This is a genomic window from Methylobacter sp. BBA5.1 (assembly GCF_000746145.1).
Classification (GTDB): Bacteria; Pseudomonadota; Gammaproteobacteria; order Methylococcales; family Methylomonadaceae; genus Methylobacter; species Methylobacter marinus.
This window is the reverse complement of sequence record NZ_JQKS01000005.1, coordinates 57002-114672: the sequence shown is the minus strand read 5'-3', so window position 1 is coordinate 114672 and position 57671 is coordinate 57002. Positions and strand designations below refer to the sequence as shown.

Annotated in this window: 60 protein-coding genes and 1 riboswitch (2 of these 61 running past the window's edge); of the genes, 34 read left to right on the top strand and 26 right to left on the bottom strand. The window is 52.2% G+C overall.

Annotated elements, in window-relative coordinates:
* Positions 1-986, bottom strand: the 5' portion of a protein-coding gene (locus EK22_RS04685) for an efflux RND transporter periplasmic adaptor subunit (RefSeq protein WP_235209219.1). It extends 25 nt beyond the left edge of the window; the window shows 986 of its 1011 coding nt (coding positions 1-986); it begins with the start codon at positions 984-986; the stop codon falls past the left edge of the window.
* Positions 987-1132: 146 nt separating this feature from the next.
* On the opposite strand from EK22_RS04685, the gene gcvH reads away from it, so the two are divergent.
* From gcvH to mazG, 4 genes are all read left to right on the top strand, one after another.
* Entirely contained in the window at positions 1133-1516 is a 384-nt protein-coding gene (gcvH, locus tag EK22_RS04680; protein WP_020159370.1) for a glycine cleavage system protein GcvH, read from the top strand.
* A gap of 192 nt (positions 1517-1708) precedes the next feature.
* Entirely contained in the window at positions 1709-2068 is a 360-nt protein-coding gene (locus EK22_RS04675) for a diacylglycerol kinase (protein WP_036248501.1), read from the top strand.
* Between the two features lie 10 nt (positions 2069-2078).
* Positions 2079-3011: a carbohydrate kinase family protein gene (locus EK22_RS04670; protein ID WP_036248499.1), complete on the top strand. Its 933-nt coding sequence runs from the start codon at positions 2079-2081 to the stop codon at positions 3009-3011.
* 9 nt (positions 3012-3020) lie between these two features.
* Entirely contained in the window at positions 3021-3818 is a 798-nt protein-coding gene (gene mazG, locus EK22_RS04665; RefSeq protein ID WP_081917765.1) for a nucleoside triphosphate pyrophosphohydrolase, read from the top strand.
* 2 nt (positions 3819-3820) lie between these two features.
* Here mazG and EK22_RS04660 read toward each other — a convergent pair whose 3' ends face one another.
* Together EK22_RS04660 and EK22_RS04655 are read right to left on the bottom strand one after the other, a co-directional pair.
* A complete protein-coding gene (locus EK22_RS04660; RefSeq protein ID WP_036248637.1) occupies positions 3821-4369 on the bottom strand; it encodes a response regulator transcription factor in 549 nt (182 codons plus the stop codon).
* Positions 4350-5729 (bottom strand): ATP-binding protein, encoded by a 1380-nt coding sequence (locus EK22_RS04655; RefSeq protein ID WP_036248496.1) that lies wholly within the window; start codon positions 5727-5729, stop codon positions 4350-4352. The genes EK22_RS04660 and EK22_RS04655 overlap by 20 nt, the downstream gene beginning before the upstream one ends.
* Positions 5730-6191: 462 nt before the next feature.
* Here EK22_RS04655 and EK22_RS04650 point away from each other — a divergent pair, with 462 nt between their 5' ends.
* The 9 genes from EK22_RS04650 to EK22_RS04610 all read left to right on the top strand — a co-directional run bounded on the left by EK22_RS04650 (position 6192) and on the right by EK22_RS04610 (position 15138).
* Positions 6192-7241 carry a helix-turn-helix domain-containing protein gene (locus EK22_RS04650; protein WP_036248494.1) on the top strand — a complete coding sequence of 350 codons (1050 nt, stop codon included), beginning with the start codon at positions 6192-6194 and terminating at the stop codon, positions 7239-7241.
* A gap of 174 nt (positions 7242-7415) precedes the next feature.
* Complete coding sequence (locus EK22_RS04645; protein WP_036248634.1) at positions 7416-7937, top strand: hypothetical protein; 522 nt, start codon at positions 7416-7418, stop codon at positions 7935-7937.
* Positions 7934-9223, top strand: coding sequence for an SDR family oxidoreductase (locus tag EK22_RS04640; protein WP_036248492.1), 1290 nt, complete (start codon positions 7934-7936; stop codon positions 9221-9223). The genes EK22_RS04645 and EK22_RS04640 overlap by 4 nt, the downstream gene beginning before the upstream one ends.
* Positions 9220-9693: a DUF2269 family protein gene (locus tag EK22_RS04635; RefSeq protein ID WP_036248489.1), complete on the top strand. Its 474-nt coding sequence runs from the start codon at positions 9220-9222 to the stop codon at positions 9691-9693. Before EK22_RS04640 ends, EK22_RS04635 begins: the two co-directional genes overlap by 4 nt.
* Before the next feature lie 3 nt (positions 9694-9696).
* A complete protein-coding gene (locus EK22_RS04630; protein WP_036248486.1) occupies positions 9697-10290 on the top strand; it encodes a DUF4166 domain-containing protein in 594 nt (197 codons plus the stop codon).
* Positions 10291-10402: 112 nt separating this feature from the next.
* Complete coding sequence (locus tag EK22_RS04625) at positions 10403-11140, top strand: DUF3581 domain-containing protein (RefSeq protein ID WP_036248484.1); 738 nt, start codon at positions 10403-10405, stop codon at positions 11138-11140.
* Positions 11141-11849: 709 nt separating this feature from the next.
* A complete protein-coding gene (locus EK22_RS04620) occupies positions 11850-12677 on the top strand; it encodes a formate/nitrite transporter family protein (RefSeq protein ID WP_020159358.1) in 828 nt (275 codons plus the stop codon).
* 250 nt (positions 12678-12927) lie between these two features.
* Positions 12928-13371 carry a cyanase gene (cynS, locus tag EK22_RS04615; protein ID WP_020159357.1) on the top strand — a complete coding sequence of 148 codons (444 nt, stop codon included), beginning with the start codon at positions 12928-12930 and terminating at the stop codon, positions 13369-13371.
* A gap of 45 nt (positions 13372-13416) precedes the next feature.
* Positions 13417-15138 carry a bifunctional protein-serine/threonine kinase/phosphatase gene (locus EK22_RS04610; RefSeq protein WP_036248482.1) on the top strand — a complete coding sequence of 574 codons (1722 nt, stop codon included), beginning with the start codon at positions 13417-13419 and terminating at the stop codon, positions 15136-15138.
* Positions 15139-15184: 46 nt separating this feature from the next.
* Here the strand turns inward: EK22_RS04610 and EK22_RS04605 are convergent, their stop codons facing one another.
* Complete coding sequence (locus EK22_RS04605) at positions 15185-15694, bottom strand: YkgJ family cysteine cluster protein (RefSeq protein ID WP_036248479.1); 510 nt, start codon at positions 15692-15694, stop codon at positions 15185-15187.
* 273 nt (positions 15695-15967) lie between these two features.
* On the opposite strand from EK22_RS04605, the gene EK22_RS04600 reads away from it, so the two are divergent.
* Entirely contained in the window at positions 15968-17314 is a 1347-nt protein-coding gene (locus EK22_RS04600) for a hypothetical protein (RefSeq protein ID WP_036248476.1), read from the top strand.
* A gap of 338 nt (positions 17315-17652) precedes the next feature.
* Here EK22_RS04600 and EK22_RS04595 read toward each other — a convergent pair whose 3' ends face one another.
* The 3 genes from EK22_RS04595 to rtcR all read right to left on the bottom strand — a co-directional run bounded on the left by EK22_RS04595 (position 17653) and on the right by rtcR (position 21021).
* Positions 17653-18069 (bottom strand): hypothetical protein, encoded by a 417-nt coding sequence (locus EK22_RS04595; RefSeq protein ID WP_036248473.1) that lies wholly within the window; start codon positions 18067-18069, stop codon positions 17653-17655.
* A 255-nt stretch (positions 18070-18324) separates the two neighbouring features.
* Positions 18325-19248 carry a DUF4238 domain-containing protein gene (locus EK22_RS04590; protein ID WP_036248470.1) on the bottom strand — a complete coding sequence of 308 codons (924 nt, stop codon included), beginning with the start codon at positions 19246-19248 and terminating at the stop codon, positions 18325-18327.
* Between the two features lie 126 nt (positions 19249-19374).
* The gene (gene rtcR / locus EK22_RS04585) at positions 19375-21021 is read right to left on the bottom strand and encodes an RNA repair transcriptional activator RtcR (RefSeq protein ID WP_051961674.1); all 1647 of its coding nucleotides are present in this window, start codon (positions 21019-21021) and stop codon (positions 19375-19377) included.
* A 177-nt stretch (positions 21022-21198) separates the two neighbouring features.
* Between rtcR and EK22_RS04580 the strand changes: the two genes are divergently transcribed.
* Together EK22_RS04580 and rtcA are read left to right on the top strand one after the other, a co-directional pair.
* On the top strand, positions 21199-22431 hold the full coding sequence (locus EK22_RS04580; RefSeq protein WP_036248469.1) for an RtcB family protein: 1233 nt from the start codon (positions 21199-21201) through the stop codon (positions 22429-22431).
* A complete protein-coding gene (gene rtcA / locus EK22_RS04575; protein WP_235209217.1) occupies positions 22418-23449 on the top strand; it encodes an RNA 3'-terminal phosphate cyclase in 1032 nt (343 codons plus the stop codon). The genes EK22_RS04580 and rtcA overlap by 14 nt, the downstream gene beginning before the upstream one ends.
* 153 nt (positions 23450-23602) lie before the next feature.
* Here the strand turns inward: rtcA and EK22_RS04570 are convergent, their stop codons facing one another.
* From EK22_RS04570 to EK22_RS04555, 4 genes are all read right to left on the bottom strand, one after another.
* Positions 23603-24142 (bottom strand): DinB family protein, encoded by a 540-nt coding sequence (locus EK22_RS04570; RefSeq protein ID WP_020159348.1) that lies wholly within the window; start codon positions 24140-24142, stop codon positions 23603-23605.
* A gap of 722 nt (positions 24143-24864) precedes the next feature.
* Entirely contained in the window at positions 24865-25881 is a 1017-nt protein-coding gene (ilvC, locus tag EK22_RS04565; protein WP_036248464.1) for a ketol-acid reductoisomerase, read from the bottom strand.
* A gap of 77 nt (positions 25882-25958) precedes the next feature.
* Complete coding sequence (gene ilvN / locus EK22_RS04560; protein WP_020159345.1) at positions 25959-26450, bottom strand: acetolactate synthase small subunit; 492 nt, start codon at positions 26448-26450, stop codon at positions 25959-25961.
* Positions 26450-28186, bottom strand: a complete 1737-nt coding sequence (locus EK22_RS04555) for an acetolactate synthase 3 large subunit (protein ID WP_020159344.1) — start codon at positions 28184-28186, stop codon at positions 26450-26452. The genes ilvN and EK22_RS04555 overlap by 1 nt, the downstream gene beginning before the upstream one ends.
* 272 nt (positions 28187-28458) lie before the next feature.
* Here EK22_RS04555 and EK22_RS04550 point away from each other — a divergent pair, with 272 nt between their 5' ends.
* A complete protein-coding gene (locus tag EK22_RS04550) occupies positions 28459-29718 on the top strand; it encodes a 6-phosphofructokinase (protein ID WP_036248461.1) in 1260 nt (419 codons plus the stop codon).
* Positions 29719-29820: 102 nt separating this feature from the next.
* Positions 29821-31878: a sodium-translocating pyrophosphatase gene (locus tag EK22_RS04545; protein ID WP_051961687.1), complete on the top strand. Its 2058-nt coding sequence runs from the start codon at positions 29821-29823 to the stop codon at positions 31876-31878.
* A 9-nt stretch (positions 31879-31887) separates the two neighbouring features.
* Here the strand turns inward: EK22_RS04545 and EK22_RS04540 are convergent, their stop codons facing one another.
* Positions 31888-32706, bottom strand: coding sequence for a DUF2797 domain-containing protein (locus EK22_RS04540; RefSeq protein ID WP_036248458.1), 819 nt, complete (start codon positions 32704-32706; stop codon positions 31888-31890).
* Between the two features lie 76 nt (positions 32707-32782).
* Between EK22_RS04540 and ppa the strand changes: the two genes are divergently transcribed.
* Positions 32783-33331 (top strand): inorganic diphosphatase, encoded by a 549-nt coding sequence (gene ppa / locus EK22_RS04535; RefSeq protein ID WP_036248456.1) that lies wholly within the window; start codon positions 32783-32785, stop codon positions 33329-33331.
* A gap of 65 nt (positions 33332-33396) precedes the next feature.
* On the opposite strand, the gene EK22_RS04530 is transcribed toward ppa, so the two are convergent.
* Together EK22_RS04530 and EK22_RS04525 are read right to left on the bottom strand one after the other, a co-directional pair.
* Positions 33397-33849 carry a molybdenum cofactor biosynthesis protein MoaE gene (locus tag EK22_RS04530; protein WP_020159339.1) on the bottom strand — a complete coding sequence of 151 codons (453 nt, stop codon included), beginning with the start codon at positions 33847-33849 and terminating at the stop codon, positions 33397-33399.
* A gap of 2 nt (positions 33850-33851) precedes the next feature.
* Complete coding sequence (locus EK22_RS04525) at positions 33852-34085, bottom strand: MoaD/ThiS family protein (protein ID WP_020159338.1); 234 nt, start codon at positions 34083-34085, stop codon at positions 33852-33854.
* Between the two features lie 113 nt (positions 34086-34198).
* Between EK22_RS04525 and moaC the strand changes: the two genes are divergently transcribed.
* Positions 34199-34675, top strand: coding sequence for a cyclic pyranopterin monophosphate synthase MoaC (moaC, locus tag EK22_RS04520; protein ID WP_027147273.1), 477 nt, complete (start codon positions 34199-34201; stop codon positions 34673-34675).
* 20 nt (positions 34676-34695) lie between these two features.
* Entirely contained in the window at positions 34696-35385 is a 690-nt protein-coding gene (locus EK22_RS04515) for an ABC transporter permease (RefSeq protein WP_020159336.1), read from the top strand.
* 140 nt (positions 35386-35525) lie between these two features.
* Here the strand turns inward: EK22_RS04515 and EK22_RS04510 are convergent, their stop codons facing one another.
* Together EK22_RS04510 and thiC are read right to left on the bottom strand one after the other, a co-directional pair.
* Entirely contained in the window at positions 35526-36353 is an 828-nt protein-coding gene (locus EK22_RS04510) for a hypothetical protein (RefSeq protein WP_036248454.1), read from the bottom strand.
* 88 nt (positions 36354-36441) lie between these two features.
* Complete coding sequence (gene thiC / locus EK22_RS04505) at positions 36442-38310, bottom strand: phosphomethylpyrimidine synthase ThiC (RefSeq protein ID WP_036248452.1); 1869 nt, start codon at positions 38308-38310, stop codon at positions 36442-36444.
* 30 nt (positions 38311-38340) lie between these two features.
* Positions 38341-38442, bottom strand: a riboswitch (TPP riboswitch).
* Positions 38443-38642: 200 nt separating this feature from the next.
* Between thiC and EK22_RS04500 the strand changes: the two genes are divergently transcribed.
* The 5 genes from EK22_RS04500 (at position 38643) to EK22_RS04480 (ending at position 42645) form a co-directional block, all read left to right on the top strand.
* A complete protein-coding gene (locus EK22_RS04500; RefSeq protein ID WP_020159333.1) occupies positions 38643-40211 on the top strand; it encodes an inorganic phosphate transporter in 1569 nt (522 codons plus the stop codon).
* Between the two features lie 351 nt (positions 40212-40562).
* Complete coding sequence (gene minC / locus EK22_RS04495; RefSeq protein ID WP_036248450.1) at positions 40563-41306, top strand: septum site-determining protein MinC; 744 nt, start codon at positions 40563-40565, stop codon at positions 41304-41306.
* 33 nt (positions 41307-41339) lie between these two features.
* Positions 41340-42149: a septum site-determining protein MinD gene (gene minD / locus EK22_RS04490; protein WP_027147272.1), complete on the top strand. Its 810-nt coding sequence runs from the start codon at positions 41340-41342 to the stop codon at positions 42147-42149.
* Positions 42149-42415, top strand: coding sequence for a cell division topological specificity factor MinE (minE, locus tag EK22_RS04485; RefSeq protein ID WP_020159330.1), 267 nt, complete (start codon positions 42149-42151; stop codon positions 42413-42415). Before minD ends, minE begins: the two co-directional genes overlap by 1 nt.
* 32 nt (positions 42416-42447) lie before the next feature.
* Positions 42448-42645 (top strand): winged helix-turn-helix domain-containing protein, encoded by a 198-nt coding sequence (locus tag EK22_RS04480; protein ID WP_020159329.1) that lies wholly within the window; start codon positions 42448-42450, stop codon positions 42643-42645.
* Between the two features lie 59 nt (positions 42646-42704).
* On the opposite strand, the gene mgtE is transcribed toward EK22_RS04480, so the two are convergent.
* The 10 genes from mgtE to EK22_RS04430 form a co-directional block, all read right to left on the bottom strand.
* Positions 42705-44063, bottom strand: a complete 1359-nt coding sequence (mgtE, locus tag EK22_RS04475) for a magnesium transporter (protein WP_027147271.1) — start codon at positions 44061-44063, stop codon at positions 42705-42707.
* Between the two features lie 76 nt (positions 44064-44139).
* On the bottom strand, positions 44140-44997 hold the full coding sequence (gene rapZ, locus EK22_RS04470) for an RNase adapter RapZ (protein ID WP_020159327.1): 858 nt from the start codon (positions 44995-44997) through the stop codon (positions 44140-44142).
* A 49-nt stretch (positions 44998-45046) separates the two neighbouring features.
* Positions 45047-45337 (bottom strand): ribosome hibernation-promoting factor, HPF/YfiA family, encoded by a 291-nt coding sequence (hpf, locus tag EK22_RS04465; RefSeq protein WP_020159326.1) that lies wholly within the window; start codon positions 45335-45337, stop codon positions 45047-45049.
* A gap of 48 nt (positions 45338-45385) precedes the next feature.
* The gene (locus tag EK22_RS04460) at positions 45386-46831 is read right to left on the bottom strand and encodes an RNA polymerase factor sigma-54 (protein ID WP_027147270.1); all 1446 of its coding nucleotides are present in this window, start codon (positions 46829-46831) and stop codon (positions 45386-45388) included.
* Positions 46832-46861: 30 nt separating this feature from the next.
* Positions 46862-47587, bottom strand: a complete 726-nt coding sequence (gene lptB / locus EK22_RS04455; protein WP_020159324.1) for an LPS export ABC transporter ATP-binding protein — start codon at positions 47585-47587, stop codon at positions 46862-46864.
* 2 nt (positions 47588-47589) lie between these two features.
* Positions 47590-48108, bottom strand: coding sequence for a lipopolysaccharide transport periplasmic protein LptA (gene lptA, locus EK22_RS04450; protein ID WP_036248446.1), 519 nt, complete (start codon positions 48106-48108; stop codon positions 47590-47592).
* Positions 48095-48661, bottom strand: coding sequence for an LPS export ABC transporter periplasmic protein LptC (lptC, locus tag EK22_RS04445; protein ID WP_036248444.1), 567 nt, complete (start codon positions 48659-48661; stop codon positions 48095-48097). Before lptC ends, lptA begins: the two co-directional genes overlap by 14 nt.
* Positions 48658-49182, bottom strand: coding sequence for a 3-deoxy-manno-octulosonate-8-phosphatase KdsC (kdsC, locus tag EK22_RS04440; RefSeq protein WP_027147269.1), 525 nt, complete (start codon positions 49180-49182; stop codon positions 48658-48660). Before kdsC ends, lptC begins: the two co-directional genes overlap by 4 nt.
* 17 nt (positions 49183-49199) lie before the next feature.
* Positions 49200-50177, bottom strand: coding sequence for a KpsF/GutQ family sugar-phosphate isomerase (locus EK22_RS04435; RefSeq protein ID WP_020159320.1), 978 nt, complete (start codon positions 50175-50177; stop codon positions 49200-49202).
* 15 nt (positions 50178-50192) lie between these two features.
* A complete protein-coding gene (locus EK22_RS04430; RefSeq protein WP_036248440.1) occupies positions 50193-51161 on the bottom strand; it encodes a calcium/sodium antiporter in 969 nt (322 codons plus the stop codon).
* Positions 51162-51391: 230 nt separating this feature from the next.
* Between EK22_RS04430 and EK22_RS04425 the strand changes: the two genes are divergently transcribed.
* The 8 genes from EK22_RS04425 to hisC form a co-directional block, all read left to right on the top strand.
* On the top strand, positions 51392-52252 hold the full coding sequence (locus EK22_RS04425; RefSeq protein WP_036248438.1) for an ABC transporter ATP-binding protein: 861 nt from the start codon (positions 51392-51394) through the stop codon (positions 52250-52252).
* Between the two features lie 2 nt (positions 52253-52254).
* On the top strand, positions 52255-53034 hold the full coding sequence (gene mlaE, locus EK22_RS04420) for a lipid asymmetry maintenance ABC transporter permease subunit MlaE (RefSeq protein WP_036248436.1): 780 nt from the start codon (positions 52255-52257) through the stop codon (positions 53032-53034).
* A gap of 5 nt (positions 53035-53039) precedes the next feature.
* Positions 53040-53519, top strand: a complete 480-nt coding sequence (mlaD, locus tag EK22_RS04415; RefSeq protein WP_020159316.1) for an outer membrane lipid asymmetry maintenance protein MlaD — start codon at positions 53040-53042, stop codon at positions 53517-53519.
* Positions 53516-53848 carry an STAS domain-containing protein gene (locus EK22_RS04410; RefSeq protein WP_036248434.1) on the top strand — a complete coding sequence of 111 codons (333 nt, stop codon included), beginning with the start codon at positions 53516-53518 and terminating at the stop codon, positions 53846-53848. The genes mlaD and EK22_RS04410 overlap by 4 nt, the downstream gene beginning before the upstream one ends.
* A 30-nt stretch (positions 53849-53878) precedes the next feature.
* Positions 53879-55144, top strand: coding sequence for a UDP-N-acetylglucosamine 1-carboxyvinyltransferase (murA, locus tag EK22_RS04405; RefSeq protein ID WP_020159314.1), 1266 nt, complete (start codon positions 53879-53881; stop codon positions 55142-55144).
* Between the two features lie 10 nt (positions 55145-55154).
* A complete protein-coding gene (gene hisG / locus EK22_RS04400; protein ID WP_027160142.1) occupies positions 55155-55781 on the top strand; it encodes an ATP phosphoribosyltransferase in 627 nt (208 codons plus the stop codon).
* Positions 55782-55785: 4 nt separating this feature from the next.
* Positions 55786-57096 carry a histidinol dehydrogenase gene (hisD, locus tag EK22_RS04395; RefSeq protein WP_036248432.1) on the top strand — a complete coding sequence of 437 codons (1311 nt, stop codon included), beginning with the start codon at positions 55786-55788 and terminating at the stop codon, positions 57094-57096.
* Between the two features lie 83 nt (positions 57097-57179).
* Positions 57180-57671: the beginning of a histidinol-phosphate transaminase gene (hisC, locus tag EK22_RS04390; protein ID WP_020159311.1), read on the top strand. 597 nt of this gene lie beyond the right edge of the window; 492 of the gene's 1089 nt are visible here — the first part of the coding sequence; its start codon is at positions 57180-57182; its stop codon lies off the right edge, out of view.

The following is a 57671-nucleotide window of genomic DNA, read 5'->3' as shown; positions in this document are numbered from 1 at the left end:
TGCCCGCGCATTTCTTCCGACAACAGCATTTGCGCGCCAATGGTCACCAGTTCCTCGCCGGGGTCGATACCCGCGCTGACAAAATAACCGTCGGCAGCGGCCGAGAAATGCGTGACAGGCCGGCGGCTGAACCGGTCATTGCCGGTCTTGATATAAACAAACGCCTGGCCCAGATGCCAGATCAACGCCGACTTGGGAATCATTACGCCGACCCTGTCTTCAGCCTGTCGGGCTATCCATGCCGCAACGCGCATGCCGGGCCTGATCCGGTCGCCGTCGGCTTGAAAGAAATAACTTTCCCCTTGAACCACGCCATCGCTTTGCGGCGCGGCCGATATGCGCGTGGCTTTACGGGCCCTGCCGCGCACGCCCGCAGGCTCAATGTAAATTTCCTTCACGTCATCAGCCAGATAGCTGTTGGCGGGCAGCGTGACCTGCAGAAGAATTTGCCGTCCCGATAAAAAAGGCGCCAGTTTGTCCGAGTCCGGCGACAAGGCCCAATCGGTCAATGCCCCGCCCCAGCTCAGCAGGGCTTCGTCATAAATGGCCTTGATGCGAAACCGCGCGGCATCCAGTTGGGCCTTGTCGGTTTGCCATTGCGATTGCTGATTCTGCAGGCTGCGTTTTGAGGCGATGTCATGATGGTATAAATCCTGCTGCCGCTTGATGCCTTGCTCGGCCAGATTGAACCTGGCCGCCGCGCTTTTGTGTTCGGCCAACGCGGTCCGATACTGGCTGCGCAGTGCAAGCAGCGGCTGAATAGCAACCGCCTTCCCGTAGGCGGTAAACTCGGGCTGATAATTCGAGGCAACCAGCCGCTGAATTTGCAGGTCTGCCAATATACGGGCTTCATCGTCCAGAACCACTGCCTGACGCCCGGTTTCTGTCTGTTCCTGCGTATCGCCATGCTCGGCGGAAACAGGAAAAATAGCGGCGGAAAAAAAACAGGCTATCAAAAAAGCAGTGATTTTGGCGAAAAAAAGCATGGGGTTGGCTGGCCTTATAGATAAGGGCTGAATTATAAGACCTGCCGATCGGTTAAATGAATTTTTTTGTTGTTTTTAAAAAATAGCGCGTTATCCTTGAAATCAATCATGTAAGTTACGTAAACACTATTTTTGAGAGATGAAATATGAGTGATTTGCCGGAAAACCTGAAATATGCCAAAACCCACGAGTGGGCACTGCTGGAAGACGACAATACAGTGCGCGTCGGCATAACGGATTTTGCCCAGCAGGAATTGGGCGATCTGGTTTATATCGAACTGCCGGAACCGGGGCGCAAGGTAGCCGCCGGGGAACAATGCGCGGTCGTTGAGTCGGTTAAAACCGCATCGGACTTGTTCAGCCCGGTGGCTGGCGAGATTGTCGCCGTCAATACCGCCCTGACCGACGAACCCGAGCAGGTTAATGATAACGCTTATCAAGCCTGGATTTTTTGCGTTAAAGCGGACGATTTGTCCGACCTGGATTCATTAATGGATGCCGAAGCTTACGGTCAGCTGATTGAACAGTAATCCCGCTTGAGAGTTATGCACAAAATCTGTGGATAAGTCTGGGAATAATGCCTTCACAATAATCACAAGCGATTGACTTCAAAAAAGTTTTTTTAAATTGTCCAGAGTTTGACCGATTTATTACGCTGTTTGTAACCCAACTGTCCCGCAGATTGTGTATCATTGACGGTTTTGATCACTGAACGTAAAACAATGGCGAATCAAAATGCAAAAGGCCTTAAGCGGCTTATGAATGCATGCGTCTTTTCTGTTGCCGGCTTTAAAGCGACCTGGATACATGAAGAGGCTTTCAGGCAGGAAGTGCTCCTGTTTGTCATCACCACGCCGCTGGCGATCTGGCTGGGAGAAACCGCTATCGAAAAACTGCTGCTGATCGGCAGCATCGTGCTGGTGATGCTGGTCGAGTTATTGAATTCAGCGGTAGAGGCCGTCGTCGACCGGGTCGGTCTCGAACATCACGAATTATCCGGCCGGGCCAAGGATATTGGTTCCGCCGCGGTTATGCTGTCGCTGGCCTGGGCGGCGATCACCTGGACTTTAATTTTAATATAAGAGGAACACAATGAGCGCACTGATATGCGGATCAATGGCTTACGACACGATCATGGTTTTTCATGATAAATTCAAAAATCATATTCTGCCGGAAAAAGTCCATATTCTGAATGTATCGTTTCTGGTTCCCGTGATGCGCCGTGAATACGGCGGCTGTGCCGGCAACATTGCCTACAACCTGAAATTACTGGGCGAGGAGCCCTTGCCGATGGCGACGGTCGGCCATGATTTCGAGCCGTATGCGCAATGGATGTGCCAGAACGGCCTGTCCAGCGAATTCATCCGGATTCTGGATGGTCACTACACCGGCCAAGCCTATATCACAACCGACGAGGAAGATAATCAGATCACCGCCTTCCACCCGGGCGCGATGAACTTCTCGCATTTGAACTCCGTGCCCGTGGACCGCGATATCTGCATCGGCATCGTGGCACCGGACGGCAAGGAAGGCATGCAGTTGCACGCCGAGCAGTTCGCCGAGCTGGACATCCCGTTCATTTTCGACCCGGGCCAGGGCATGCCGATGTTTAATGGCGAGGAACTGACCAAGTTTCTGGATCTGGCGACCTGGGTGACCCTGAATGATTATGAATCGGAACTGATGCAACAGCGTACCGGCCTGTCGCTGGAGCAAATAGCCGAGCGTGTCGAAGCCCTGGTCATTACACTGGGCGGCAACGGCTCCAAAATTTACACGCGCGGCGAATGCATTAATATTCCCGCCGCTAAACCCAAAGCCCTGCTCGATCCTACCGGCTGTGGCGATGCCTATCGAGCCGGACTGCTGTATGGCTTGATGAACGAGATGGACTGGGAGACAACAGGCAGGGTCGCCTCGTTGATGGGCGCGATTAAGATCGAGCATCATGGCACCCAGAACCATGGCTTTGACATGGAGGTATTCAGGGAAAGGTATCGCGAGAATTTCGGCTCCTCACTGTAATTACGCCTCATGCTGAAAAATACGCAAAACCTGTTGGCCATCATGTCCCGACTGCGCCATCCCGAACAGGGCTGCGAGTGGGATATCAAACAGGACTTTTACAGCCTGATCCCTTATACGATTGAGGAAGCCTACGAAGTCGCCGATGCGATAGAGCGCAACGATCTGGATGATCTGCGCTCGGAACTGGGCGACCTGCTGTTGCAGGTGGTGTTCCATTCCCGCATCGCCGAGGAGCGCGGCCTGTTCGATTTCGAGCAGGTCGCGGCGGCCATTTGCGAGAAACTGGTGCGCCGGCATCCGCATGTATTTTCGGATGCGGTTTTTCACAGCGACGAGGAACGCAAACAGGCTTGGGAACAGGCGAAAGCACTGGAAAGGCAGCAAAAAAACAAGGCCAAGGAACAGGACAGCGTGCTATCGGGCGTCGCCGTAAATCTGCCGGCCCTGGTGCAGTGCGAGAAAATCCAGAACCGCGCCGCCAGCCACGGCTTTGACTGGCCCGAGGTAGGCCCGGTTTTCGACAAGGTTACAGAAGAGCTGGATGAAGTCAGGGAAGCCTGGCAATCAGGCGATCAGGCACATGTTCAGGAAGAAGTCGGCGACTTGCTGCTGGTGGCCGTGAATCTGGCCCGGCATTTAAAGGTCAACCCCGAAATCGCGCTCAAGGAGAGCACGAAAAAGTTTTCCCGGCGCTTTCAATATATCGAGCAACAGGTTCAGGCTTCGGGCCGCGATCTCAGAGACTGCGAACTGGCCGAACTGGATGCCTTCTGGAACGAGGCGAAAGCGGCGCTGAAAAAATAGGGCTATTCCCGCACCGGCCGCTTGTCCAGTTTCCGTTGCAATGTACGCCTGTGCATGTGCAAAGCTCTGGCGGCGGCCGATATATTGCCGTCATGCTGCATCAGGACTTTCTGCAGGTGTTCCCACTCCAGGCGCTTGACCGATAAAGGGGTTTCGCTGATCGATACCGACGAGTCGCCTTCGTTTTTATGCAAGGCACTGACGATTTCATCGGCATTGGCCGGTTTGGTCAAATAATGCACGGCCCCCAGCTTGATCGCTTCAACGGCGGTGACGATACTGGCGAAGCCGGTCAGCATCACGATCTGCGTGTTATCATCCAAAGAAATGAGTTTCTTGACCAGTTCCAGGCCGGACTCATGGCCTATGCGCAAATCGATCACGGCATATTCCGGCAGGTTTTGCTCGGCGAGCTGGATGCCGCTTTTGACATCGTTGGCCACCAATACCTCATAATTTCTTTTTTGCAGCGCGCCCTTGAGCACATTGCAAAAAGTCTCATCATCATCAACAAGCAACAGACGCGGTTTATCAATATCCTGAGTGGTCATCATTATTCTCCGTATTTAAAAGGGGCAGCGTGATTTCTACACAGGCACCACCGGATTCTAAATTATAAAAATAAATTTTACCGCCTAAGCGATTGATCGTGGAATAAGTCAAAAACAGCCCGACGCCCAGACCGTGTTTTTTGCTGATGACAGGCTGCTTGCCTGCCAAACCCACCAGTTCCGGCGGCAATCCCGGGCCATAATCGCGAATCTTGATATGGGCAAGATTCATATCCCACGAGGCGTGGAACTCGATGCCCAGTTCGGGAGGAGATGCCTCGGCCGCATTGTTCAGAATATTGACGATCGAGTGGGTCAGCGTGCGCTCCGCTATAATTTTAGCGTCCGCGGCAACACAGGGGTTAATAAACAAATTTAATTTGACGCCGGGTTTGTGCGTGCGCCATTGGTTGAGCACGCTGTCTATGTATTCGGTCAGCGGCATGACCCGCCCCGATTCGGCGCGCATTTCGCCAGCCGATGCCGACATGACCGACAGCGCCGCCTTGCAGCGGTCAATCTGTTCCTGCATGATCAACACTTTATCGTGCAGATCAGGAAAACGATGAATCGGGTACTCCTGCTCCAACTCGTGAGCGACGATGGCAATCGTGCCCAATGGCGTACCCATATCGTGGGCCGCGCTGGCGGCCAAGGTGCCCAATGACACGACGCGTTCGTCCCTTAATGCGTTTTCACGCGCCTCAGCCAGATACCGCTCCTGGTCCCTCAAGGTTTTAGCCAGTTCAACGACAAAGAATGCGACCAGTCCGGCACTGAAAACGAAACCGAACCACATACCGAACATATGCAGATTGAAATAATGCTTGTCGCTCATGGCATGCATTTTCTGCAGCGAATCATAACGCGCCATGTCCATGGGCATCAGGTCCGGGTTGGGCATGTGAGGCTCTATCGACGGCAAGGGAATATTGTAGCCGATCAATATCGTATACATGGACGTGGTCAGAATCACCATATACCAGGCATAGGATTGCGGCAGCATGATCGCGGTAATAATCAGCGGCAGCAGGAACATCCAGATGATCGGGTTGGAAGCGCCGCCGGTCAGGTACAGCAAGGAGGCGATCCCGAAAACGTCGATGGCCAGCTGTGAGAAAATTTCCAGCTCGGTGACCGGGTCCTCCGTTTGCAAGCGCATCCAGGTATAGAGATTGACAGCGGCTATCGATAATATGACCAGCCACAGCTGCTCCTGCGGCAGGCGGATGTTAAGACCGTAAATGGATATGAAAACCAGCCCCGCCTCACTGACGATCATCAGATTTCTGAGGATAAAGAGCCATTTCAGGTTTTGTCGGGCAGAAATCTCTGATTTAGGCGAAACGTGTGAAAGCATTGATTAAATAAAATATAGGGAATAAATGTGTTATTTAAATTTACCGGTCTTGCCGGGTAAAATCCATTAGTAATTTGACTGCGACAATATGCCACATTTTTATTTGTAAAATCCGTTGCTATTATTAACCTAACTTTTAAGGTTCTGTTAGAGCCTGATAGCTGAAAGTTGCGTTATATCTTCCTAATGTATTTCTTTGAGGCGGTTTTTTTAACCGCCTTTTTTTTGTCTGCTGTAAACAGGCTCGAACCCTGCCTTCGCGCAGCCCCGCCCTACTCCGCCCTGTTTCAGACACAGTCCATGCCGGAGCCGCGCCAAACTGAATCTTGTCTCACCGACATCACAGCAATCAGGACGCATACCTCGTCGCCGTCACACCGGCGGCCTTCCCGTTGATCAGGCAACTGCTATACTTCCCCTCAGCCAAGCAAACCTGTCTCCATCACTGCAAACTTTACCAACATGCAACTTGTCGCCCTGTTACTGATCGGTTTTTCGCTTTTCACTGCCGCTTTACTGATTCTGGGCAATATTCTTCAGCACAGGGAGCCATACCCGTTATCATCGAAACTGGCCGGATTTGCGCTCGTCATCAGTCTGGCCGCCATTCAATGGCTGCATTTGCAGTTCATTCTTGAGCAGGAAGACCAGGCCTTTTCACCTTTATATATACTGCTGCTGTACTGCATCGCTCCCAGCTTTTATTTTTACAGCCGCCGGTTATTGGCCGCGCCGGCCCGGTTAAGCCCGTGGCAACTGTTACACGCGCTTCCTGTGCCGGCCAGCCTGTATATTCCGTTGAACGGGGCATTGCCGCTGGCATTTCTGATCGGCAGCGGTTATCTGCTGTGGCTGGCGGTAACGGTTTACGCGATGCGCCGGCAACGCCGGCGCTTTAAGTTTGAGCTGCTGGCCCTGGCCGTGTTTTTCGCAATTGCCATAGGCGTGGTCGCGCTGGGATTTATCTGGCCGCTGCTGACCGAATCGGCTTTCATCGCCAGCTACAGCATTCTGATCGGCCTCGCCTTTTTTGCCGTAACGCTGACATTGCTGCGTTTCCCTTCCATCACGGCCGACGTGGCCGAAGCCGCGCAGGCGGCCTATGCCGAATCGACGCTGAAAAACGTCGATCGCCAGGCCGTGCTCGCGCATCTGGACAAACTGATGCGGGAGGAAAAACTTTATATGCTCGAAACCTTGAATCTGGCGATGCTGGCGGAACAGCTGCAATTAACCCCGCATCAGTTATCCGAACTGATCAATACCGAGTTCCAGCAAGGATTCTCCCGCTACATTCGTCAGCACCGCATCGAAGCCGCCAAGAAACTGCTGCTGGCCGAGCCCGAGGCTTCGGTGCTATCGATAGGCCTGTCGGTCGGATTCAGCACCCAGTCGAATTTTTACACCGCCTTCCGCGACATGGTCGGCATGGCCCCGGGGCAATATCGCAAACAGTTGCAACAGCGCGGACAGGACACGTTCCAGGGCGTGGCGCTTCCTGATCGAGACTGACCGATCCCGGCCGGTCCGGCACTCGTTTCCTTGCAGGATTATCATTTTGTAACTCAATAAGCAGTTGATTACTAAGAAAATGATTATTTTTTATTCCTGATCTATCAATCAGGAAGGCCCATCGCTTCCACCTCGTTATTGTGCAGTCGCCCCAACAACCACGAGGTGATTTTCATGACTTGCGTACTCTATCTGTTGCTGCTGCAAGCTGTCCTGGGCGGCTTCGACGTGCTATGGAACCATGAATACCGGGAACAGTTGCCGCAGCGGCCTTCCGCGGCGCTGGAGCAAAAAATACACGGCGCAAGAGAATTGCTCTATGCCTGCTTTTTTTTCGCGCTGGCCGGCTTTGAATGGCATGGCTGCTGGACTGTTCCGTTATTCCTGATCCTGATCATCGAACTGGCGCTGACGGCCTGGGATTTCATCGTCGAAGACCTGACCCGCAGGCTTTCCGCCGTGGAAAGAACCACGCACCTGCTGCTGAGCGTGAACGGCGGCGCGTATCTGGCTTTGCTGATTCCGGTCCTGTGGCGCTGGAAAGACCAGCACGACCAACTGCTCGCCGTCGACTACGGCATCCTATCCCCGCTATTGGCAAGCTTCGGCTTGGCCGTGCTGCTGTGGGGATTCAGGGATCTGATCGCCGGCCTGCGCCTCTCTCACCCATATATCTCTTCCGGGAGCCGCTCATGAATATTTTACTGACCGGCGCCAGCGGTTTTATCGGGCGTCATATCCTGCGAGCGCTGGAGCAGCAAAACCACAAAGTGACCGCCTGCTGCCGCAACGCTGAAAAACTGTTTTTCAAATCGGCGGATACACGTATCGTGCGATTGGATTATGCGGCTGTGTCCTGCGATTCCGATTGGCTGCCTTACCTGCAAAACATCGATGCCGTTATCAATTGCGTCGGCATTATTGCCGAATCGCCGGGGCAGACGTTTCATCGGCTCCATGCGCAGGTTCCTGCGAGCCTGTTTCGAGCCGCCGAGCGGGCCGGCATCAAGAAAATCATCCAGATTTCCGCGCTCGGCGCGGACGCCTGCGCGCACTCGGCCTATCATCTGAGTAAAAAAGCCGCCGACGATACGCTGAGAAATCTGGATCTGGACTGGTATGTCCTGCAGCCCTCCATCGTGTATGGCGACGGCGCGCAGAGCATGGCCCTGTTCCAGGCACTGGCGGCCTTGCCGATGCAGCCGGTTATCGACGGCGGCCGGCAACTGCTGCAACCCGTTCATGTCAGTGATGTCGCGGATACCGTCCTCCAGTGTCTGAAAGCGGAAGCGCCGGCCCGGCTGACCCTGCCGCTGGTCGGCCCGAGCCCGATAGACTTCGGACAGCTGTTGCAGCAGTTGCGTCGGCGCCTGGGCAAGAAACCGGCGCCGACGATTTCGCTGCCGGGCAACCTGGTACAGCGCTTTGTCTTCATCGGCCGATGGCTAGGCGAGCCGGTCTGCAATGCCGACAACATCGCGATGCTGCAGCGGGGCAATACCGCTGATGCCGGGCCGGTTGAAGCGTTTCTCGGCCGCGCCACGCACAGTCTTGAGCAACGATTGCTGCCGCAACCGGCCAGTCAGGCGGAACGCTGGCATGCCGGCCTGTATTTTCTGCGCCCTTTGTTGCGCCTGTCGATTGCCTTTCTGTGGCTGTGGAGCGGCATCGTTTCCCTTTTCTTCTACCCGCATGAGCAAAGTTACCGGTTTTTGTCGGCGACCGGCGTGACCGGCATTGCCGCGCCGATCACGCTCTATGGCCTGGCGCTGCTGGACATCGCGCTGGGCCTGGCCACTTTGGCCGCTTACCGCCCGCGCCGGCTGATCCTCATACAGTTAATCCTGGTATTGCTTTACACCCTGACGGTCGGCATCGCGCTGCCCGAATTCTGGCTGCATCCGTTCGGGCCGGTGCTGAAGAATGTGCCGCTGCTGATCACCCTGCTGGTTTATTTACATCTGGAAGGAGAAAGACCATGAGCTTTTTGATACTCAAACTGATCCATATACTCAGCGCCATCATTTTATTCGGCGCCGGCCTCGGCACGGTCTTTTACAAGATCATGGCCGATCACAGCGGCAATCACGCCGCCATCGCCGTGACCAGCCGCCATGTGGTGCAGGCCGACTGGTGGTTCACGACGCCTACGGTCGTCATTCAGCCGCTCACGGGCATTCTGATGGCCCGGCAACTGGCCATGCCGCTGAGCGACGACTGGCTGCTGCTGACCGCCATTCTGTATGTATTGACCGGGCTGTGCTGGCTGCCTGTCGTGTATCTGCAGATCCGCATGCGCGATATCGCCAACGCTGCGCTGGCTAAAAATCAGCCGCTGCCGCCCCGATACCGTTATTATTCCCTGATCTGGATGTGGTTGGGCGTTCCGGCATTTTTTGCCATGGTCGGCATCACCACGTTAATGGTGTTTCACGGTTCATTATGGAGTTAACTCATGCCTCACATACCTTTATTACAGAAAACGCTGGGCGAAGACTGGCACCGACTGCCGCCGGTCATCCAGAGGCATTACGCCGTCTGCCCCGGCTTCGGTTCCAGCGTGCACGGCGTCATGGAAATCGGTTATCCATCCGGCCTGCTGCCGTTAATCAAGCTGATTCACCTGTGCGGCGGACTGATCGCCAGACGCGGGAAAACGGTAGAAACCCGGGTGCAAAAAACGGTGCCGCTGCAAACGGCAGAATTATGCTGGCAACGCACGCTGACCTATCCGGGCAATCAGAAGGACAGCTTCCAGTCGCGCATGGTTTACCTGCAAGACCACGAACTGATCGAATACCTCCGCTTCGGCTTCGGGTTGCGCCTGAAACTGAGCGTCGACAACGGCAATCTGATTTACCGCAGCAATGGCCATGTCTGGCAATGCGGCGGATTCCGGCTGACCTTTCCCGACTGGCTGTTGCTGGGGGCGGCGACCATCGTCGAACGGCCCGAGTCCGGCCGGCAGTTCAGTCTGGACTTCAGCATCAGGCATCCGCTTTTCGGCCTCACCTATTATTATCGGGGTGTTTTTCGTTATTGCGAATAATTCGGTACCGCGAATAACAAGGCGGGCGCAGCAGTGCCTCAGGAAGCCATAAAGTTAAACCTGTCAAGCTGTGGTAAAATTATGCATTTTATTAGAATCAACAAATAACAACATGTTTTTAAAAGAATTTTATTGCATTCATGATGGCAATGTCAGTATTTCCGCCGAACAAGCCAGTACATTCGCCAAAGAAATGGCGCATGATTTCAACCCTTTACACGATGCGGATGCCAAACGTTTCTGCGTACCGGGCGATTTGCTGTTCTCACTGGCATTGGAGAAATACGGCCTTAGCCAAAATATGCACTTTACCTTTTCCGGCATGGTCGGTCAGGGTGTGCTGTTGAACTTTCCCGACAGCGACGCCGACCTGATCGATGTAACCGACAATCAGGGTAAAACCTATTTACAGATCGAACGTTCAGGAGACCTTAGTCGGGATTCAGCATTGATTGAAAGCTTTACTCGCGATTATGTGGCTTTCTCAGGACAGAATTTTCCTTATGTGCTGGTTCCATTATTAGCCGAGCAAAACGTTATGTTTAACCTCAATCGGCCGCTGGTGATTTACGAAAGCATGACCTTGTCATTTCATCATCTTAACTTTCAGCAAGCGTCCGTTGACATGATGGAACCGAAAATGGAAGTCAATGGCAAGCGCGCTTCGGCTTTTTTACACTTTCAGATCAAGTCGGGCGAAAATGTGGTTGGCACAGGCTTTAAAAAACTGGCGATCAGTGTGTTGAATGGTTATGAATCCGAGCCGATGCAGGCATTTGTCGATGAATATCTGGCCAGGAAAAACGGCTACCTGGGTAATTTGACTCCTGCCGCATTAAGCGCTCGATAATAAAAAGATACCATTTCCAATGGACGTTAACCTGGTATCAACGGTTCCTGCGCAGAATGATCCTTAACCAGTCGCTTGAACTCCTCTCCTTGGCAAGTCTCAGTCCACTGCTTAGCTTCACTTTTTAAAAAATTAATTCACCTGTTACTAAATTAGGAACGTGAATTTTATAATTCCCGTTCCTAATGATCGGTTTTCACTGGCTGGTTGACTGGCGAGAACCGATCATGACCTGCTGTTCAGATACCAATAAATTCCCAAGCCTAACGTCCGCATTTTCAAATATTCCAGACAGCCGAATTCAATTTGGGCCAATGAACATTTTTGCCTGGCTTGTCCTGTTTTGGTGCATACACAATTTATTTCAGGGCAAAGAATGTGGCGCGATTCAGATAAAATCCAACTGAACCACCTTAATCCGTTGAATTAAACTGATTGGCACAATCCATGCTGTAAACCCGATGGTGCAATGGCGCATCCTCTTCCCTTCAACAATGGCGTTGGAAAATGGCTTGTTTCAAACAAGCGGCGATAACTTTAATTCGTCCATTGTTCCCGCCTTGCTCAATTAGATTTTACAAAAAACGGGGCAAAAAAACTCGTTTCAAGGGAAGCAATAGCTTGCGAAATCAGGCTGATTCAAACGAATGAAGGTGTTCTTGAACCGACGCCCCAATTCATTGTGTATCCAACTTTTTAAAGGTGAGTTATGTCCTATCTGATTCCTTCAGAATTTGTCACAAAGATGGTCGATGCGGGTGAATCCAAAATTTTCATGTCAACCAGAGATACCTTGATCAGGGCTTATATGGCCGGTGCGATCCTGGCGCTGGCTGCCGTATTTGCGGTCGCTGTTACTGTCCAGACGGGCTCCCCGATTTTTGGTGCGATTTTATTCCCTGTGGGTTTTTGCATGCTGTATTTACTCGGATTCGACCTTCTGACCGGGGTTTTTGTTTTGACGCCGCTGGCATGGCTTGATAAACGTCCGGGCGTGACCCTTGACGGTGTTTTCAGAAACTGGGGACTGGTCTTTACAGGCAATTTCATGGGCGCCCTAACCGTGGCGGTCATGATGTCGATTGTCTACACCTACGGTTTTTCCGTTGAACCCGATGCAGTCGGTAAGAAGCTTGCAGGCATCGGTGAGGCGCGAACGCTGGGCTATGCCAAATACGGGGTGGCCGGCTGGTTCACGATCTTTGTCAGGGGCATGCTTTGTAACTGGATGGTATCGACGGGCGTAGTCGGAGCGATGATTTCCACTTCCGTCAGCGGCAAGGTGATCGCAATGTGGATGCCGATCATGCTGTTCTTCGGCATGACCTTCGAGCACTCGGTGGTCAACATGTTTCTGTTTCCGTCCGGTTTGATCATGGGGGGAAATTTTTCGATCATGGATTACTTTATCTGGAACGAGATTCCGACTGTTTTGGGTAATCTGGTCGGCGGGCTGGCGTTTACCGGGTTGACATTATATTCCACGCATGTAAAAACCGCACCGAAACGCGCCTATGCGGCAAGACAGGAAGTTTAGGATTTAGTAAAAAAATAATTCCCGTTTTGCAAATGAAGCTAGCGCTTATGTGGGGGCGAATTCATGTATGCCCTATGGGTACTTGTGCCTTTTGGGTATTCGCCCCAGGCGACCTGGGCATTTTCCCGAAGCAATTTTGCCGAGGGAAAATGCAAAGCTTCCCGCCCGAGTAATTTTCATTATCCCAGCCTCCGCCCGATGAAGGGCTCGGCTTTAACCAATAACTCATTAAGCTGCCAAGGAGCTCATAATGACACGCAACGAAGTCACCGAATTGATCATCGCGCAAAAACTGCGCAAGCAACTGACATGGCCTCAACTGGCCGACAGCATCGGCCAGAGCAAGGAGTGGACCACGGCCGCCCTGCTGGGACAGATGACGCTCAGCGCCGAACAGGCCGCCAAGGTGGGCGCACTACTGGAACTGCCCGCCGAGGCTGTCGAGCAGCTGCAAGTCGTTCCCTACAAGGGCTCCCTGCCCACCACTGTACCGACCGACCCATTGATTTACCGTTTCCACGAACTGGTCAATGTCTACGGCACCACCATTAAAGCATTGATTCACGAAGAGTTCGGCGACGGCATTATGAGCGCGATCGATTTCAGCATGGATCTTCAACGCGAACCCGATCCCAAGGGCGACCGCGTCAGGATCGTGATGAGCGGCAAATTTCTGCCTTACAAGAGTTACTGAGGATCACAGCCCCATGCGCGGCCGACGCTCCGTCGGAATGCAGACATGTCCGGTCAATTGAAAATCTCCGCAGGCCAGTATTCCGATAAAGGCCGTAAGGAAACCAACCAGGATTTTCACGGTGTTTGTATCCCGAAAGAGCCGCAGTTGAGCATAAAAGGCATCGCCTTTGCCGTGGCCGACGGAATCAGCAGCAGCGATGTCAGCCATATTGCCAGTCAAGCCGCCGTGGCGGGTTTTCTGGCGGATTATTTTTGCACCTCGGAAGCCTGGTCGGTCAAGAAATCGGTACAGCGGGTTCTGATGGCAAGCAACTCATGGCTGCATGCCCAAACCCGGCAAAGCCGGTATTGTTACGACAAGGACAGAGGCTATGTCTGTACCTTGAGCGCGATGGTGATCAAATCCACCACCGCGCATATTTTTCATGTGGGCGATACCCGGATTTACCGGTTACGCGACCATGATCTGGAACAGCTCACCCATGACCACCGGCTTTGGGTTTCGCAGGATAAAAGCTACCTCAGCCGCGCCCTGGGGATCGACTCCCATGTTGAAATTGATTATCAGGCCCTGCCCGTGGCAGCAGGCGATATTTTCCTGCTCGCGACCGATGGCGTTTACGAGTATGCCAGCTCGCGTTTCATGGTCCATGCCATCAACGCATGCGGGGATGATCTCGATAGCGCGGCAAAAACGATCGTCGACGAGGCTTACCGGCAAGGCAGTACGGATAACCTGACGGTCCAGATCGTCAGAGTTGAAAGCTTGCCCGTACAGGATGCCGGAGAGCATTACCGGTCGTTAACCGAGCTGCCGTTCCCGCCCGTACTGGAAGCACGGGCGCAGTTTGACGGCTACAGCATCGTCAGGGAGTTGCATGCCAGCAGCCGCAGCCACATTTATCTGGCGGTCGATAATGAAACCAGCTCGCAGGTCGTGATAAAAACCCCGTCCATTGACCTGAGGGGCGATCCGGCTTATCTGGAACGCTTTCTGATGGAAGACTGGATCGCCCGGCGCATCAATAATGCGCATGTGCTCAAACCTTGCGCACAGACGCGGAAGCGCAATTTTCTCTACGTCGCCACCGAATTCATTGACGGCCAGACCTTGAGGCAGTGGATGATCGACCATCCGAAACCGGACCTGAAAACCGTGCGCGGGATTGTCGAACAGATAGCAAAAGGCCTGAGGGCTTTTCACCGGCTGGAAATGCTGCATCAGGATTTAAGGCCCGACAATGTCATGATCGATGGCACCGGCACGGTGAAGATCATCGATTTTGGATCGACGCGCGTCGCGGGCATTATGGAAATTACTTCTCCCGTCTGGCAAAACCCGATACTCGGCACCGCCCAATACACGGCTCCGGAATATTTCCTGGGCGAGCAGGTTTCCGAGCATTCGGACCTGTTTTCATTGGGCGTGATCGCTTATCAAATGCTGACCGGCAAGCTACCTTATGGCGCCGAAGTGGCCAAATGCAAGACCAGAGCCGCGCAAAACCGATTAATGTATGTCTCTGTGCGTAATGAGAATCGCGAAATTCCAGCCTGGGTTGATGATGCCATCAGGAAGGCAGTACATCCAAACCCTTACAAGCGTTACCAAGACTTATCCGAGTTCCTGTTTGACCTGCGTCATCCGAATCAGGCGTTTCTGAACAAGACCCGCCCGCCGCTTTTGGAACGTAATCCCGTGGCTTTCTGGCAAGGCGTTTCCTTTATCCTGGGGATTACCGTCATAACGTTATTGATCAAGTGACAAGGCCAATTGCCTGGTGTTATGACAATGGCGGTGCGTTTTTACTTCAAGCCCTGTCCCTGCTCTGCTCCCAGCGCGCAAACCACTCGGTCAAATCGAGGCTGTCGCCCAGACCGCGGAGACGATGATCGATAGCGTCCTGGTTGCCCCACACCACTTCGGCCCAGGCGCCACCGGCCACCCGCGATTCGATGTCCTTACAGTAAAGCCCCTGGTCACGCTGGACATAAAATCCGTACGTGCGGCAAGCCACCGGGCGATGCTCATAAACCAGGCAGGCCCCCGCCGACTGGTCTAACAATGGGCAGACGACGGGACGTGATGGTTGCGCGGCCAGCACGGCGATGGCCTGGCCAATCTCCCGAAGTCGCTCCGGGGGCAGCGCGGCCAGTCCGTCCCGCAGCCATGCCCATTCCGTCGCCGTAAGCCTGGGCACTTCGGCAAGCCGTCGGCAACAGCCATCACAGCCCAGGCGGCACAACCAATCAGGATTGTCGTCGCGAACAGCGTGTACGCGCGCGTCGATATCAGCATGGAGTTGGATAAGCGTGTTCATTTTGAATCCGGTTTTTGTAATTGCGCTTTGTTAAAAGCCTTTATTTGGGGTTGCGTAATGATGGAGTTGAAATGTCGAGTGACCGGAATAATACCCTAAAACATCATTCACCGTTTATGGATCTGATAACAAGCTGGCCCGACCCAAGACAGTCAACACAGAGCAGTTTTACAATCGATTGACATGCGCCTGATAATAGGCGCTAATGCATATTTTCGTACCCTTGATCTTCAAGCCCTTTATTCAGCAATGTCTTAAGGAGTTGATAATTTCATGCGCGGTGAGTCACAGTCTTCCTGTCCAGGCGCTCATCGATGGCTGCCGAAAGTCGTTCTGCTGCTGGTCCTTGCCCTGAGTGCGGGCGGCTGCAATTTGCTCAGAAGCACACTGGAATTGCCGGAAAAAGGCATCCGCTCCCTGTTTTCGCTCAACCAGGAAAACGGCGCGGCCGATCCCATCGAACTGCAATCCCAGTTGCTCCGCTTTGCCAACAACGCTATCGGAGCGCTCAATCTTGCCTCCGGCAAGCTGCAGCACGAAGATAATCAGCTCTCCCGAAGGCGTATCATTCTGATGCGCCGCATCACCACCACCAATGATATATTGGCCATTGCCACCGGAGACAATGCCTATGTCAATCTGCTCGATATGGTTATTTTCGCCAGCCTGAACCGGATGAATGTCGAGGACCATTGGATGCCCACGTTCTACGGCGAGTCAGCCCGGCCCTATCTGCACGCCTCTCAAGAGGTAGAGAAGGAAATCTGGCGGATTGCCGCGACGATACTGAAAAAAGAACAACTCTCGGAACTGCGTGCTTCCATCCGCGCCTGGCACGAACAGCATCCTGATGCGCGCTCGCCCCGTGATCTCGGCTCGCTGGGCTTCGCGTCCGAAATCGCGCGGATGAAACGCGAGCCCCAACCCGGAATCACCAGTAGTGTCTTCGACCTGTTATCCATCGATCCATTCGCGGATCTCGACCCCGCAACTCGCGAACTGGCTGATACCCGCCTGTTCGCAGAACGCGGCATGTTCCTGGCACGGCACATGCCGACGCTGATCCGCTGGGAAACCGAATTACTGGTTATCCAGACGGCGGAAATGCCCCAAACGGAAAAGCTGTTGGCTAATACTGCCCAACTGTCTGAATCGGCGGACCGGTTCAGCCGGACGACAGAGCGCTTACCCGATTTCATCAGCGGCGAGCGCCGGCAGCTCGTCCAGGCCCTGGACGAGCAACAGCCCGGCCTCACTCATCTCGCTGCCCAGACCGAGAGAGCGCTGGACGCAGGCAAACAGATGTCCGATGCCTCCAACGCCGCCCTGAAGTCGTTTCAAGACGTGCTGCTGCAACTCCGGACCTGGCCATCGAACCCGAACAAAGAGCCTTTCCGCATCAGCGACTATACTGCCGCCGCAGCGCAGATCAATGTCGCCGCGCAGGAACTGGCGAGACTGCTGCAAACTTTCGAGCAGACCCTGGCTCCCGGCAAGGAATTAGTGGACTATACGCTCAGGCAAACCTTGTTTTTTGGCTTGATGCTGATGGGCTCCGCTTGCCTGATGGTGCTGGCTTCCGCCGTGGTTTTCTGGCGATTGAAGAAGAAGTTTGCTTGAGCTATAGGTTGATGGTGGCGAGGAATGCAGGAGCAATAGCTCGTAGGCTGGGTTGGAGCTTTGCGGAAACCCAGCTTTGGCAACTTCGAAATGCTGGGTTTATCAACCCAGCCTACGAGCTATCGCCTATTACGCCCTACAGTTGCACCTTATCGCGTTACCAGTTGGCGAAAACCTATGCAATGCAACTCGAACTCAACGGTCAATGACTTAAGGATCAGGGTCTCGTCTCAATCAGAGAACAGTGGATCAAGTTTCATTATAATTGATGAACCGCCCGCTGCAGCCCCGCATGCCGGGTAATGTGGGAAATGGGAGCTAGATTCCCGGTTGCCCAATCAGCCATTATCGTACCTTTTGGCCCTGTAGCTCTCAAGGGACGGCCTGGCACAGTAAATGAACTCTATGAAGTACTTGCGTTCGTGCCAGAAAACTTCAAGGTCGTAGAGGCAGAATGAGTACCGAGCAGGGTCCTCAATCCACCCGGTTTCCGTTTGGACTGAAACGGATGTAAAGAGCTCGTTATCATTGCCCCACCATGCGAGAACAAGGTAACGGAAGCTTGCGCCATCATGGAATATAGCGAATGCCGGGGTAGCGGCCCATGTTACAGCCTTGCGCTTCTTTACCTCCGTGAGACGCGAGAGATATGGAGCTTGGTTTACTGGCCGATCTTGCGCCGAGATCGTATAGATCTTGATCCCGTCCGGATCGAGCCACGTCGGATGACCCTCTATTCTTCTAGGGGTGTACATGTTGATTCTTTAATGGCTAACGACAAGCATAACCGGACACAAAAAGTGGAGCAGAGTGTAGCTTTTTGCGGCCTGTATTTATGCGCTTGTTGTACGTCTTTTTCATTACAATTGCACCTTATCGCGTTGGCGATTGAAGAAGAAATTTGCTTGAGTTATAGGTTGATGGCGGCAAGGGATGTAGGGCAATAGATCATAGATCGTAGGCCGGGTTGGAGCTTGGCGGAAACCCAGCTTTGGCGGCTTTGGTTGCAGCTAATTGCTCGCACATTGCACCTCCCGGATATGACCCTCATGCCACACAAAAAAGCTTTTGTGGGCTGAATAGACGTGATGCTCTGAATTCAACATTACCCGCTTGTTCATCGTTGCGACGTGTTCCGGCCGACAGTTGACCACCCGTTTCAAAGGGACCTCGAAGGTACCATAGAATCCCACATGGCGGCCAAGCGGAAAGAAGACCTCTGTTTCTTTTAGGCCATACCCAACGGGACCAGAATGGCCATTTTTCCAAACTAGGGTTACAGGATGATCTGAACAAATGAATTCCGGCCCTTGATCCGGGATTACTAGCACAGACCATGTTCGCTCACCAAGAATCGGCAAAAGCTTGTCAAAGGTATTGAATTCCGCGCGAAGATTTCCCTGTGGAAAGAACTCAAGTTGGTAATTTCGTTCTTCGACGAACTGTTTAACGTCAACAAAAGGCATGTTTTCGTCGATGTGCTGTCCTGATTCTCGCGCTTTCTTTACGTGGTATTCCCAAATTTTCTTGTCGGATACTAGAAGATCTCCGATGCGGTGAATCACCTGCTCCCGTGCAGAGTTGAAGGATTTACGCAACTGAGGATTTCGAACCGCAATGAGCCCCAAAAGGTTGAGGATCCAATTCCAGTCTTCGTCGCAAGGAAATTCCCGCGTTTCGATGATCTTACGAATTGCATCTACAGCTTGAGCTTCGAATGGCGCTAATGCCTGTTCAATAACGTCAGGCGAGTATCCCTCAATGTCAACGCGATTAAAGTCTCTTTCCGCAGCAACATTCAATGGAGAAGTACGAAAGGAGCGACCATTTCGAACATCCAATACGTTGAATCGACCATTCTTTTGACCCGTATCTGTGAATGCTGCTAGATATGCCTGCGGCAAATAATGATGCCGTCTTGCGATTGGCTTCATGGTGTCTATTCTCTTGCTTTTAACAAATAATTATCTAGGTCGGCTATCTTATATACCAGAGTATCTGTATGGCAACGATTCTTTGAAAGCCCTGTATTTCTATACGGGACAACATATACATTTTGATCATGATAAACGGGTATGGGCATTACCAGTCTCTATTGGTTGATAATCGATAAGGCCATCCTGCTCTTGCCACTGCTTAACAGTTTTAAAGTCCAGGCCAAACTTGCCGAGAAACTGGATAACCCGGTGACTATCGTTAGCAGACGCCTTGTTTAACCGACTGACGTTGAACAGTTTCCTGCCCGCTTCCGCCGCGGTTTGCGAGTCCTGGCAGATTCGGATAACGCCGGCCAGCTGCAGCCGGTCGAACAGATCGACGGGTTTGTCGAGCAACGATTCAACGGCGGACGCTTCGTTCCTTCCACCTGATTGCCGCCAGTCGTGCCGCAGGCGCCGGATTTCTTCCTCGACTATCTCCTGCGTAATCCGGCCGCCGTCGCTCAGCGTCGCCATGCGGGTGATGCTGGCGTTGAGATCGCGGAAATTGCTGTTCCAGGTCGCGTCCGGCGATTTGGCAAAGCGCAGATAGCGATCCCTGGCCTGTTTATTGAAGCCGATCAAGGTGTTGGCCTTCTGGCTGTATTTTTCCAGTTCGTATTCGATATTGGCCTCCAGGTCTTCCAAGCGCTGTTTCAGCGACGGCAATTCATACGACCACAGGTTGATGCGGGCCAGCAGGTCTTCCCGGAAACGCCCCTGCTCGACCTGCTGAAACAGATTGCGGTTGGTGCCGGCAATCAGCTGAAAGCGGCTGCCCGCTTCCTTGTCTGACCCCAACGGCATGAAGCGCTTGTCCTCGATCGCCCGCAGCAGCATGGCCTGCTCGTCCAGGCCCAGTTCGCCGATTTCATCGAGAAACAGCAACCCGTTGTCGGCTTCGGCCAGCAAGCCTTTACGCGCCGTCGCGGCGCCGGTAAACGCGCCCTTGGCATGCCCGAACAGCGCCGACATGGCATTGTCGCCGCGCAAGGTGGCGCAGTTGACTTCTACCAGATTCCCCGGAAGCTGGCCCCGTTTCTTTTTCAGTTGATAAATGCGTTTGGCCAGCAGCGATTTGCCGGAACCGGACGGCCCGGTCAGCAGGATCGGCTCCCGGGAGCGGATCGCCACCTTCTCGACCTGCTCGATCATCCTGTTGAACGCCGGATTGCGCGTTTCGATGCCGCCTTTCAGGTAATGGGTGCCCTCCTGATGCTCCCTGGAAAAGCGCGAGGCGATCAGGTCGTATTTGGACAGGTCGAGATCGATGATCTGATAATGCCCGGCAACCGTTTCCCGACGTTGCGGCGGCGAGGTCTGGATCAGGCGCCCCGGCAGATAACGGGCTTCGGTCAGCAGATACAGGCAAATCTGTGCGACATGCGTGCCGGTGGTGATGTGCAGCAAATACTGCTCGTGTTCGATATCGAACGGATAGCTGCGGGCGAAATCCAGCAATTCGGCATAGACGCTTTCGAAATCCCACGGGTCGACCAGATTGATCATGTGATGATTGACCTCGGTTTCCGGCGAGACGGTTTTAATGTCCTGACTCAACTGGCCGGCGATGTTCTGGAAATCCCGCTGGAATAACAGCTCCAGTCGGTCGACCACCAGGTCTTCGTGCTGACAGAGTGATAAGGTGGGCCGCCAGCGTTCCCAGCGTTTGCCGTTAAAGCCGCGATGGTCGAGCGTTGTGCCGAGCAGGCTGATGACAACGGTTTTCATGCTATCTATTCCGATAAATGGTTATCCAGTTAAATAACAATAACTATAGCTCATCCGTAAGAATATGCCTGTTGGTTGACGTAGTCAGTTGATTCTTCATGAATTAATTTTTGAATGCCGAGCTGGCACCGCATTTGCACTATCAGGAGCGCTGGATATAAAAATCAAGGAACAATCATGAGCCAACAAAATTATGAAGTCACTCAAGTCGCCGGCGGCGTACCGATCAAATCCTGGACGCGCGGCGTGCATTTTGAAGAAGAAGCCCGCCAGCAGTTAATCAATCTATCGAGGCTGCCGTTTATTCATAAATGGATAGCGGCGATGCCGGATGTGCATCTGGGCAAAGGCGCGACCATCGGCAGCGTCGTGCCGACCGTGAACGCGATTATCCCGGCAGCGGTGGGGGTGGATATCGGCTGCGGCATGATGGCGGTCAAAACCGGCATCCGCGCCGACCAACTGCCCGATTCCCTGCGCGATGTCCGGCACGCGATTGAACGCGCAGTGCCGCATGGCCGGGAAATGCAGCGCCATCGCGGCGGACGCGACAAAGGCGCCTGGGGCGAACTGCCGGACGATGTCACCCTGGCTTGGTCCGGACTGGCGGAGCCGTTCGATCGCCTGTGCGAAAAATACAAACTGCTGAAAAACACCAACAATGCCCATCATCTGGGCACGTTGGGAACCGGCAATCATTTCATCGAGGTCTGCCTGGACGAGAGCGATGCGGTATGGGTGATGCTGCACAGCGGTTCACGCGGCGTCGGCAACCGCATCGGCACGCATTTCATCGAACTGGCGCAGAAGGAAATGCAGCGCTGGCAGATTCAGCTGCCGGATCGCGATCTGGCCTATCTGCCCGAAGGCTCCGAGTATTTTGCCGACTATGTGCAGGCCGTGGAATGGGCGCAGCACTTCGCGCGCGTCAACCGCGACGTGATGATGGCGCGGGTTTTGAAAACCCTGTCGGCGACGCTGAATCTGGATTTTGAAGCCCGGCTGGCGGCGGTGAATTGCCACCACAATTATGTCAGCCGCGAGCATCACTACGGCAAAAACGTGCTGGTAACCCGCAAAGGCGCGGTGCGCGCCGGCCTGGGCGAATGGGGCATCATCCCCGGCAGCATGGGCGCAAAATCGTTCATAGTCCGCGGGCTGGGCAACGATGAAAGTTTTTGCAGCTGCAGCCACGGCGCCGGCCGAATCATGTCGAGAACGGCGGCGAAAAAACGGGTGTCGCTTGAACAGCATATCGCCGCAACCGAAGGCGTGGAATGCCGAAAGGACCCGTCGGTGATCGACGAAACGCCGGCCGCCTACAAACCCATCGAACAGGTCATGCAAGCGCAAAGCGATCTGGTGGAAATCATGCACACGTTAAAGCAGGTGGTTTGTGTCAAAGGCTAGCAACATGATCGAGATCGACGGCGCCCAGGGCGAAGGCGGCGGCCAGGTGCTGAGAACGGCGCTGTCGCTGGCCGCCTGCCGCGGTGTTCCGGTTTATGTTCACAATATCCGTCAGGGCCGCAAGAATCCCGGCCTGATGCGTCAGCATCTGGCTTGCGTCAGGGCTATTGCCGCCGTGTGCGGCGCCGAAGTCAGGGGCGCATCGATAGGCTCGAAAGCGGTGATGTTTATCCCCGGCAAGATCAAAGCCGGGGATTACCGGTTCGTCGTGGGCAGCGCCGGCAGCAGCACGCTGGTATTCCAGACCGTACTGCCTGCCCTGCTGATGGCCGACAAGCCCTCGCGGCTGAAGCTGACTGGCGGCACCCACAATCCGTTGGCGCCCAGCTTCGACTTTATCCAGCATACGTTTTTGCCGGTGCTGCGGCAAATCGGCTGCGAGTTCGATGCCAGCCTGGAGCGCTACGGCTTTTATCCGGTCGGCGCCGGACAATGGACGGTCACCATCGAGCCACCGGCAAGCTTTCGGAAACTGACGCTGGAAACGCGCGGCCAGCTGCTCGACGTTGAGGCGCATTGCATCAGCGCCGGGATTCCGGGTCATGTAATTCTTAGAGAAAAGCAGCAACTACTGCGCCGGCTGAATTGGGCGGACGATGCGGTCAGCGTCAGTCAGGTGGAATCGCTGGGCCCCGGCAACAGCGTGATGATCAAAGTGCGTTATCCCCAAATCACCGAAGTGCTGGAAAGCCATGGCGCAATGGGCATCAGCGCCGAGCGGGTGGCGAACCATACCGTTGATTTGCTGCATCGCTACCAGGGCTTCGCCGCCCCGGTGGGGCATTATCTGGCAGATCAGTTGCTGCTGCCGCTATGTCTGGGCGCGGGCGGCTCGTTTGTCACCGGACCGTTATCCGGACACTGCAAAACCAATATCGACGTGATCAGGCGAATGCTGGATATCGATATTACTGTCGAGGAAATTGAACCGAAAAGGCAGTGGCGGGTGGCCATCTGATATATGCAAAAAGGCGACGCCAACAGTAAGCACTTTAATCGAAGTCGCCCCCACACTGCGTACTTGGATAAATCCCGTTTTTATAAAACCCGGGCTCGCGGGCAAAAAAGCTCGTAGGCTGAGTTGGAGCTTTGCGTAAACCCAGCCTGCGAGCTATTGAAATTCGGGAAGCCATATTAAATCAGTGATGCCTGGATCGATGCCGTGCTGGCTCAGCAATGTTGTGATCTGGCCCCGATGGTGCGTTTGATGGTTAAAAAAATGAATGACAGCAAACCAGAGAGGATAGCTTCTAGGCTTAGGGGTCACGGCGCTTGTGTAATGGAGAGTGCGGTTAAGCTCCGAATCCGTCAGCGATTCGGACCATTCAATGATGCTGCCGTCGGTTTTCTCCCGCTCTGCACGAAGCTGTAAGAAATCCGGATAAAGTTCTTGATCAAGGGATTTGAATGCAAAAGGCTGCCCCATGAAACGCCCCATCCATATCCGGTCGGCGAGCAGGGTATGATTCAGCGTGCCATGGATGGACTTGAAGAAGGCACCCATGTCGCGTTTCAGCGCCTCAGCTGGGATCGTCGAACAACTATCATAGATGCGCTCGTTCATCCAACGGTTATAGCCGGCCATCGTGCGCGTATAGCTGGTTATATTCGCCTTGCTTGTCATTTGTTTATTGGTTATGCAATCAGGCATATCGAATCTCCCAGTAACACTGATCTTTTCCGTAGGTTTCTAATATCCTCGACCATAGCCTCAAGGAACCCTGTTCCACTTCGGCCATTATACTTAGGATTTGGCTAAAAATGACTTCCTGAAACTGGAATCTTGCATAGGATGCGCTGACCAAAAGTAGGCGCTCCAGGCGGCGCAATGAAGCGCATCGCTCGCGAACGATGTTTAAACAGGGAAATTATTGGCGACCAAATCCTTAAGCGGCGTATGTTTGTAAGCATTTCCAGATGTGCTTTCCGGATACTTGAGCGATTGATAATAATCATCAATGCTTATGTTGGACTTTTTGCAAGATTCATCCAACGGATGATACTAACTGCCCAATGTTTACATACCGCCATATTACTCAGTCAGCCTTGTTCTGACGAGTAAAATTTGCGGAGTATCCATGGCATGCGAATAGTGCGAATACCCTAAAGGGCTCAAGTACCCATAGGGCATAAATGAATTCGCACCTACAGTTTATCCGTCATAATTAAATTGACTGAGTACTAGAACTGAAAAGGCAGTGGCGAGTGATCATCTGATATACGCAAAAAGGCGACGTCAACGGTCGGCATTTTAACCAAAGTCGTCCCTGCACTGCATGCTTGGATAAAACCCATTTTTATAGAATCCCGGCTCGCGGGCAAAAAAAAGCCCGTCATAAGACGGGCTTTTTTAAAACGGTCAAACCGAATTGATCAGTTTTTGGTTTTATCAACGATCTGGTTGGCCTTGATCCAAGGCATCATGCTGCGCAGTTTTTCACCGACAACTTCGATAGGATGCTCTGCATTCAGGCGACGTTTGGCTGTCATTTCCGGATAGCCGGTCATGCCTTCCAGGATGAATTTCTTGGCGTATTCGCCGTTTCTGATGTTGTTCAGCGCTTCGCGCATCGCCCAGCGGCTTTCGTCGTTGATGACTCGCGGGCCTGTGACGTACTCGCCATACTCGGCATTGTTGGAGATCGAGTAGTTCATGTTGGCGATGCCGCCTTCGTACATCAGGTCGACGATCAGTTTCAATTCGTGCAGACACTCAAAGTAAGCCATTTCAGGCGCGTAGCCGGCATCAACCAGCGTTTCAAAACCGGCTTTGACCAGTTCAACGGCGCCGCCGCACAATACCGCCTGTTCGCCGAACAGGTCGGTTTCGGTTTCATCGCGGAAAGTCGTTTCGATGATGCCTGAACGGCCGCCGCCGATAGCCGAAGCGTATGACAGGCAAATGTCCTTGGCTTTGCCCGATGCGTCCTGATGCACGGCGATCAGATCAGGGATGCCGCCGCCGCGGACAAATTCCGAACGCACGGTATGGCCCGGCGCTTTAGGTGCGATCATGATTACGTCCAGATCGGCGCGTGGTGTAACTTGGTTGTAAAGAATCGCAAACCCGTGCGCGAATGCCAAGGCAGCGCCTTGCTTGATATTCGGCTCAATTTCGGTTTTATACAGTTGCGCCTGGAACTCGTCGGGTGTCAGGATCATGACCACATCGGCGCCGGCTATGGCTTCGGGCACGTCTTTTACGGTCAATCCGGCGCCTTGCGCTTTCGCCACTGAGGCGGAACTCGCACGCAAGCCAACGACAACATCAACGCCGGAGTCTTTTAAGTTGTTGGCATGGGCGTGACCTTGTGAACCGTAGCCGATGATGGCTACTTTTTTACTTTTGATGATTGAAAGATCAGCATCTTTGTCGTAATAAACTTGCATGGGTTTTCCTGTGTTTTATGTTTTTTAAATTTCAAACCAGGCCCGGGGAACCGGGCGCTGAATAAATAAAGCATTGGCTACAGATGCAGCCCTTTCTCGCCGCGCGAAATGCCGGTCGGACCGGAACGCACGACTTCTATAATACCGTCCGAATCAATGGCGGCGACGAATGCGTCCAGCTTATCCGAGGTGCCGGTCATTTCAACGACATAAGTCGTTGGCGTCACGTCGATGATGCGGCCACGAAAAATATTGGCCAGGCTTCTGACCTCCTCGCGCGTCTCGTCGCTGGTTTTCACTTTCACCATCATCAGTTCGCGCTCGATATGCACGGATTCGGCCAAATCGATCAGCTTGACCACATCAATCAGCTTATTGAGTTGTTTGGTGATCTGTTCGATAACGTCTTCATTGCCACGGGTGACCAATGTCATTCTGGATAGGCTGGGGTCTTCCGTCGGCGCCACAGTCAACGACTCGATGTTGTAACCGCGTGCTGAGAACAAACCGGCCACGCGCGATAATGCGCCCGCCTCATTTTCCATCAGTATCGAAATAATATGTCTCATTATGCCAGTTCCCTGTCTGTCGGTGTTCCCGGTGCTACTCTCAGCTTCATGTCGTGATGGCCCTTGCCGGCCTCGATCATCGGATAAACGTTCTCGGTTCTATCGGTCATGATGTCCAAGAACACCGTACGGTCTTTCAATGCAAAGGCTTCTTCCAGCGCCGGCCGCACTTCTTCCGGCTTATCGATGCGCATGCCGATATGACCATAGGCCTCGGCCAGTTTCACGAAATCAGGAATCGTATCCATATAGGAATGCGAATAGCGGCTTTCATAGGAGAATTCCTGCCATTGCCGCACCATACCCATATAGCGGTTGTTCAGGTTAACGATTTTGACCGGCGTATTGTACTGCAGCGCCGTCGATAATTCCTGAATACACATCTGGATGCTGGCCTCGCCGGTGACACACGCGACATTGGCGTCGGGATGAGCCAGTTTGACGCCGATCGCCGCCGGCAGACCGAATCCCATCGTGCCCAAGCCCCCGGAGTTAATCCAGCGGCGAGGCTTGTCGAAATGATAATACTGGGCGGCGTACATTTGATGCTGCCCCACGTCCGAAGTGATAAAGGCCTCGCCCTTGGTCACGTCATATAATTGCTCGATCACATATTGCGGCTTGATCAGGAGGCTGCTTCTGTCGTAATCCAGGCAGTTAACGGCGCGCCATTTTTCGATCTGGTTCCACCAGTTTTCCAACGCCTTTTTGTTCGGTTTCTTTTTGCCTTCCTTAATCAGCTCGAGCATTTGTTCCAGCACCGGCTTCACATCGCCGACAATGGGTACATCGACTTTAACGGTCTTGGAAATGGAAGCCGGATCGATATCGATATGGATAATCTTGGCGTACGGACAGAACTGGTCGAGTTTACCGGTAACGCGGTCATCGAAGCGTGCGCCGATGGCGATAATCACATCGCTCTCGTGCATGGCCATATTGGCCTCATAGGTGCCGTGCATTCCCAGCATGCCGATGAACTGCTTGTCGGTCGCCGGATACGCACCCAGGCCCATCAGGGTATTGGTGACCGGATAGCCCAGCATGCGAACTAATTCCGTCAGTTCCTCGCTGGCTTCACCCAGCACGACGCCGCCGCCCGCATAAACCATGGGTTTCTCGGCCTCTAACAATAACTCCACGGCTCTTTTTATTTGGCCCTTATGTCCGGCTGTAGCCGGGTTGTAGGAGCGCATCGTCACTTTTTTGGGATATTTATACGGCACCTTAATTCTTGGATCAGTGATGTCCTTGGGCACATCGATGACCACCGGTCCGGGACGCCCCGTCGTCGCCACGTAAAACGCTTTTTTTATGGTTTCCGCCAGTTTGGTCACATCCTTGACCAGAAAATTATGTTTCACGCAAGGCCGGGTTATGCCGACCATGTCGACTTCCTGGAACGCGTCGCTGCCGATCACCGGCGAGGACACCTGACCGGAAATGACAACCATCGGAATCGAGTCCAGATATGCCGTGGCGATGCCGGTGACGGCGTTGGTCGCGCCCGGTCCGGAAGTCACCAGCACCACGCCAGGCTTTCCGGTTGCACGGGCATAGCCGTCGGCGGCATGCGTAGCCGCCTGTTCATGCCGGACCAGAATATGTTTGACGTCATCCTGCTGGAAGATCGCATCGTATAAATGCAATACCGCCCCGCCGGGATAGCCAAAAATATATTCCACGCCTTCGTCTTTAAGACTCTGAATTACGATTTGTGCGCCGTTTAGCTCCACGCTAATGCCCTCAATAATCTGGTTATGACTCTCGGTTCAAGTCGATTTTATTCCGTTTTTCAAAATTCAAGCCCGATGTCACCGGCATTATTTTGAAAAAAGGTGAATAAACTACTGATATTGTCTTTTTTCGTCAAGCAATTCTCGACTATTTTACTAGGTTCCTGACGGAATTGTAATTTTGATCTTTAACGCATTGTTTAATGCTTGTCTAGTAGATAACAATCCATTATTGTTCTAAATATCACGCACTCACATAAGGAATCAATAAAATGTCAATAAAAAATGCTTTCTATGCCCAATCCGGGGGAGTCACGTCTGTCATTAACGCCAGCGCTTGCGGAGTCCTGCAAACCGCCCGGCAACATCCCGACAAAATAGGCACGGTTTATGCCGGGCACAATGGCATTATCGGCGCCTTAAAGGAAGAGCTGATTGATACCGGCCTTGAATCCGATGCCGCCATTGCGGCTTTAAGGCATACGCCGGCCGGAGCGTTCGGCTCCTGCCGTTATAAATTAAAAAGCCTGGAACAAAACAAGGCCGAATACGCGCGCCTGATCGAAGTCTTTAAAACGCATAATATCGGCTACTTTTTCTATAACGGCGGCGGTGATTCCCAGGACACTGCATATAAAGTGTCACAATTGGGCGACCAGATGGGCTATCCGATCATCTGTGTCGGCGTGCCTAAAACGGTGGACAACGACTTACCCATTACCGACACCTGCCCGGGTTTCGGCTCTGTCGCCAAATACATAGCTGTTTCCATGCGCGAGGCCAGTTTCGACGTGGAATCCATGTGCCTTACATCCACCAAGGTGTTCGTGCTGGAGGTCATGGGACGACATGCCGGCTGGATCGCCGCCGCGGGCGGGCTGGCGGCCAACGATGATAAAGACATCCCGCTGGTAATTTTGTTCCCCGAAGTGCAATTTGATCAGGCCAGGTTTCTGGCCAAGGTTGACGAAAAAGTCAAAAAATACGGCTATTGCTCGGTTGTGGTATCGGAAGGCGTAAAAGGCGCTGATGGCAAGTTCCTGGCCGAGGCCGGCGGCACCGATGCCTTCGGCCATGCGCAATTAGGCGGTGCCGCGCCAGTAGTCGCCAATATTGTCAAAGATGCACTGGGTTACAAATATCACTGGGCTGTCGCCGATTATCTGCAAAGAGCGGCTCGCCATATTGCCTCGAAAACCGACGTGGATCAGGCTTATGCCATGGGCAAGGCTGCCGTGGAACTGGCCATCTCCGGCAAATCGGCCGTTATGCCCACTATCGTCAGAACGTCCGACGCGCCTTATCAATGGCACGTGGGCCATGCCGACCTGAAGGATGTCGCCAATGTTGAAAAAATGATGCCGGCCGAGTTCATTTCAGATGACGGCTTTGGCATTACCGAAGCCTGCCGCCATTATCTGCAACCATTAATCATGGGCGAGGACTATCCGCCTTATAAAAATGGTTTGCCGGATTATGTCACGATGAAAAAACAGATGATTGCTAAAAAACTGCCTGAATTTTCCGTCTAGACTATCCGACGCTCTTTAAAATATATTGAAGAGTTCGAACATAAGCCCACGCTGATGACCGCGGAACGCCGGCGTTCCGCGGTCATCCATCAAGGACGGACCATGCCAAATATTATTCTGCCCACCCTGTCGCCTGCCCAATGGTGCAGTCTTTTTGTCCTGTTCGCTGCCGCCAGCGCTATTTTGTACAGTCTGATTTCGATCAAATGGATCAAAAAACAACCTGCCGGCAACGAACACATGCAGGCTATCGCCCAGGCGATCCAGCAAGGCGCCCAGGCTTACCTGGCCAGGCAGTATAAAGTGATAGCCCTGGTCGGCATCCTGATCTTGTTACTGCTCGGTTTCCTATTGAATTGGGAAACCGCCGGCGGTTTTGCCGTCGGCGCGCTGTTTTCGGCACTGGCCGGCTTCATGGGCATGCATATTTCGGTTCGCGCCAATGTCCGCACCGCGCAAGCCGCCTATGCTGGCACGGCTCATGCATTTCTGATCGCCTTCCGGGGCGGCTCCATTACCGGCATGTTAGTCGCGGGCCTGGGGCTTCTGGCAGCAAGCGGCTATTATAGCGCGCTACAACAATTGGGTACGCCGGAACCACTGCACGCCATGATAGGCGTCGCTTTCGGCGCATCGTTGATTGCCATTTTCGCACGCCTTGGCGGCGGAATATTTACCAAAGGCGCCGACGTAGGCGCCGATATCGTCGGCAAGGTAGAAGCCGGCATACCCGAGGATGACCCCAGGAATCCGGCCGTGATCGCCGATAATGTCGGCGATAATGTCGGCGACTGCGCCGGCATGGCGGCCGATTTGTTCGAATCCTATACCGTATCGCTGATTGGCACGATGTTATTGGCCAGCCTGCTGGTGCCCGGCGATAATGAAAACATCATCATTTATCCCTTGGTGCTGGGCGGCATTTCAATCCTGACCGCCATTATCGGCATTCTCTTCGTCAGAATTGGCCGCCGCGGCAATATCATGGGCGCTTTATATAAGGGCGTCATGGTATCGGTGACACTGTCCTTCCTGCTGTTTTATCTACTCACCGAACGGTTGCTCGGCGATACATTGGTTATCGGTATGCAAGTCATTCCTTCCATTAACCTGTTTTATTCGACCATTATCGGTCTAGGCTTAATGGCTGCCTTGATGGTCATCACCGAATACTACACCTCCAGCCAGTATGAGCCGGTCAGGCAAATTGCACTGGCATCGACCACCGGGGACGGCACTAATGTCATTGCCGGCCTAAGCCTGTCCATGAAAGCCACCGCCGCACCGGTTATCCTGATCTGCGCCGGCATGTGGGGGGCTTACCACTTGGCGGGAGTATTCGGCATCGCCATTGCCGCGACCGGCATGTTGTCGTTAACGGGCATAATTGTGGCTATGGATGCCTACGGCCCTATTACCGACAATGCCGGCGGTATTGCCGAAATGGCAAAAATGCCAGAGGAAATCCGCCGAATCACCGATCCTCTCGATGCCGTCGGCAATACCACCAAAGCCGTTACCAAAGGTTATGCGATGGGTTCGGCAGGCCTTGCGGCGCTGGTGTTGTTTTCCGATTTCACCAACAAACTCGGCGGCATTATTTTCGATCTGTCGGATCATCGGGTCATTATCGGCCTGTTGCTCGGCGCGCTGATTCCTTACTTGTTCAGCGCCCTGGCCATGGAAGCGGTCGGCAAGGCTGCCAGCGATATCGTCAACGAAGTGCGCCGCCAGTTCAAGGAAATCCCCGGCATTATGGATTACACGGCCAAGCCCGATTATTCAAAGGCGGTCGATATGCTGACGATTTCCGCGATCAGAAAAATGGTTGCACCATCCCTGTTGCCGGTGTCCATACCGGCCATCGTCGGCTTCACGCTAGGTAAGGAAGCTTTAGGCGGCGTGCTGATCGGCACGATCATTACCGGCCTGTTTGTCGCCATCTCCATGACTATCGGCGGCGGCGCCTGGGACAATGCCAAAAAATACATCGAGGAAGGGCATTATGGCGGCAAAGGTTCCGATGCGCATAAAGCCTCGGTTACCGGCGATACCGTAGGCGATCCGTACAAGGATACCGCCGGCCCTTCCGTGAATATTATTATCAAGATGGTCAACAGCGTAGCCTTGCTGGTCGTGCCGTTGCTGGACAAATTTTAGGCCGGGAACTTACGGGACAGTAAACTCGACCTCGTAACCGGTAAATTTGCGAATATTGATCACGCCTGTATCGAGCATCAGGTACTGGCCTTTGATGCCGTGCAGAACGCCTGCGACTTCCGGCTGCTTATCGAAATTGAAGGACTTGACCTTTACCGGGTAATTATCCACCGGGTAATGAATCGCGACCACTTGTTCATGCGTTAGCACTTCAATCGCCTGCTGACCGAAGCGCTCGGCGATGTTGGCCAATTCCGCTTTGCACACGGCAATCAGTTCATCGCGTTTGGCCGCCAGGTCGACAGGTTCCGCATGATTTTTCAGCATTTGCTGCCAGCTGGTCTTGTCGCTGACATATCGGGCAATAGCCACCTCGATCAAGCCGGAAATATAGCGTGACTGCACTTTAAAAATCGGCAAGGCCTGGACCGCGCCCTGGTCGATCCAACGCGTCGGTATCTGGTTCTGCCGGGTGATGCCTACTTTGATGCCGGAGGAATTGGCCAGATATACGATATGGGGCTGGAAACAGAATTCGTCCGCCCACGCCGGCTCTCTACAGGTGCCGGCTTCATAATGGCAGGTTTCCGGCTTCATGATACACATGTCGCACTGCGCCAGTGTAGTAAAACAGGGATAGCAATAGCCCTGACTAAAACTTTTCTTGGTTTGCCTGCCGCAATGCACGCAATAAATCCTGCCGGTGTAGGTGAGTTTAAGCGGCTTACCGATTAGCGGATTTAAGGCGACCGTCTGATCCGACAATGGCAACTCATATTGAACCGGGTTGTCCAATTGAGTACACATTTTTCTTAATTGTCCCTGCATGCGGGTATTCCTCTAAATAAAGCTTATCACAGCTGATATAATGTCACGATTTGACAATCTACTAAAGAGGACATGCATGTCATTGATGAAAGTCTCGTCTGGAAAAGATATTCCGAACGATATTAATGTTGTAATTGAAATACCCGCTTTCAGCGACCCGGTTAAATACGAAATCGACAAGGATACCGGCGCACTGATGGTCGACCGCTTCATGGGCACTTCAATGCAGTACCCAACCAATTACGGCTATATTCCGCACACTCTTTCAGATGATGGCGATCCGGTTGATGTTCTGGTGATTACGCCTGCGCCGCTGTTAAGCGGTTGTGTGGTGCGCTGCCGGCCTATCGGCGTCCTGAAAATGACGGATGAAGCCGGGGAGGATGCCAAAGTATTGGCCGTGCCGCTGGAAAAATTGACCCCGTTCTATAATCGCGTCAAAAGCTATGAAGACATTCCTGAAGATAAACTGGCTAAAATCGCGCATTTCTTTGAACACTACAAGGACCTGGAAGAGGGCAAATGGGTAAAAATCGAAGGCTGGTTCAGCCTGGAACATGCCCAGGAAGAAATCATGTCAAGCATAAAACGATATAACTCGACTGTAGAGAAACCACTTTTCTAAGCGGCGCACACGCCATATGCTATTTATAAGGGGGGCACCAACAATGCCCCCCACACTGCTCCCTCTCATTCGCGCTTATAACCATCGGTATTCTTCTCCACCCAGCGCTGATCCTCCGAAAGTAACGCTTCCTTTTTCCAGAAAGGCGCTTTCGACTTTAACGCTTCCATAATATACCGGCTGGCATCGAATGCATCGCCACGGTGTGAAGCCCAGACCACCACCAGCACAATCGGCTCATTCGGCAAAATTTCTCCCACGCGATGCACGACCAGCGCATCAATGACCGACCACTGACGCCGCGCTTCAGCAATGATTTTTTCCAGCTGCTTTTCGGTCATGCCCGGATAATGCTCAAGATGCATGGATTTGACATCATCGCCTTCGTTGAAATCGCGCATGGTGCCGATAAAAACGTTGGTCGCGCCGAATTTACCGGCCATCTGCCTTGCCGCATTTTGATACGCCTGAACTTCCTGCCAGGGATCGAAGCCTTGCGCATAAATTTTCACTGCCATGGTCAGCCTCCGGTTACCGGCGGAAAAAAAGCCACCTCATCGCCGTCCCTGACGACACTGTTCCAGTCGACATATTCCATATTGACCGCCGCCAACAGATTATCCGGCGCCGGCTTGCCGACATTGGCACGACACCATATATCCTTGACGGTGACCGGGCCAGTAAACTCAAGATCGTCTTCCGAACGGCCCAGGCTTTCTTTCAAACTGGCGAAATAACGCACTTTAATTGACATAGTCATTCACGCGGTCATAAAAAAGATAGATAATAATAAATTGAACCCCGCCCCAGCAAAATCGCACAGTTTGCCTGCGGCGGCATTCCTTTATCGGTAATTTTACAAGAATTGTGACTGAACTAACCCATTTTAATCAGTCCGGCGAAGCCCATATGGTCGATGTCGGTGATAAAGCGATCACCCAGCGCACAGCCATCACTGAAGGCTATATTGAAATGCGGCCGGAAACACTCAAGCTGATCATCGAAGGCGGGCATAAAAAAGGCGATGTGCTGACCATAGCCAGAATCGCCGGCATCATGGCCAGCAAGAAAACCGCCGATTTGATTCCGCTCTGCCATCCCCTGCCCATCACTCACGTGGAAATCAGCCTGACCGCGGAAATCGACAACAACCGCGTACGCTGCCAGACCACGGTAAAAACCAATGGCCAGACCGGTGTGGAAATGGAAGCCCTCAACGCCACGCAGATCGCCTTGCTGACCATCTATGATATGTGTAAGGCCGTGGATCGGGGCATGGTGATTCAATCCGTACAGTTGCTGGAAAAAGACGGCGGTAAATCGGGACACTGGCAGCGCCAATAGCTGACCGGAATGTTCCCATTATGAATTATTTTTCGGATGCCTTTTCAGCCGCTATCGGACTCGTTTTCCAATTTGATCCGGATGTTTACGAAATCGTCTGGACATCTTTAAAAATATCGCTGATCGCGACTTCCTTCGCCTCGCTGCTTGGCGTACTGCTGGGTATATGGACCGCCATCAGTCACTTTCCGGGCAAACACGTGCTGCAGCATCTGTTGAATACTCTGATGGCCATGCCGACGGTGATGATCGGTCTGATTTTTTACGGCTTGCTCAGCCGCAGGGGGCCTTTGGGGGAATTCGGTTTACTGTACACGGAAACCGCCGTCATCTTGGGTCAAGCGTGCCTGATCCTGCCTATCATCATGAATATGACGCTAGTAGCCGTACAATCGGCCGATAACCGACTCATGTTCACACTGAAAATGCTGGGCGCGAAGTCCTACCAGCAAATTGTCCCGATTTTAAGTGAGCTGCGCTATGTCATACTGGCCGGCATTATTACCGGGTTCGGCCGTGCCATTGGCGAAGTCGGTGCCGCCATGATGCTGGGTGGCAACATTCAGGGCTCGACCCGAACCATGACCACGGCCATCGCGCTGGAAACCAGCAAAGGCGATTTCGAACTGGGCCTGGCGCTAGGTCTCCTGCTGCTGCTGATCGCCTTTACCGTCAACCTGATGCTGCAACTGCTGAAAAGCAAGACCTGAAGGTCCATCTACCAGCTAAAACTCCTTAAAAATCAGTAATTGCTTACAGGAGTTCAGCGGGCGCCTTAGCTTTCATTGATTATTTATATCCCTGATATTGCGAATCCGTTGCCTGTTTAAAGATGACTGAACGTCTTTTGTTACTTGTGCTTTTTGAATCCGCCCAGCGCTTTAAAGAGCTTTCCGACCTTGCGCCTTTCGGCGCTTTGAGGAGCTAAAGCCTCATCACGATGAATCTGGCTCAGCCACGCCTCATATTCCTGGCGTGTTTCCTCCAGTTTGCGGCGAATTCTATTCCGGTGTTCGCTGGAAATTTCAAGCCGGATAAAATCACTGTCCTGTCTAAGCATGAATCGGGCGACTTCATCCAGCAGATCGTCATCAATTTGCTCAGGCGCAAAACTCTTTTTATACACGCCAAAGTTTTCGTGATTATTGATGAGTATCTTTATGTTCGAGGCAACATAATCCACTTCAAATTTGAATCTGACCGGAATCTTGCGGGTCACGATAAAACTGGCATTTTGCACCGCCCCCACACCTTGAAAATACTTCCATTCAAAAGGCACCTTATGCGCGCTTAGGAAAGCGACCTCCTGCTCTATCAGACTTTTTCCCTGCAAGTTATAGCTAAATGCCCCTTCGCTCAGGCAAAAAAAACTCACATTGATTTGCATGAGCTTACCAGGATCTACATAGCCGATAATGCCATCCGTGTTTATTTTGTAATCTGTTTGAATCAGGCGACCGAGCTGGGGGTATTTAGAGCTGTAGTCATCAATGAAAATAGACTGTTCAAGATAAGTTAAATGTTCGACCATCTCCTTCATGAATACAAAGATGCTTTGCATTTTGGGAAGAATGGCGTCTTTATAACGCGCCGCTAATTCTTGTTCAATATGCTGTTGGTCTAGCTCATCATCTTGTTTTCCGTGTACCTGTCCTCTTAATTGCTCAAGAACCCCCATAACCGCTCCTTTAGCGTTTATTTAGTGTATGGGCATAAATATACCGTGGATTGCCCATCAAATCTGCGATCCACGGCACTTTAAGCCTTTAAATTTTATGATAAATAGCCGCACCTTCTTCCACAAATTGCTTGGACTTCTCATCCATCCCTTTTATCAATGCCTCTTCCTCGGCAATGCCTTTTTCAGCCGCGTAATCACGCACATCCTGACTGATTTTCATCGAACAGAAATGCGGGCCGCACATCGAGCAGAAATGCGCGATTTTAGCCGACTCCTTAGGCAGGGTTTCATCATGGAATTCACGCGCCCGCTCAGGGTCCAGGCCGATGTTGAACTGATCTTCCCAGCGGAATTCGAAGCGCGCCTTGGACATGGCGTTATCGCGCGCCTGCGCGCCAGGATGGCCTTTGGCGAGATCGGCGGCATGCGCGGCGATTTTATAGGTCACGATACCTTCACGTACGTCTTGTTTATTAGGCAACCCCAAGTGCTCTTTCTGGGTGACATAACAGAGCATCGCACAGCCGTACCAGCCGATATTGGCGGCGCCGATAGCCGAGGTAATATGGTCATAACCGGGCGCGATATCGGTCGTCAACGGGCCTAAGGTATAGAAAGGCGCCTCGCCGCATTCTTCGAGTTGTTTGTCCATATTGACTTTAATCATATGTAAGGGTACATGCCCCGGTCCTTCAATCATGGTTTGCACATCATGTTTCCAGGCAATTTTAGTCAATTCTCCCAAAGTTTCCAGTTCGCCGAATTGCGCGGCATCGTTGGCGTCATAAATTGACCCCGGACGCAGCCCATCCCCTAATGAGAACGACACATCATAAGCCTTCATGATTTCACAGATTTCTTCGAAATGCGTGTACAGGAAGCTTTCCGTGTGATGCGCCAGACACCATTTCGCCATAATGGAGCCGCCGCGCGAGACGATGCCGGTCATTCTCTTGGCTGTCAACGGCACATGGTGCAAACGCACGCCGGCGTGGATCGTGAAGTAGTCGACGCCCTGCTCGGCCTGTTCGATCAATGTGTCGCGGAAGATTTCCCAAGTCAGTTCCTCGGCCTTGCCGTTGACTTTTTCCAGCGCCTGATAGATGGGCACGGTGCCTATAGGGACGGGCGAGTTGCGTAAAATCCATTCTCGGGTTTCATGAATGTTCTTGCCGGTCGATAAATCCATGATCGTATCGCCGCCCCAGCGTATGCCCCAGAGCATTTTCTCGACCTCTTCATCGATAGACGACGTGACCGCCGAATTGCCGAGGTTGCCGTTGATTTTGACCAGGAAGTTGCGGCCGATAATCATCGGCTCCAACTCGGGGTGATTGATATTGGCCGGAATAATGGCACGGCCACGCGCGACTTCGGAGCGCACAAATTCAGGCGTAATGACGGCTGGAATCGATGCGCCAAAGGAATCGCCCGGATGCTGGTCTTTCCATAATTCACGCATTTCCTCCATTTTCTGGTTTTCCCGTATCGCGATAAATTCCATTTCCGGTGTGATGATTCCCTGCCGGGCATAATGCATTTGCGTGACGTTAGCGCCGGCTTTGGCGCGGCGCGGCTTGCGAATATGTTCAAAGCGCAAATCAGCGGTTTCGGGATCTTCCAGGCGCTGGCGCCCGAATTCCGAGCTCGGGCCAGGCAGTTCTTCGGTATCGTTACGCTCTGCAATCCAGGCTGCGCGAATGGCACTCAGGCCTTTTTTTAAATCAACTTCAACATCGGGGTCGGTATAAACGCCAGAGGTGTCATAGACGTACAATGGGGGATTTTTTTCCGCGCCGAATTGGACCGGTGTGTCGGACAGGGTGATCTTGCGCATTGGAACGCGTATATCAGGCCGACTGCCTTGAACGTAGATTTTTTCCGATGCCGGATAGGAATCAATTTTGACACTGCTGGCGGCAGTGGACGTAAGATCTTTAAGAACAGCGCTCATGCTTATCTCCAAAATTCAATAAAACAAGACGCAGGGAAGTGTGGGCTTTCCTACGCCGGTATTAACCGGAGTCAGGTTCAAAGGGTTTCTCTCAGCCTCAAGATACATCTCGAAGCACCCCTAGCCTTTACGGATATTGCTCTAAATTAAATGAAAATGACCTACATTGCAAGTCAGCGCTATATAACCACCACCATAAACACCTTATAAATCAAAAGGTTTTATTAAAGCTCCCCTGTTCAAAATCTTCCTTATCATTTATTAAATCAGCACTTCCCTCTGCCTTAAGATAAAATGCGCGGCAATTGGTGATAATTCAAAGGGGGAAATACGTGGACTTAAACAATATCAACCAGATCGAACATGCCGGCTTATCCACTCGCAAGGAAATATTGCGGGTCGGCTTCGCACTGGTTTTCATGATCGCGGTCATGCTGTATGTAGGCAATTCCACCGAGCCTGTGGCCCAGCATTACCTGTTGATCATAGCCGCCGTGATTGGCGGATATATGGCTTTAAATATCGGCGCGAATGATGTGGCTAACAATGTCGGCCCGGCGGTCGGTTCGCAAGCCTTAACGATGACCGGCGCAATCATTATCGCCGCCATCTTCGAGGCGGCCGGCGCGCTCATCGCCGGCGGCGATGTGGTCGGCACCATTAAATCCAGCATCATTGACCCGTCCATGCTCAAGGATGCGGATACGTTTATCTGGCTGATGATGGCGGCTCTGCTGGCCGGCGCCCTCTGGCTTAACCTCGCGACCGCCCTTAATGCCCCCGTTTCAACGACGCACTCGATCGTCGGCGCGGTATTGGGCGCGGGTATTGCCGCAGGCGGCTTGGATATCGCCAACTGGCCAGTGCTGGGAGAAATTGTCGCCAGCTGGGTTATTTCACCGGTACTTGGCGGCATCATCGCCGCGGGCTTCCTGTATTTCATCAAGCGCACCATTACCTATCAGGAAGACATGGTACGAGCCGCCACCAAAATAGTGCCACTGCTTATTGCTTTCATGGTCTGGGTTTTCTCCACTTATCTAATCATGAAAGGCCTTAAACATCTCTGGAAAATCGAGTTTCTGCCGGCCAGCGCTATCGGCTTGGCTCTAGCCGTGGCCGCTTATCTGGCAGTCAAACCGATGATCAGCAAAATCGCGTTAACCATGGATCAGTCTAAAGCCAACATTAACAAGCTGTTTACGTTACCAATGGTATTTTCGGCCGCGCTGCTCAGTTTTGCGCATGGCGCCAACGACGTTGCCAATGCCGTAGGTCCATTGGCGGCAATAAACGATGCCATATTCAGCGGCGGCGTTGCTCCCAAAGCCTCTATTCCGGTCTGGGTCATGATGGTCGGCGCTATTGGCATTTCCATCGGTCTGGCTTTGTACGGCCCTAAACTGATCCGCACAGTCGGCAGCGAAATCACCGAACTCGATAAAATGCGCGCCTTCTGTATAGCCATGTCGGCGGCCTTTACGGTCATCATTGCCAGCCAGATGGGCTTACCGGTCAGTTCGACTCATACCGCTGTTGGCGCCGTATTCGGCGTAGGCTTTCTACGCGAATACCTAAAACACAGCGATGCCAAAAGAATAGAAGAGATTAAAGCGCATCACGAACATGACAATCCGGAAACAGTGGATGAGTTCCTGAGAAACTTCAAGAAAGCGTCTATTGAAAAGAAAGGGCAGATGCTGAAAGAACTGAAGCAGGCACGAGAAGCGGCGCCGCTGACAAAAAAAGAGCGCAAAAGCCTTAAAAAGGTCTATCGCAAACAACTGGTCAAGCGCTCGCACCTCTATAAGATTGCGGCAGCCTGGATTATCACAGTGCCCTCATCAGCCATACTGGCCAGCCTGTTGTTTTTCACTATCAGAGGCATGATGCTGCCTTAGGAACGGGAATGAAATAAGACCCGCAATTGAGGCAGGATTTCTGTTCCTGTTCAAGGCGCGCAAACAGGCGCATAGCAAGCTATGTAACTGTTTGCGCAACGCCGAAGAGGGACAGAAAGACAAGTCAGTTGCGGGAGTTATAAAATCCCCGTTCCTTAGCTCGATGACCTAAATCATAATATCCAGCCAAAGCATCAAAGACCGGGTGAACGGTCGATCATTGCCGCCGTTCACCCGGAAACAGCCCATCAACATCCAGATACGAACAAGGAAATTAATAACGCCAGAAAAATGATTTTTTCCAGCAGCAGTGTTAGAATTTCTCAACTAATGACCAACCAGATTTAACGGATGTCGACAGACCCTCAAACAACGCCTTACCGCCCCCCTGCCCTGGAATTTAAGAGCAGTACTTTTTCCGTACCCGTTTTAATCCTGTTCGATAATGACACGGTAATTATCGAGCAACAGCTCCAGGAAAAAGTACGTCAGGCACCTGAATTTTTCAAAAACTCCCCACTGGTATTTGATTTGCAGGAACTGAACAAGCAGGAGCGCGAGGTTGATATTGCCGAACTGACGAAAATCATTCGCAAGCTTAATCTATTGCCGATTGGCATACGCGGCGGCACCGCGCAACAGAACCAACAAGCAATAACCCAGGGCATTCCCGTCCATTCCATTCATAGCGGTAGCACGTCGACGCCGGCGCCTGCGGAAACAGTAAAGCCGAAAAAAATCACTCCGAAACCGGACCCCAAGACAGAGCCTGCAATCAGCACGTTGATTACTCAGCCTATCCGTTCCGGCCAACGCCTTTATGCCGAGGGAGATTTGATCGTTCTGGCCCAAGTCAGTGCCGGCGCCGAAATTCTGGCCGAAGGCAATATTCATGTGTATGGAACGTTAAGGGGGCGGGCTTTGGCTGGCGTGCAGGGCAATCAGGAAGCGCGTATCTTCTGCTCCGATTTGCAAGCTGAACTCATCTCGATTGCCGGCACTTACAAAATCAGCGAGGATCTGGATGAGTCCGTCCGCGGCAAGCCCGTCCAGATCTACTTACAAAACGAAAATTTGATCATTCAAGATCTTTAATTAATTAATACCGCTAACTTGGAGGAATAACCCTTGGCAAGAATCATCGTCGTAACGTCCGGTAAAGGTGGTGTTGGCAAAACAACAACGAGCGCCGCCATTTCCATGGGGCTTGCAAAAAAAGGCTACAAAACGGCCGTCATTGATTTTGACGTAGGCTTGCGTAATCTGGATTTGGTGATGGGCTGCGAACGTCGTGTTGTTTATGACTTTATCAACGTCATCAATGGCGAAGCCAACCTTAATCAGGCGTTGATTCGCGACAAACATTGCGAGCAGCTTTATATTCTGCCCGCCTCGCAAACGCGCGACAAGGATGCCTTAAGTGTTGAAGGCGTGGGCAAAATCCTGGAAGAACTATCCAAGGAATTTCAATACATCGTCTGCGATTCTCCGGCCGGCATTGAAAAAGGCGCTCATTTGGCGATGTATTTTGCCGACGACGCTTTTGTCGTAACCAACCCGGAAGTGTCTTCGGTTAGAGACTCAGATCGTATGCTAGGCCTTTTGTCGAGTAAATCGCGCCGGGCAGAACAAAACGAAGAACCGATCAAAGAATACCTGTTGCTGTCCCGTTATTCACCGGATCGGGTAAAATTAGGCGAAATGCTCAGTGTAAAAGACGTTCAGGAAATTTTATCATTGCATTTACTGGGCGTGATTCCGGAATCAAAATCGGTATTGAATGCATCGAACTCAGGCATTCCTGTTATTCTGGACCAGAAAAGCGATGCCGGCCAGGCCTATGCCGACATTGTTGCTCGCTACCTGGGCGAGGAAAAACCCCATCGTTTTATTGATGAGAAAAAAGGTATTTTCGGGAAGCTTTTCGGGGGTAAATAATGAGTTTACTCGATTATTTTAGAGTCACTAAAGCCAGTTCGGCATCGGTGGCAAAAGAAAGACTGCAGATTCTGGTGGCTCATGAGCGCTCCTCCAGAAGCCAGCCCTCCTATCTTCCCCAGTTACAAAAAGAGTTACTGGAAGTCATACGAAAATACGTTAACGTAGGGCAAGATGCCATTTCAGTTAATTTTGAACAGGATGATGATCAGGAAATACTTGAATTAAATATCGTCTTGCCTGATCATCAGGCTAAGAAGTCTTAATTTTCAACCCATTAAATAATAAGGTGATCTATATGTCTAAAACGATTGGCGAGGCTGCCGGCAAAATCTGGCATTATTTGGATAAAAACGGACCGGCTAGCGTATCTAAAGTAACCTCTGAAACAGGGATTAATAAAAATGACATTCAACGCGCCATCGGCTGGTTGGCTAAGGAAGACAAGCTATCCATCGAAATGAAAGGCCGCGCTGAAACATTATCATTGAAATAAAACACAGACAAAACAAAAGGCTAAAGTTAAAAAACCACTACTTTAGCCTTGCCATGATTTCATATCAGAAACAGAGTCGCTAATCCCAGGAAAGCCATGAAACCGATAACATCGGTTACCGTGGTTAATAACACGCCACCCGCCAGGGCCGGGTCTATTCCCATCTTCTGCAGTATTAACGGAATGCTGGCACCGGCCAATGCGGCGCAAACCAGATTGATGAGCATGGCACAGCCCAGCAATAACCCGAGACCGGCGCTTTGGAACCAAATACCCGCTATGCAGGCCACGACAACGGCCCATAAGGCGCCGTTCACAATACCGACCGAGATTTCCTTTTTAAACAGTCTCACGGCATTGATGCTGCTAATCTGCCGCAACGCCAACCCACGGATCACCAGTGTCAATGTTTGGCTTCCGGCAATGCCGCCCATACTGGCAACGATGGGCATCAATACCGCCAATGCCACAATCCGGTCTAAAGTTGCCTCGAATAAACCGATAACCCAGGATGCCAGGAAAGCCGTCAGCAGGTTAACGCCCAGCCAGACCGCCCGCCGTTTGGCGCTGGTTACTACCGGCGCGAACATATCCAGTTCCTCATCCAGCCCCGCCATGCTCATCAGCGAGTGATCAGCCTCCTCGCGAATAACATCGACGATATCGTCGACAGTGATTCTTCCCAACAACTTGCCGTCCTCGGCAACGACCGGCGCGGATATCATATCGCGCTGCTCAAACAATAAAGCGACCTCCCCGGCCGGCATCTGGTAGGGAATACCGCTCATACTGAAATCCATCACGTCCGACACCATGACATGAGGATTTGTAGTCAATAATACCGCTAAAGGCAAAACACCCTGAAAATGATCATTCCGATCGACAACGATCAAATTGTCCGTCGCCCTGGGCATGGTTCCGCGCTTTCTTAAATAACGCAGCACAACATCCAGCGACACATCGGCCCGCACCGTCAGGACGTCAAGACTCATCAAACCGCCTGCCGTATGATCGTCATACGATAAAGCCGATTCCAGACGCAGCCTTTCCTGAATGCCGATCGAGTCCGTCACCTTGGAGAGTAGCGGCTCGGGAAGCGTATGCAGCAAATCGATCAGGTCATCCGATTCCAGACTTTCCACTGCGGCAGTCAAGTCTTTCCAGTCGGTAATCGCCATGAGCCCGCTCGCCACCTCGACATGCAGGTTCACCAGGATTTCCCCCATAATTTCCGGCGGAATGACTTTCCAGATTGTTTTTCTGTCTCCGGGCCCCAGCGATTCAATTAAAAGCGCTATTTCCGCAGGATATAATTCTTTAATGAACTGCCTGATGTCATACAACGATCCCTTACCCAGCAGTTCTATCATTCGTTTAAGAAGAAGTTCGTTATTGTCTTGTTGTGCAGTACCTGACATAGAAGAAATATCCATACGAACCGGCATAGCAGATCATTGCCATGCCAATTCCAGTTAATTGAGTGCGGAAAAAAGACTAATGCAGTTCTCTATGGCGAACAATTACGTTCAGAGACAAATTTTTAAACTGCTGTGCCAGGGAGTCAACCAAATATACCGATCGATGCTGACCGCCTGTGCATCCTATTGCGACGGTCAAATAGCTGCGCCCTTCGGCTTCAAAGCGAGGAATCCAACGTTGAAGAAAATCAGTAATATCCTGAAAAAACTCGGCGACTAAAGGTTGTTCTTTAAGAAAATCCGCCACCGGCAGATCCTTTCCGGTTAAACCGCGCAATTCCGGAATCCAGTGGGGATTTGGCAGAGTACGGGCATCGAATACAAAATCGGCATCCAACGGCACCCCATGCTTAAAGCCAAATGATTGAAACTGCAAGGCGATATGCCGGGCATCCCGTTCCCCGATCTGATCCTTGATCAATTCCCGCAACTGATGGTAATGCGTTCGACTGGTATCGATCACGACATTGGCATGCCGGGCAATCGGGGTCAGCATTTCCCGTTCGATTTTCAGCGCTTCTTTTAGCGGAATATTGAAGTCCGTTAATGGATGGCGCCGACGGGTTTCGCTATACCGTTTCAATAACGTCGATTCTTCAGCCTGCATAAACATGATTTCGCAATCGATCCCTTTACTGCGAATTAAACCCAGACAATCCGAAAAATTGAGCAGGCTTTCGGTCTGGTTTCTGGCATCAATGCCAATCGCCGTCTTTTTATAGGTTTTTTTATCGACCAGCATGACGTGGCTGATAAAATCCTCCAGCAAAGTTACCGGCAGATTATCTATACAATAGTAACCGCAATCCTCCAGCGTTTCTAACGCGATACTTTTACCGGAACCGGAGAGGCCGCTGACGATTAATAGCTTCATAATAACAGGCGCAAGATTAAAGTTTCATTTAGCCTTGCGCCTCCCCACCTTATCTGTGGCTTCCGACTTTTTCTTTATGCTTGATAATTTGGCGGTCCAGTTTGTCTACCAGATTATCAATGGCGGCGTACATATCTTCCTGGTGATCTTCGGCAAACAATTTAGCACCGCTGAGCTGCAAGGTTGCTTCGGCTTTTTGGACTAATTTTTCTACACTTAAAATAACATGTACATCAGTGACATTATCAAAATGACGAGCCAGTTTTTCAAATTTGCTGTCAACGTGTGCTTTTAACGCATCAGTTACTTCAAGATGATGGCCGGTTACACTAACTTGCATGAATAAACTCCTAAGGATGAATGATTGGTTTGTTGGTATCAGTTAGCGTCATAAGATACGCTTTCTCTGACTGGATGATGAAATAAACATCGCTTCGCGATACTTGGCAACAGTCCTTCTCGCTACATTGATGCCTTTTTCTTTTAATAAATCGGATATTTTACTATCACTTAACGGTCTTGCTGGATTTTCATTTCCGATTAATTCTTTAATAAAGGCTCTGATGGCCGTTGCCGAACACTCTCCACCGCCTTCCGTCGAGACATGACTGGAAAAGAAGTACTTGAATTCGACGATACCATTCGGCGTATGCATGTATTTCTGCGTGGTCACGCGCGATATGGTGGACTCGTGCAACTCCAGCTCCTCGGCAATATCCCTGAGTACCATGGGTTTCATGGCTATGGGACCATGTTCAAGGAATGCCGGCTGCTTTGCCACGATGCAGCGCGCCACGCGCAACAAGGTGTCGTTACGGCTGTGCAGGCTCTTGATGAACCAGCGGGCTTCCTGCAGGTGGTCTTTCATCGAAGCATTGTCCTTGCTGTTATCAGACCTTTTGATCAGCGCCGAATAAAAAGGGTTTATGCGCAGCTTGGGTGCGATATCCGGATTAAGATGCACTTGCCAGGTGCCGTCCTGTTTGGTCACGTAGACATCGGGGATCACATATTCGGAACCGCTATCCTGTATACGCGCGCCGGGCTTGGGATCCAAAGTCCGGATCAATGCAATAATCGACTCCAGTTGTCGCTCCGTGACGCCTAGTCGACGCATCAGTTTGGCCTGGTCATGATTGGCCAACAAATCCAGATAGCGACAGACAAGCGCCAGCGCTTCTTTTTTGTAAGGCGTTGAATCCGGCAACTGTTGCAATTGTATTGCCAGGCAGTCACTTAAATCAATCGCGGCAACGCCTGCCGGATCAAAATTCTGCACCCGGTGCAGTACCGCTTTAACCTCATCGCAGTCGAGATCATCCAACTGGGACTGTAACCCCTGGAATATATCATCGAGACTGTTTCTTAGATAACCGTCTTCATTAACGGAATCGATAATGGCGATGGCGATGGCGTGATCACGCTCGGAGAACCGGGTCAGTTCCAATTGCCATAACAAATGATCCAACAAGGTTGAAGACTTGCTGCGCTGGGTTTCGAATTCAACCGTATCAGCGGAATTAGTGCCCGCCGCCATGACATTTTCATAAATATCATCCCATGAAGAATCTATCGGCAGTTCATCCGGAATATCGGTTTGCGATCCTTCGCTGGTCACCGAATCAGAATTATCAATTTTCTTTTCGGGTGCCATCTCCGTATCCGGCAAAGTGCTTTCCTCTTCACTGATTTCCAGCATCATATTGGATTCCAGTGCCTGCTGTATTTCCTGCTGCAGATCCAGAGTCGACAACTGAAGCAACCTGATCGCCTGCTGCAATTGCGGCGTCATCGTCAGTTGCTGGCCTAGCCGAAGGTGTAAGGATTGTTTCATCGTAATATAATCTTTTGTAAATACTTCAACTTAAAGACTAAAGTTATCGCCTAAATAAACTTTTCGCACTTCCTGATTGGCAACGATGGCTGCCGCTCCGCCTTCCGCAATCACCCTGCCATCGGCAAGTATATACGCTCGATCACAAATACTTAATGTTTCTCTGACATTATGCTCGGTAATTAAGACACCGATGCCACGATATTTCAAATGCTCTATGATCTTTCTGATATCCTCTACCGAGATCGGATCAACACCAGCGAAAGGCTCATCCAGCAATATAAATTGCGGATTGGTGGCCAATGCCCTGGCAATTTCAACGCGCCGCCGTTCGCCGCCGGATAACCCCAGGGCAATCTGATCGCGCAGATGCTGGATATGAAACTCCTGCAACAGCTCCTCAATGACCAACTCGCCCTGCCCTTTGGTCAGATCGGCACGAATCTGTAGTACGGCGCGCAAATTATCCGCCACGCTCAGCTTGCGAAACACGGACGGCTCCTGCGGCAGATAACCGATACCCAATTGCGCTCTTAAGTGCATAGGATGATGGGTTAAGTCGTGCGAGTCCAGGGTAATTTGACCTTCATCGGCTTTAATCAGCCCCACCATCATATAAAAGCTGGTTGTTTTACCGGCCCCGTTAGGTCCCAGCAAACCGACAACTTCACCGGTATTGACATGCAATGACACGCCATTGACCACATTACGTTTATTGTAATTTTTAATCAGTTGTTTTGCAGAGAGTTTAGCCATTTTTACTTAGCTTCTTTGGGTTTCGGTTTCAGTATGACGCGCACGCGCTTTGAATCGGAGGATTTTTCCCCTGCCCTGACGACCGAATTTTTACTATCGTATTCGATTAACTTGCTGGAATAAGTGGCATTGCCCTGCCAGACCGTCGCCTCATCAATCAGAATCAGCAGGTTCTTTTTAGGGTAATATTCACCGATCAATGCTTCACCGGTAATGTCTTCCTCACCCTCGCTGGGCTTCTGTCTGAATTTTGCCTTATTACCAGTAAACACCAGCTTCTCGGCATCGCCATTGACAAAATGTACCACCAGCTTGTCGGAATGGACTTTGATACTGCCCTGAATGGAGATTACGTTGCCCGTATAAATGCTTATGGCTTTGCTATCATCGTAAGTCGCCGTGTTGGAATCTATCGTGATCGGTTGCTCGGAATCGCTTTTCAGCGCCATTGAAGTGGAACTGTACAAACCTAATAGCAAGGCAAAACCGCAGAAAATTGCCGGATTTTTAATGTGTTTCATACTTTCCTCGCACGTTAGCGAGCAATTTAATGTTAATTGGATTGGAAAAAACGAGTTTCATGCCGGTACCCGTGGTGACATTAGGCGGGCTAATCAGCTCCGCCCATTCATCAGTTTCCGCATAGCTGGTTTCCGGCTTGACCCTGACATTGGAAGTATTGATTATAAGCTGGTTAACGTCCTCGCCCTTGGCTCTTTCTACATTGACCTTGCCGGTCAACAACAGATCCTTGCCGTCGGCGGATAAAATACCGGCTTCCGACTTAACAACCCAGGGCGGCGTTTTTTCCTTATGAAAAAACATCACAGGATTCTCCAAATGTGTCGTGCCATCATCGTTATAGTGAGTCATTTTATCGGCCAGCAATTTATTTTTTAACTTGCCCGTTTCATCCATTTCCCATTTTGTATAGCCTTTGCTGAAATAATCCGGACTATGATCCGGAGCCGGAGCCCGCACCTCATCCACTCCGGTCAATTTAACCAGCCACCAGCTCATTACGGCAATAATGGCGATATACAGGTAAATATATTTTCCATTCAAACTGATCATTTCAGGTAAGCGTTCACCACCTCGTCAAAACGGCCTTGAGCCTGCATGATTAAATCACAGACTTCCCTGACGGCGCCATGGCCACCAGGCAGTCGCGTATACCAGTCGGCACGCTGCTTAACGGCAAAATTCGCGTCATTAACCGCGATCGCAAGACCGACCCGGGTCATGATCGGCAGATCCAGCAGGTCATCCCCTACATGAGCGGCCTGATCCGGCGTTATGCGCAATTTATCGATAATTTCGTTAAACGCGGCAATTTTATTTTCATGACCTTGATAGACATACTCAATGCCCAGATTCTTCATGCGCAGCGCCACCGAATTCGATTTGCGGCCGGAAATAACCGCCACTTCCACGCCGGTTTGCCGCAGCAGTTTGATGCCGTGCCCATCGCGGGCATGGAAGGCTTTATATTCGTTGCCTTCATTGTCAAAAAAAAGCTTGCCATCCGTTAACACGCCATCCACATCCAAAATCAGAAGCTTCAGCTTTCTGGCTTTTTCCATTACGACTCGCATTTGCTCAGTTTCCGTCATTACACTATTCCCGCATGGATCAGGTCATGCATATTCAAGGCCCCTATCGCGCGCCGATTATCGTCAACGACAATCAACGCATTAATTTTTTTCTGTTCCATGATCCGCATGGCTTCGGCGGCGAGAATGTCTTCCGGAATAACAGCACAATTCGGGGTCATGACTTCAGTAATGGCGGTGCGATGGATATCCAGATTCCGGCTCAGCATGCGCCGCAAATCGCCGTCGGTAAAAATCCCGATGACCCGGTTGTCGGTATCGACAATCGTGGTCATGCCCAGTTTTTTTTCAGTCATCTCCAGCAAAGCCTCGCCGATCAGCGCCGTCTCCGGCACTGACGGCACTTTATTACCGGCATGCATGATATCACTGACCATTAATAACAGCCGTTTGCCTAAACTGCCGCCAGGATGCGAAAGCGCAAAATCATCGCGCGTAAATCCACGCGCATCTAGCAATGACACCGCCAAGGCATCGCCCATCACCAGTGCCGCGGTTGTACTGGAGGTCGGTGCCAGTCCCAGCGGACAAGCCTCTTGCTCAACCCCTACATAAATATGCGCGGTGGCGAATTTGGCCATTGTGGAAGCCGGATTCCCCGTCATTGCGATTAAAGGCACGCCCAACCGCTTGATAATCGGCAGGATAGTCAAGAATTCGCTGGTTTCACCGGAGTTTGACAAGGCCAGCACGACGTCGTGCCGGGTAATCATGCCCAGATCGCCGTGACTGGCTTCCCCCGGATGCACAAAAAAAGCCGGCGTTCCGGTGCTTGCCAACGTAGCGGCAATCTTGCCGGCGATATGTCCCGATTTGCCCATGCCGGTAACGACGACGCGCCCGGTACAATTGAACATCAGCCGGCAGGCGGCGACAAATTCATCATTAATCTGATCGGCTAAAGAAGCGATCGCCTGCTTTTCCACCTGAATGACAGCCAGCGCCAATTCACGGAGTTTTTGATCATGTATTTTCATTTTCTGCCGGTAAAATCAGACGGAAACCGCACTTTGATAAATAACCCATTGATAAGCGACATAGGCGGACAATAAGCCAAAACCCTCCCAATGATTAATATACCCGGCTTTCGAAATGCCATAACCGAGGATAAACAAGACGCCGGTATACGCCAGCATAACCGGGAAATCGCGATCAAGAACACTTTCAGCAACGGGACCGGGCGCCATCACGCCCGGCACCGAATAGACAGCCAGCAAATTATAAATATTCGATCCGATAATATTGCCAACCGCCAGATCATCCTCTTTCTTCAATACGCTGCCAATTGATGCGGCCAGTTCCGGCAGGCTCGTGCCTACAGCGACAATCGTCAGACCAATCACCACATCACTGACATCAAAAAACCGGGCGATATTGACTGCCGACATCACCAATATGCGCGAGCTCAACAGCAACCCTATCAATCCCAACAAAAAATATGCCCAAGCTTTGTTGCCGGGCAGGCCTTCGGGTAATCCTGTGTCCGCCGCATCGCTCAAGGAGCCGTTTTGCTTCTCATTAACAGCCGAACGAATCAGCCATCCTGTAAACAGGCCTAGCCCGGCCAGCAGCAACAGGCCGTCAAAAATATCCAGGCCATCAAAAGTCAGCAGATAGCTGCCGATGCTGATGCCCATTAAAATCGGCAGTTCTCTCTTCAAAATGCCGGTATGAAATGCCAAAGGCGCAATCAGCGCCGTCCCGCCCATGATTAAACCAATATTGGCTATATTCGAACCCAGGGCATTACCCACCGCCAATCCGGCATTGCCTTGCCAGGACGCAATGGTTGATATCAGAATTTCCGGGGCACTGGTTCCCAAACTGACTATCGTCAAGCCGATGAGCAATGGGGAAACACCCAGGTTTCTGGCAATGGATGCCGTTCCAGTAACGAATTTATCCGCCGAATACGCTAAAACGCCCACCCCCGCCAGCAGCGCAATAAAATTGATAACCATAGGTTGCCAGTTCGAAAAATTGCCTATTATGCCATGTTTATTTCATTGATGTATTATAGAGCTTCTAATGAAGATACAAGTTTGCAGTATTTAATTATTGCCTTACAGCGTCCCTGCATCGATCATCAGACGCTGCTTTTTCTTTCTCAAACAGCCATATATTGACTTAACAGGGACTAGTCATAGAAAATAGCTTGTTTAGATTTCGAAACATATATCTTAAACCGCGCATGGATAACAGCGTCTCCTCCCAAAACAGCTTGGTTTCTGTTCATAATTTGTCGTTTTCCCGGGGCAACAAGAAAATATTTGACGATATTTCACTGGAATTCGAGCGCGGCAAGATTACCGCCATCATGGGCCCTAGCGGCACAGGCAAAACCACGCTGTTAAAATTGATCGGCGGTCAATTATTCCCTGAACGAGGCTCGGTAACGGTAAACGGACAAAACGTCCATCGCTTGCGTCGATCGGAATTGTACAATTTGCGCAAACGCATGGGCATGCTTTTCCAAAGCGGCGCCTTGTTAACCGACATGAGCGTTTATGATAATGTCGCTTTTCCGTTACGCGAACACACCCATCTGCCCGAATCCATGATCCGCACGCTGGTCCTGATGAAACTACAGGCCGTAGGACTGAGGGGCGCGCGCGACCTGATGCCCAATGAATTGTCCGGCGGCATGGCCAGACGCATTGCCCTGGCCAGGGCGATTGCCCTGGACCCGATGATGATTATGTACGACGAACCGTTTACTGGCCAGGATCCAATATCCATGGGGGCGCTGGTGCATCTGATCAAATCATTGAACACTACCCTGGGCCTGACCAGCATCATCGTCTCGCACGATGTCCATGAAACAGCCGCGATCGCCGATTATATCTATGTGATATCGGATGGCAAAATTGTCGGCCAGGGCACACCGGCAGAGATTCAACAATCGGAATCGGAATGGGTTCAACAATTCATGACCGGCGCGGCGGACGGACCGGTACATTTTCATTACCCTGCGGTAGACTATGTTGACGACCTGCTTTCATCGGCAAAACGGTCCCGCCGCCGGGTATCAAAGCGCTACGGGCAGCTATAAACATGATTCAATTTGTACAATATCTGGGCAGAACGACACGTGCCAGTTTTACCAAACTGGGGCGTGGCACCTTCTTTCTGCTCCATACGCTTGCCGGCATTGGCGACGTCCTGCCGAGACCCAGACTCATTCTTAACCAGATGTATTCAGTCGGTGTCCTGTCTTTTCTTATTATCACCATTTCAGGGCTTTTTGTCGGCATGGTGCTGGGTCTGCAGGGTTATTACATTCTATCCGATTTTGGCGCCGAGGAGACGCTCGGCGTCATGGTTGCGGCGTCGCTGGTCAGGGAACTGGGCCCAGTGGTATCGGCCTTATTGTTCGCCGGCCGGGCCGGTTCCGCTTTGACGGCCGAAATCGGCCTGATGAAAGCGACAGAACAGCTTTCCGGCATGGAAATGATGGCCGTCGATCCGATTAAACGGATTATTTCCCCGCGTTTTCTAGCCGGCTTGTTATCCATGCCCTTGCTGGCGGCGTTATTCAGCATGATCGGCATCATCGGCGGTTTCATGGTCGGTGTCGGTTTGTTGGGTGTGGATGAAGGCGCTTACTGGTCACAAATGCAGGACAGCCTGGATTTCCAGGATGATATTGTCAATGGCGTCATCAAGAGTCTTGTTTTCGGTTTTGTCGCGACCTGGATAGCGCTGTTCGAAGGTTATGACACCATCCCGACTTCCGAGGGGGTCAGCCGCGCCACTACGCGCACCGTGGTCAATTCAGCTTTTAGTATTTTGGGTCTGGACTTCATCCTGACCGCACTCATGTTCGGAGATTAATTAACATGCAGCACACCAGTACCCAGGACACGCTTGTCGGGCTTTTTGTCGCCGCCGGCATCGTTGGCCTGCTCTTTCTTGCCCTGCAAGTCAGTGGTTTAAGCGCTTTTATTAAAGAAGATACCTATACGGTAACCGCCCGGTTTGAAAATTCCGGCGGGCTGAAGGTTAAATCCGCGGTTTCCTCGGCCGGTGTCAAAATCGGGCAAGTCAGCGCCATCAAATTTGACCCGACCACTTACGAGTCCGTCGTGGAAATGCGCATTAACTCGCGCTACAACACGCTTCCGGATGATACGAGCGCCAGCATCTTCACCGCCGGCCTGCTGGGCGAACAATATGTCAATCTGGTACCAGGCGGTTCGGATGAAACCTTGAAAGATGGCAGTATGATTGAACTCACGCAGTCAGCCATTATTCTGGAAAAGCTGATCGGCCAGTTCCTGTTTAAATCAGCTGAAGAAAAAGCGGAAACGAACAAGTGAGCAAGCTGAACATCATTAATCAGGGAGTTGGACACTTTATCATCGACGGGGATTTGACCTTTTCAACGATAGACAAACAGACGGCCAAATCATTTGCTTTCTCCAAGACAGCGAAACACATCAATATCGACCTCAGCCGTGTCTCGCGCACGGATAGTGCCGGACTTGCGCTCATGATCGAATGGATAAGATACGCGCGTGATCATAAAATTCAGCTGGGCTTTAAAAATATTCCCGAGCAACTGCTTAATCTTGCCAGACTGAGCGGCTTTGACATATCCAACCATTTTACCAGTCAGCCTGATTCGCCCGAGTTTACTGATCTTTAGCATTCACCAAGACAACCCAAGACATTCCGCATGGATAAACTAATCATTACCGGCGGCGCAAGACTTTCAGGAGAACTGCGCATCTCCGGCGCCAAAAATGCAGCTTTACCGATTCTGGCTGCGACATTGCTATCAGAAACCCCCGTCAGCGTCGGCAACATCCCGCATCTGCACGATATTACAACCACAATGGAGTTGCTGGGCCGCATGGGGGTTCAGCTCATCGTTGACGAAAAAATGAATATCGAAGTCGACACGAACTCGATCAACAGTTTCGAAGCACCGTACGAACTGGTCAAAACCATGCGCGCATCGATTCTGGTACTAGGTCCTTTGCTGGCCCGGCATGGCGAGGCGCATGTATCCTTGCCCGGCGGCTGCGCCATAGGCACACGCCCGGTCGACATTCACATCAACGGACTGATCAAGATGGGTGCCGATATTACCGTCGAGGGCGGTTACATCCATGCCAAGGTTAACCGCCTGAAAGGGTGTCGCCTGGTACTCGAACAGATTACCGTGACCGGCACGGAAAACCTGCTCATGGCGGCCACGCTGGCCGAAGGCACCACGATTATTGAAAATGCGGCGAGAGAGCCGGAAGTCAGCGACCTGGCGCATTTTCTGAATGCGATGGGCGCCAAAATTTCCGGCATCGGCACCGATGTCCTGGTGATTGAAGGCGTCGAAAAGCTGGGCGTGGACAATTTGCACTACGATATTCTGCCCGACCGTATTGAAACCGGCACCTACCTCGTTGCCGCCGCCATCACGGGAGGAAAAGTCAAACTGAAGAATACCCGGCCTGATCTGCTGGATGCGGTGCTGGCAAAACTGGTCGAAGCGGGCGCCGACATCACAGCCGGCGATAACTGGATTCAACTCGACATGCACGGCAACAAACCGAAAGCCGTCTCGGTGCGCACGGCCCCCTACCCGGCGTTTCCGACCGACATGCAGGCCCAGTTCACGGCCATGAACACCGTCGCCGAAGGCGTCGGCATCATTATCGAAACGGTGTTCGAAAACCGCTTCATGCATGTCCAGGAAATGCAGCGTATGGGCGCCGACATCAAACTGGAATCGAATACCGCCATCTGCACCGGCGTCAAAAAACTGACCGCGGCGCCGGTCATGGCGACCGATTTAAGAGCGTCCGCCAGTCTGGTCATCGCCGCCCTCGCCGCAGAAGGCGATACGCTGGTTGACCGCATCTACCATATAGACCGCGGTTACGATCATATTGAAGAAAAACTTTCGCAACTGGGCGCGACCATCCGCCGCGTCCCAAGATAAGGGATCTGCCATGCTGACTATCGCCGTATCCAAAGGCCGAATTTATGAAGAAGCCCTGCCCCTGCTGGAAGAGGCGGGCATCACGCCGATCGATGATCCGAAAAAATGCCGCAAGCTGATTTTGCAAACCAGCCGTGACGACGTTCAGCTGGTCATCATCCGCGCGACCGACGTGCCTACGTTTGTCGAATACGGCGCCGCCGACCTCGGCATCGCCGGTAAGGATGTGCTGCTGGAACACGGCGCCGAGAGCCTGTACGAGCCGCTGGACCTGAAAATCGCCTGCTGCCGGCTCATGACCGCCGCGCCCAAGGATGCGCCGGACATCTCGGGCCGAATCCGCGTGGCGACCAAATACGTCAAAACCGCCCAGCGCTATTTCGCCAGCCGCGGCATTCAGGCCGAAATCATCAAATTGTACGGCTCCATGGAACTGGCGCCGCTGGTGGGTCTGGCCGATTGCATCGTCGACCTCGTCGATACCGGCAACACCCTGAAAGCCAACGGCCTGGAACCGCGCGATCTCATTATGAATATCAGTTCCCGCCTGGTCGTGAACAAGGCGGCCATGAAAATGAAACACCAGGCGATTCAGTCACTACTCGATCAATTTGAAAAAACCCTTGCGGAAAGATAACGCCATGTCCGATTTAAACCTTACCAAACTGGATGCCTCGTCAGCCGATTTTGACCGGCAATTGAAAAACCTGCTCGCCTGGGACGAGACCGACGACCTGGAAATTCATCAACGCGTATTGTCCATTATTGCCGACGTGCGCAAAAACGGCGATAAAGCCGTGATCGAATACACCAACCGCTTCGATCACTGCCAGATTACCGATGCCGGCCAACTCGAACTGTCCCGGGACAGGCTGAAAGCGGCCTGGGAAAAACTGCCCGCCGATCAGGCCAAAGCCCTGCAGACAGCGGCCGACCGCATTCGCGCTTATGCGGAAAAACAGAAGATGGAGTCCTGGCAATACACCGAAGCCGACGGCACCATGCTGGGACAAAAAGTCACCCCGCTGGACCGCGTCGGACTTTATGTGCCGGGCGGCAAAGCCGCTTACCCGTCTTCCGTGCTGATGAACGCGATCCCGGCCAAGGTCGCCGGCGTCGGCGAACTGATCATGGTTGTGCCTACGCCGCATGGCGAAACCAATGAACTGGTGCTGGCGGCCGCGTATCTGGCCGGCGTCGACCGGGCCTTCGCCATCGGCGGCGCCCAAGCGGTCGCGGCACTGGCTTACGGCACGGAAACGGTTCCGGCCGTAGCCAAAATCGTCGGCCCCGGCAATATTTACGTCGCCACGGCCAAGAAACTGGTTTTCGGGCAGGTCGGCATCGACATGATTGCAGGCCCTTCGGAAATTCTGGTGATCTGCGACGGCAAGACCAACCCGGACTGGATTGCCATGGACCTGTTCTCGCAGGCCGAGCACGATGAAGACGCGCAAGCCATCCTGATCAGTGACGACGCCAGCTTCCTGAGCGCCGTCGAGCAAAGCATCCGCAACCTGTTGCCGCAGATGGAGCGTGCGGACATTATCAGAACCTCGCTGGCCACGCGCGGCGCGCTGATCAAAGTCGGCAATTTAGGGGAAGCCGCCGAGGTGGCCAACATCATCGCGCCGGAACACCTGGAACTGTCGGTTGAAGATCCCGCGGCCCTGTGCGAGCGCATCCGCCATGCCGGCGCCATTTTCATGGGCCGCTATACCGCAGAAGCCTTAGGCGACTACTGCGCCGGCCCCAACCATGTGTTGCCGACATCGAGCACCGCACGCTTCTCATCGCCTTTAGGAGTCTACGACTTCCAGAAGCGCTCCAGCTTGATCAACTGCTCCGAAGCGGGCGCGGACATGCTGGGCAGAACCGCATCGATACTGGCGCGCGGCGAGAGCCTGACCGCCCATGCACGTTCCGCCGAATACCGAATAAAGTCAGAGTAAGGCCCAAGGTGCAGGGCGGACAGGTTTTCGCCCTGCACCTTGGCAATTACTTTTCACCTTTGTCTTGAGTCTTAAATTAATGTATGTCACAAAATGATCTGATTGCCTCCGTGTTCCGCCGGGAAGTGCTGGCCCTGTCTGCCTATAAAGTGGCTGACGCCACAGGCTTGATCAAACTCGATGCTATGGAAAATCCTTACTCTTGGCCTGACGATATCAAGGCCAGCTGGCTCGAAGCACTGAAAGACTGCCCGCTGAACCGGTATCCCGATCCTGAAGCCAAAGCGCTTGCGGCAACGCTGAGACGCTTGAATCAGTTGCCCGACCAGTTCGAACTACTGCTGGGCAATGGCTCCGATGAGATCATTCAATTGCTGTTGATGGCGCTGCCGCCGGATGCCGGCGTCATGGCGCCTGACCCCGGCTTCGTCATGTATAAACAGCTGAGCCACTGCCTGGGTCTGAGCTATCATAGCATTCCGTTACAGGCCGATAATTTTGATCTGGATGTACCGGCCATGCTGGCGACCATTGAAGCGCACCAGCCTTCGGTTATTTTTCTGGCCTATCCCAAC

Bases quoted from the DNA above. Each gene is read 5' to 3' on its own strand.
- EK22_RS04430 (WP_036248440.1), bottom strand. From the start codon at position 51,161: ATGGTTATCAATTTTATTGCGCTGCTGGCGGGGGTGGGCGTTTTAGCG.
- hisD (WP_036248432.1), top strand. From the start codon at position 55,786: ATGTCCGATTTAAACCTTACCAAACTGGATGCCTCGTCAGCCGATTTT.
- EK22_RS04595 (WP_036248473.1), bottom strand. From the start codon at position 18,069: ATGTACACCCCTAGAAGAATAGAGGGTCATCCGACGTGGCTCGATCCG.
- EK22_RS04655 (WP_036248496.1), bottom strand. From the start codon at position 5,729: ATGCTTTCACACGTTTCGCCTAAATCAGAGATTTCTGCCCGACAAAAC.
- thiC (WP_036248452.1), bottom strand. From the start codon at position 38,310: ATGAGCGCTGTTCTTAAAGATCTTACGTCCACTGCCGCCAGCAGTGTC.
- EK22_RS04515 (WP_020159336.1), top strand. From the start codon at position 34,696: ATGAATTATTTTTCGGATGCCTTTTCAGCCGCTATCGGACTCGTTTTC.
- EK22_RS04650 (WP_036248494.1), top strand. From the start codon at position 6,192: ATGCAACTTGTCGCCCTGTTACTGATCGGTTTTTCGCTTTTCACTGCC.
- rtcR (WP_051961674.1), bottom strand. From the start codon at position 21,021: ATGAAAACCGTTGTCATCAGCCTGCTCGGCACAACGCTCGACCATCGC.
- EK22_RS04570 (WP_020159348.1), bottom strand. From the start codon at position 24,142: ATGCCTGATTGCATAACCAATAAACAAATGACAAGCAAGGCGAATATA.
- EK22_RS04545 (WP_051961687.1), top strand. From the start codon at position 29,821: ATGCCAAATATTATTCTGCCCACCCTGTCGCCTGCCCAATGGTGCAGT.
- minE (WP_020159330.1), top strand. From the start codon at position 42,149: ATGAGTTTACTCGATTATTTTAGAGTCACTAAAGCCAGTTCGGCATCG.
- rapZ (WP_020159327.1), bottom strand. From the start codon at position 44,997: ATGAAGCTATTAATCGTCAGCGGCCTCTCCGGTTCCGGTAAAAGTATC.
- minC (WP_036248450.1), top strand. From the start codon at position 40,563: ATGTCGACAGACCCTCAAACAACGCCTTACCGCCCCCCTGCCCTGGAA.
- EK22_RS04605 (WP_036248479.1), bottom strand. From the start codon at position 15,694: ATGAACACGCTTATCCAACTCCATGCTGATATCGACGCGCGCGTACAC.
- EK22_RS04550 (WP_036248461.1), top strand. From the start codon at position 28,459: ATGTCAATAAAAAATGCTTTCTATGCCCAATCCGGGGGAGTCACGTCT.
- EK22_RS04645 (WP_036248634.1), top strand. From the start codon at position 7,416: ATGACTTGCGTACTCTATCTGTTGCTGCTGCAAGCTGTCCTGGGCGGC.
- EK22_RS04635 (WP_036248489.1), top strand. From the start codon at position 9,220: ATGAGCTTTTTGATACTCAAACTGATCCATATACTCAGCGCCATCATT.
- mgtE (WP_027147271.1), bottom strand. From the start codon at position 44,063: ATGTCAGGTACTGCACAACAAGACAATAACGAACTTCTTCTTAAACGA.
- EK22_RS04630 (WP_036248486.1), top strand. From the start codon at position 9,697: ATGCCTCACATACCTTTATTACAGAAAACGCTGGGCGAAGACTGGCAC.
- EK22_RS04425 (WP_036248438.1), top strand. From the start codon at position 51,392: ATGGATAACAGCGTCTCCTCCCAAAACAGCTTGGTTTCTGTTCATAAT.
- EK22_RS04670 (WP_036248499.1), top strand. From the start codon at position 2,079: ATGAGCGCACTGATATGCGGATCAATGGCTTACGACACGATCATGGTT.
- EK22_RS04540 (WP_036248458.1), bottom strand. From the start codon at position 32,706: ATGCAGGGACAATTAAGAAAAATGTGTACTCAATTGGACAACCCGGTT.
- mlaE (WP_036248436.1), top strand. From the start codon at position 52,255: ATGATTCAATTTGTACAATATCTGGGCAGAACGACACGTGCCAGTTTT.
- mazG (WP_081917765.1), top strand. From the start codon at position 3,021: ATGCTGAAAAATACGCAAAACCTGTTGGCCATCATGTCCCGACTGCGC.
- EK22_RS04660 (WP_036248637.1), bottom strand. From the start codon at position 4,369: ATGACCACTCAGGATATTGATAAACCGCGTCTGTTGCTTGTTGATGAT.
- lptC (WP_036248444.1), bottom strand. From the start codon at position 48,661: ATGATCAGTTTGAATGGAAAATATATTTACCTGTATATCGCCATTATT.
- EK22_RS04610 (WP_036248482.1), top strand. From the start codon at position 13,417: ATGTCCGGTCAATTGAAAATCTCCGCAGGCCAGTATTCCGATAAAGGC.
- ilvN (WP_020159345.1), bottom strand. From the start codon at position 26,450: ATGAGACATATTATTTCGATACTGATGGAAAATGAGGCGGGCGCATTA.
- EK22_RS04510 (WP_036248454.1), bottom strand. From the start codon at position 36,353: ATGGGGGTTCTTGAGCAATTAAGAGGACAGGTACACGGAAAACAAGAT.
- kdsC (WP_027147269.1), bottom strand. From the start codon at position 49,182: ATGCGAGTCGTAATGGAAAAAGCCAGAAAGCTGAAGCTTCTGATTTTG.
- lptB (WP_020159324.1), bottom strand. From the start codon at position 47,587: ATGGCTAAACTCTCTGCAAAACAACTGATTAAAAATTACAATAAACGT.
- ppa (WP_036248456.1), top strand. From the start codon at position 32,783: ATGTCATTGATGAAAGTCTCGTCTGGAAAAGATATTCCGAACGATATT.
- mlaD (WP_020159316.1), top strand. From the start codon at position 53,040: ATGCAGCACACCAGTACCCAGGACACGCTTGTCGGGCTTTTTGTCGCC.
- EK22_RS04435 (WP_020159320.1), bottom strand. From the start codon at position 50,177: ATGAAAATACATGATCAAAAACTCCGTGAATTGGCGCTGGCTGTCATT.
- EK22_RS04530 (WP_020159339.1), bottom strand. From the start codon at position 33,849: ATGGCAGTGAAAATTTATGCGCAAGGCTTCGATCCCTGGCAGGAAGTT.
- EK22_RS04460 (WP_027147270.1), bottom strand. From the start codon at position 46,831: ATGAAACAATCCTTACACCTTCGGCTAGGCCAGCAACTGACGATGACG.
- EK22_RS04600 (WP_036248476.1), top strand. From the start codon at position 15,968: ATGCGCGGTGAGTCACAGTCTTCCTGTCCAGGCGCTCATCGATGGCTG.
- lptA (WP_036248446.1), bottom strand. From the start codon at position 48,108: ATGAAACACATTAAAAATCCGGCAATTTTCTGCGGTTTTGCCTTGCTA.
- EK22_RS04580 (WP_036248469.1), top strand. From the start codon at position 21,199: ATGAGCCAACAAAATTATGAAGTCACTCAAGTCGCCGGCGGCGTACCG.
- EK22_RS04620 (WP_020159358.1), top strand. From the start codon at position 11,850: ATGTCCTATCTGATTCCTTCAGAATTTGTCACAAAGATGGTCGATGCG.
- hisG (WP_027160142.1), top strand. From the start codon at position 55,155: ATGCTGACTATCGCCGTATCCAAAGGCCGAATTTATGAAGAAGCCCTG.
- EK22_RS04625 (WP_036248484.1), top strand. From the start codon at position 10,403: ATGTTTTTAAAAGAATTTTATTGCATTCATGATGGCAATGTCAGTATT.
- EK22_RS04675 (WP_036248501.1), top strand. From the start codon at position 1,709: ATGGCGAATCAAAATGCAAAAGGCCTTAAGCGGCTTATGAATGCATGC.
- EK22_RS04640 (WP_036248492.1), top strand. From the start codon at position 7,934: ATGAATATTTTACTGACCGGCGCCAGCGGTTTTATCGGGCGTCATATC.
- EK22_RS04590 (WP_036248470.1), bottom strand. From the start codon at position 19,248: ATGAAGCCAATCGCAAGACGGCATCATTATTTGCCGCAGGCATATCTA.
- cynS (WP_020159357.1), top strand. From the start codon at position 12,928: ATGACACGCAACGAAGTCACCGAATTGATCATCGCGCAAAAACTGCGC.
- ilvC (WP_036248464.1), bottom strand. From the start codon at position 25,881: ATGCAAGTTTATTACGACAAAGATGCTGATCTTTCAATCATCAAAAGT.
- EK22_RS04525 (WP_020159338.1), bottom strand. From the start codon at position 34,085: ATGTCAATTAAAGTGCGTTATTTCGCCAGTTTGAAAGAAAGCCTGGGC.
- murA (WP_020159314.1), top strand. From the start codon at position 53,879: ATGGATAAACTAATCATTACCGGCGGCGCAAGACTTTCAGGAGAACTG.
- EK22_RS04480 (WP_020159329.1), top strand. From the start codon at position 42,448: ATGTCTAAAACGATTGGCGAGGCTGCCGGCAAAATCTGGCATTATTTG.
- gcvH (WP_020159370.1), top strand. From the start codon at position 1,133: ATGAGTGATTTGCCGGAAAACCTGAAATATGCCAAAACCCACGAGTGG.
- hpf (WP_020159326.1), bottom strand. From the start codon at position 45,337: ATGCAAGTTAGTGTAACCGGCCATCATCTTGAAGTAACTGATGCGTTA.